The following is a 56,887-nucleotide window of genomic DNA, read 5'->3' as shown; positions in this document are numbered from 1 at the left end:
GGTTCGGGCATAGAGCAGGCGGGCCGAGTCCAGCTGCCCCAGGCCGTGCCAGGCGCGGGCCGCCCGGTAGGGAGCTTCCAGCTGGTCGCGCAGCTGGGTGGTGCGGGTGCCGTGGAAGGTGGCCAGCGTGCGCAGGGCCTCTCGGTAGTAGCCGCCATCTATCTGCAGGCGGGCGCGGGTAAGGATGCGGTTCAGCGGCAGCTTATCCTCTAACACCCGCTGGGCGTAGCTATCTTCTTCCACTACGGTGCGCCCACCATCATTAATCTGCCCGTAGTACTGCCGGGCTGTGGGGGCATCGTTCGAGAGCCAGGCGGCCAGATACAGCTTAAAGGCAGCGTCCTTGCGGTAGTGCAGGCCCCGGTTTTCACGCAGGAACTGGAGATTTTCCCGCTCCGAGGCCGCATAGTTTCCTTGGTACAGAAGCAGGTCGGCGGCCATGTGGTGGAGGTAAGGCACGGCCAGGTAAGCCGCGCCGGTAGGGCGGGCCCGATAGGCGGCCAGGGCCTGGTTGGTCTGGTGCTGTTTTTTATGCAGGCTGATGAGCAGGTAGCTGAACAGCAGGTTATCGGGCTGCTGAGTTGCTAAACTGGTGGCCAGCTGCACGGCTTCTTCGCTTTTCTTGAAGTAGGTTTCCTCCACCAAAGCCAGGATAATGCGGGTTTCGGGCTGGAACTCGTGGGGGTGCCGGGCGGCTGTACGCAGGTTTTGGAGCCCGGACTCCACGCTACCCGGCAACCCCAGCAGCTTCAGAAACCAACGGTAGCCCTCCGGCAGAGAGCCAATGAAAAACTGCAGCATGCCCAGCGTTTTGCGGGCCGGCAGGAAATTAGGGTACTGCCGCACGGCATCCTGCATTTGCAGATATGACTGCCGCAAACTCCAGGCTCCCTGAATTTCGTGCTGAAAGGCTACCTGCGCCGCGGCCTGATGCAACCGGATTTCGGCCAGCGTATACGCCCGCAAAGCCGTACGCTCCTTCGATTTCGCCAGCAAAGCCAGCCGCTTGTCCTGCTTCTGCACCACGCCCTCGTACAGGCGCGCATCCTGCGAAATCATCAGCTCCGTGAAATCGATACCGTCGGCTACCAGCAGGGTGCCGGCGCTGGAAGGCGCCTGTAGCAGCTCGGGCTGCAGGCAGGCACGGGCAGCCGGTATCCGCAGCTTCAATAGCTCAGCGTAAGCCCGACGTGCAGTGGGCGTAAGGGGCCAGTTGTAAGAAGGAGCAAAGACAGCCTCCGGCGGCTCCTGCCGGCCCAGGACCGTTGTTCCCATTAGCAGGCATAGCAAGCCAAGCATCAAGCCAAAAAACAGGCGGATGCAGGATGAAGCTGGGCGGAATGCTAACGGTGGATGAGGCACGTGGGCACTGAATGACAACAAAAAAGGAACGGCACAACACCGTTCCTTTTTCTGTAGTACTGATTACCGGGTGGTTATCAATTACACGTTTTTCACTTCTACGTCGGCCAGAACCCGGCCGCAGTGCTCGCACACGATGATTTTTTTGTGGGCGATGATGTCTGCCTGGCGCTGTGGGGGCACCGTGTTAAAGCAGCCACCGCAGGCGTCACGCTTCACCGTTACCACGGCCAGGCCGTTGCGCACGTTGCCGCGGATGCGGGTATAAGCCATCAACAGTCGGTCTTCGATAGGCTTCACGGCCTTTTCGCGCTCCGCCATGATTTTTTTCTCGTCGCTTTCGCTTTCACCTACAATGGTTTCCAGCTCCGACTTCTTATTATCGAGGTCTTTCTTACGCTCATCGAGGCGCTGCTTGGTACCGCTGATTTCGTTGTTTTTCAACTCAATCTGGTACTGGGCTTCTTTGATTTTCTTTTCAGAAATCTGGATTTCCAGTTTCTGCAGCTCAATTTCCTTGGCAATAGCCTCGTACTCGCGGTTGTTGCGCACGTTCTGCTGCTGGTCCTCATACTTTTTGATGAGGCCATCGGCATCCTTGGCGTTTTGCTTGCGCTGCTTAATCTGCTCGTTGAGGCCGGCAATTTCTTCGTCGAACTTGCTTACGCGCACTTCGTAACCCGCAATTTCGTCCTCCAGGTCACGTACCTCTTCCGGCAAATCGCCGCGTACACGCCGGATTTCGTCAAGCTGCGAGTCAAGCTGCTGCAGGTTCAGAAGGGCTTCCAGCTTGCTGGCAACAGTGGTTTCCACAGAGGGGTTAGAAATCATAACGGACAGGGTTGGTGAGGGTCTCGGCAATGAAGAGCGCAAAAGTACTTCCAAAGTTGGCGGTAAGCAAATCCCGGAAAACCTCGCCGGTAAATTGTTCGCTCTCAAAATGGCCTACGTCGCAGAGCATCAGCCGGCCTTCGGCGCCAAAATATTCGTGGTATTTCAGGTCGCCGGTCACGTAGGCATCGGCACCGGCGCTACGGGCTTTACCAATGAGGAAACTGCCGGCCCCGCCGCACAGCGCTACTTTCTGGATGGGCCGGGTAAATTCTGTGTGCTTTACCACGGGCACGCCCAGGGCCTCCCGCAACCGCTGCCGGAACGCGGCCGGTTCCATGGCCTCAGGTAGCTCGCCTACCATGCCGGAACCCACTTCCTGGTGGGTGTTTTCCAGCTTCACTAATTCATAAGCAACCTCCTCATAAGGGTGGGCCTGCCGCAGGGCCTGCAGTATGCTATGCTGCAGATACAGGGGCAACAGCACCTCTATGCGCTGCTCGTACACGGTTTCCGGCTGGCCCGGCTGGCCGATAAAGGGGTTGGTGCCCGCACCGGGCGTGAAGGTGCCGGTGCCTTCTATCCGGAAGCTGCAGTCGTGGTAGTTGCCGATGCGGCCGGCGCCGGCCGCGTACAGCGCCTGCAGCACCGCCTGGGTGTGCGTGGGCGGCGTGTAGGTTATCAGCTTGGCCAGGGTGCCGGCTTTGGGGTCGAGGATGCGCAGGTTTTGCAGGCCCAGCTTTTCGGCCAGCTTGCGGTTTACGCCGCGCTGCACATTGTCCAGGTTGGTGTGGGCGGCGTAAATGGCAATATCGTTTTTAAGCGCTTTTATCAGGGTTTGCTCTACCTCGTTAGCTCCGGTGAGGCGCTTGAGCGGGCGGAATATCACGGGGTGATGCACCACTACTACGTTGCAGCCACGCTGCAGCGCTTCCTCCAGCACGGCCGGGGTACAGTCCAGCGCAATCAGCACGCCGCTTACTTCCATAGTTGGGTCGCCGCATTGCAGGCCCGCGTTGTCGTAGGTTTCCTGGTAGGCGAGGGGCGCCGCGGCTTCCAGCACCCGGGCCAGGTCAGCTACAGTGGTTGTTTTCTGGGTGCTTATGGGAGCAGGGCTGGGGGCTGGCTGAGTATACATAGGACGTGGGATGATGGGGTAGAAGCGCGCCGCAAGTTGCAGTACCTAGCTTAATTTCGACTTGGTGGCACACGTTTATAATGGCAGAATGCTGGCTGAGCACCTATTGAATAAGCGCACTAAGTACTTCTACGTAGCGGGCTACGTGCTGCGGCAGCTCCCGCCGTTTGTATTGCATGAGGTAGCGCGGGTGGTCCAGCACTTCAATATGCTCGAAAAGCCTGAGTTCCTGGTTTAGCTGCTGCAGATATTTGGCGTTGCGCCGGCCCAGGCATACCACCACGGTGCGGCGTAAGCCCACCTCGTGTACCTGCTGGTGCAGGGAAAGGCGCAGATCATCGGCCAGGGCGGCCGTGAGGGCCGGCGCGTCATAATAGTTATAGTTGCGCTCCTCCCGCAGCAGCACCAGCGGGTATAGGGAGCCCAGGTAGAAATCCTGGTAGAAACGGGCGGGCCCGCCCATGGCCGCCACCACCTGATAGATAAACTGGCTGGAAAGCTCCCGCTGCCGGGGCAGCGGGTTGGCAATGCCGCAGTTATCGGCCAGGGCAACCGGGTCGGTGAAGGCCACGCCGGTGCGGCCGCTCCCAAAGCGCCCGGGATTGATACCCAGCAGAGCTATGCGCGGAGCGGGGCTGGCGTAGTATTGCCGGGCAAAGGCCGTGAGCAAGGGCTGCACAGCGGGCTGCTGGTAGGGGCTTTCTGCCGAAACCCCCGCGGGCAGCGCGGCCGGCAGCGGAAAGCCGGTGAGGAAGGAGAGGAGGCGGTCGGCAAAGGAAGTCATCATCAAAGAATAGTGCGCCACTCCATGGCGGCGCAGCGGAACAGAGGCGGGTAAAGTGGGGCTTTCTGGCCGGAAACCAGGCCAGCCGAAAAGGTACTCAGCCATGGCGGCAAAATCCCCGTATTTTTGCCCGCTCTGTTTTTCGCTTCTATGGCCCGATTGGTTACGCTCTTGCTGCTGCCGCTAAGTTGGCTCTACGCCGGCATTATGGGGGTGCGCAACTGGCTATACGATGCCGGCCTCCTCACCGCAGCCCGTTTTCCGGTACCCCTTATTAGCGTGGGAAACCTGCGGGTGGGCGGCACCGGCAAAACCCCGCACGTGGCCTGGGTAGTGCGGCAACTCCTCCAATTGGAAGCAGAACCGGCTATTCTAAGCCGGGGCTATGGCCGCCGTACGCGGGGCTACCGCCTGGTGCAGCCCACCGATACAGCCATTACGGTGGGCGACGAGCCTCTGCAGCACTTTCAGGATTTTAGCGGCACCGTACCCGTAGCTGTGTCCGAGGACCGCCGGGTGGGCCTGTTGCATCTGCTGACCAACCAGCAGCCCAGCGTCATCGTCCTCGATGATGCCTACCAGCACCGCCGCGTTCAGCCAGCGCTTTCCATATTGCTAACGGAGCATCAGCGGCCTTTTTACACCGATGAGGTGCTGCCGGCGGGTAGACTACGGGAAAACCGGGCAGGCGCAAGCCGGGCCGACGTGGTGGTAGTTACAAAATGCCCGGAACAACTCCCCCCATCCGAGCAGCAGGCAATGCAACAGCAAATTGGCCGTTACACCAGGGCCGGAGTGCCGGTACTGTTCTCCGGTTATAGCTATGGGGCCCCGGTAGCGGTAGGCCAGCAGCCCACACCCGCCAGCGCCGAAGTGATTCTGCTTACGGGAATTGCGCAGCCAGAACCCTTGCGTACGTACCTCACCTCAGCGGGCTACCAGGTAGCACACCACGCCGTTTTTGCCGACCATCACGCCTTTACCCCCGCGGAAATTAAGGCCGTATGTGCCCAATTACGGCCCGGACAAAGCATCTTTACCACGCAAAAGGATGCCATGCGCCTGGCGCAGCCCGCTTTGCGGCAGGTGCTGGCGGGCGTGCCGGTGTTTTATATTCCCATTGAAGTCCGGTTTCTGGCCGATGGCGCCAGCCGGCTTCGCGCTTTCCTCGTGTCTTCTTTTCAGCCCCAAGCTGTTGTCTGATCTGTCTTCTTTTTCGTTTATGCGGCGCGCAGGCCGGTTGCCGTGGCGGTCCACCCGTTGTGGGGGGCTGCTGCTGGCCTTTCTGCTGTGGCTGAGCGTGGTAGCTCCGCTGCACGCCCAAGTGCTGGACGATACCACCAAAGTGTTGTATGGTCCTCTCACCACCAAAGTTATTCGGGAGCGGAATGTGCTGCGCGACATCACCACCGGGCAAACGCTGGACACCACGCTGCTCACGTTCCACAACATTCGGCGGTACTGGCTGAATGATACCACCTATCAGCAGGACCTGGGCAACCTGGGCACGGCCTCGCGCAAGCTGCTCTGGGAGCAACCCACCAAGCTGGGCGCCCGCCTGGGCCGCACCGTATTTGATAAATATGCCCGCACCGCCTCCGATGTGGTGTATTACGATACCCGCTCGCCCTACACCTTCTTCCGCTATTTGCAGGGCGGCCTGGGCGAGCAGATTTTTCAGCTCTCTTATGCCCGCAGCCTAAAGAAGAATGCCAACCTGGGTGTTTCCTACGAGCGGCTGGCTTCTAACAAAGTACTGGCTGCCTCGCCCCGCGAAGGGCTGATTCGCCATTCCGGTATTACAATCTTTGGCCGCTATCAGACGGAGGATGAGCGGTATCATTTGCTGGCCAATTACATCATTACCCGGCACGAGGCCGTGGAGCAGGGCGGCATCCGGCCGCTGAATGATGCCTTGATTCCGCTTGCCCAGCGTGATACGTCGTTGAATCAGTTGTTTGATTATCAGCGGGAACGGGTATGGCTGAGTCAGGCCCTGAACCGGGACAACCGCGACGATGCCCACCTTGCGCATACCTACCGATTGCTGGGTAAAGGCCTCACCGCCTTTCACGTCTTCGACTTCAACCGGCAGCAAAACCGCTACAACGACGAGGCTATTCCCTACGATGCCAGCGGCAATATCCTGTACTACCCTCGTTTTAGCACCAAACGGCAAACGCAGTTCGACTCGACCAAAACCGAGGACCGGGCTTTATTCCGGCAGATAGAAAACACCGTGGGCGTGCTGGGCCACACCGATGCCGTGGACTACCGCGTGTACGGCCGCCACCGCAATGCCCGCCTGGAAACCCGCTCTTTGATTGGCGGAGAAAGTAATGATACGCTGCCTATACGCACGTTCAACAATTTTTTTGTGGGGGGCAACGCAGCCTTCCGTTACCAGCAATTTGCCATTCAAACGGCTGGCGAGTATAAGATAGGCGACGAATACTGGGTGCGCGCTTCGGCCCGGTTAGGATTTCTGACCGCGGAGCTGTTCAGCTCCTCCTATTCGCCTACGCTTACGGAGCAGCAGTTCAGCGGCAACCATTTTGCCTGGTCCCACATTGATACGGCTAAATTCAAAAATACCCAGACCAACCAGTTGCTGGTACGGCTCGAAAAGCAGCTGGGTGCGCAACGGTTTCTGGCAGAAGGTTCGGTGGTGAATATCAGCAACTTGATTTTTTATAACCAGGATGGCAAGCCGGAGCAGTTAAACAAGCAACGCCAATTATATATCGGCCGGCTGCGGCACCGCTTAGTGCTGGGCGGATTCTACACTGACCATGACCTGACGCTGACTGGCAACGGTGACGGCGAAGGCCTGCGCATTCCCACAACGGTGCTCACCAGCCGCATTGCTTACCGGGGTTTCCTGTTCAAGAAAGCGCTGTTTGGGCAGGTAGGGGTGGAGACGTACTTCCAGTCCCGGTGGCGGGCTTATGACTATAGCCCCAGCACGCAGCAATTTTTTGTGCAGGATCATTTCACCGTGCGCAGCTACCCCCTGGTGGACGTATTCCTGACTGGTGACATTAAAACGGTAACTGTGTTTCTGAAGATGGCCTACCTTAACCAGGGGTTGCTGCATAACGGGTATTTTGCCACCCCTTACTACACAGGTAATCCACGCAGCTTCCAGTTCGGAATCAAGTGGAATTTCTTTGATTAATCTGCTTTGGTAGGCTGCTTTTACCAGGCCCGCTTCAAGCACTGCTTTAGCTTCTCATGACTGACAATATCCTGCCTGACTCCAGCGCCGAAGTAGCCCGGCAGCGCGAGAAAACCATCCTCAAGCTCAAGCTCAATACCGACCCGCGCTGGGTAGATATTGCCAGCAAGAACATTGAGGATATTCTCGTAGACCATGCCTACTGCGAGCAAAAGGCGGCCAGCACCGGCATCAGCCTCATCCTGAAGTACCCCGAAAAATCCCGACTGGTAGACGAGCTAACGGCGTTAGTAGCCGAGGAATGGGCGCACTTTGAGCGGGTGCTGCTGGAGCTGCGCAAGCGTGGACACGAACTGGGCCGCCCCCGCCGCGACGAGTACGTGGTGCAGCTCATGACGCACGTACGAAAGGGCGGCGCCCGGGAGCGGCAGCTAATGGATCAGCTATTGGTAAGTGCTCTGATAGAGGCGCGTAGCTGTGAGCGGTTCAAGCTTTTGTGGAAGCATATTCCCGACCCCGGCCTGAGCAAGTTTTACTATGAACTGATGGTGTCAGAAGCCGGCCACTTTGTTAGCTACGTAGACCTGGCCAAGGAATATTGCGACGCCCGGGAGGTAGATGCCCGCCTGCAGGAGCTGCTTAAAATTGAAGGCGAAATCATAACCAACCTGCCAGTGCGCAACGACCGGATGCATTAGCGGTGAGATAGTGAAATGGTGAGTTTGATGTTCTGGCGGCACCAACGGCGCAAATAGAACATCAAACTCACCACCTCACCATTTCACTATCTCACCATCTCACTGAGAAGCCAGCAGGCCGGCCGGTACCTCCAACTCCCCGGTATGTGGGTCAATCAGACCGTTGCGCTCATCCTCAATGTTGGTGGCCTGCGTGTACACGTCGCCGGCAATAGGGTGCTTGCGCAGCTCTCGCTTGTACTGCCGAATCTGCTCGGCCCGGGCGGCTATATCCTGGGGGCCACCGTAATCAGGGAAGCCAAAACCACCCCACTCGCTGACAATCAATGGTTTCTGGCGACGATAGAAGAATGGGTCGCCTACTACTAAAGGGAAGGCAGCTACTCCTAAATCTCCCTGCACCAGGCGTTCCAGTACATTTTGCCATTGCGCCAGCTCCGGGGTATACAAGTGCGCTGTCAGTAAGTCCGACATCAGGCGGCCCCCCGCCGAAACGTGCTGCCATCCATCATTATCCACCACCAGAAACTGCGGATGCTCAATCTGCATGTAATGATACATGTCGGTGATGTAGCGACGCGTTTCGGGGTTGGTGGCAATATCCTGGGCGCCCCAATCCTCATTATAGAGGCTCCAGATAACCACCGAGGGGTGAGACTCAATGAGGGCCAGCATGCGCAGCAGCTCGGCCCGATGATTTTCCCGGCTGCGCGGTGTGGAAGTATGCGGGCTGGGAACTTCTACCCACAGCAACAGGCCCAGCTCATCGGCCAGATTATAGATTCGGGGGTCTACGCCCGCAATGTGCACCCGCACCAGGTTACAGCCCAGGTCACGCATGGCATACATGTGCTTGCGCATTTCCTCATAGGTGGCCGTACCGGGCTGATACAGAATGCCATCCAGATAAAGGGGCTGATTATTCACGTACACGGACTTGCCCCGGGACTCTATCTTTCGCAGGCCAAAATGCGTTTCAATCTGGGCAGTATAGCCTTCACTATCAATCAGAAGCGCCACCAGATAGTACAGGTTTGGAGTGCCGGGCCCCCAGGGCTTGGCGCCGGGCAGCTCCATCACTACCCGCTGCTGCCGCTGCCCTGATTCCAGGCGCAGGGGGAAATCAGAAGTAGCCAGGGGCTGCGGCGAAGGATTACTCCGGTCAAAAACCTGCAGACGCAGGGTGTATAAGCCGGGGTCGTGTATGCGGGTGGTAATAGTGAAGCGTACCAGTTGGTCTTCAATCACGCTGTCGATACCCACCCGGGAGCGGAGGCGGTTGCGCTCCACCATCTCCAGCCAAACGCTGCGTACGGCTCCGGTATAGGTCTGGTACCAGATGCCGCCGCGCTTATACACGTGCGACTCCTGCTTGCCGCGGGTAGTTTCCGCGTCCATGGTATCCGCAATACGCACGGTAATGCGGTTAACGGGGCGCAGGTTTTCTTCCTTAAGCTCAAAAGAGAAGGAGGTATACTCGCCATAATGCACGTCTTCGCCTTCAATGGTGCGCAGCTGGTGGCCATTCAGCCACACGCGGGTTTCGTAGCCACAGGCGCCAAAGGTGAGCTGGAACATGGCATTAGAACCATCATCGCCCCGCTCCGGCAGCGGAAACTCCCGCTCGTACCACACCACTACCTGGTCCTGCCAGCCGGCCGGGGCCTGCTCGCCCTTCACGCTGGCCAGGTGGTCTTCCACGGAGCCGGGCCAGGGGGCGGTATCGGTATAATGGTGCCCTACATACCAGTTATCCCGCAGGCCGGTATCATGGATATCATGCTCAAAGCGCCACTCCCCGTCCAGGAGCAGGTAATTATTGGTGCGCAACACAGCGCGAGGCAATGGATTGGCGGTGCGCAGCTCTCCTTCAGTGCGCGAAAAACCGTAGTTCTTTTGATCAGAATCCATGAAAGCTGCAAAAGGTGAAGCCTTAACTAACGTACCGCACCCGGTGACGGATGCAGCGAACTACCAATTAATAAGTCGGGGAGAGGGCCAACGGCTTAGGTTTTCTGCTTTTTCTTCTTGGCAGCGGGAAACAGCACGTTGTTGAGAATGAGGCGGTAGCCGGGCGAATTTGGGTGCAGCGACAAATCGGTGGGCTCTTCTTCCACCAGGTGCTGGTAGTCTTCCGGGTCGTGGCCGCCATAAAACGTCCAGGTGCCTTTGCCCAGCGTGCCATGCATGTAGCGCACTTCTCCGGAGGTTTTATTGTCGCCCATGGTCACTACATCGGGCTTAATGAGCTGCTTGCGAAACGCGGTGGTCTGGCCCATGAAGCCCTTAATGGTCTTCTCGTGGTTCTGGGTGAGCATGGTGGGCACGGGGTCGTACTTGGCCGAGAAGGTAAACAGCTGGAAGTAGTCGTTGTCCTCGTACACGCCGCGCTCCTGGGGCTGCATGTCGATGTTGCTGTATTCGTACTGGTAAGGGTCGCGTACCAGCTGGAAGTCCTTGAAAGCCAGCGTGCGGTTAAAGTTGAGCTTTTGCTGGGCATTGGGGTCGGCGGGGTCACCATCATACATGCTTTCCACCATATCCACGCCCAAACCGGCCAGGGCAATATCATACGTATCGGTGGCAGAGCACATGGCAAACAGGAAGCCGCCGCCGGCAATAAACTCCTGCATGCGGGCCGCCACGGCCCCTTTCATCTGGCTTACTTTGGTGAAATTATGGCGGCGGGCAGCGGCTTCCGCATCGTGCTGCTGCTGCTGGTACCAGGGGCGGTTGCGGTAGGTGGCGTAAAACTTGCCGTACTCGCCGGTAAAATCCTCGTGGTGCAGGTGCAGCCAGTCGTACTTAGGCAGGGCGCCGTCCAGCACCTCATCGTCGTAAATCTGGTCGTAGGGAATTTCGGCGTAGGTCAGTACCATGGTTACGGCATCGTCCCAGGGCTGCTTGCCTTTGGGCGTGTACACCGCAATTTTGGGCACCTTCTCCAGCTTCATAATATCCATGTTGGCGTTGGGGTCGGCTATTTCGGAGAGGATGCCGGTGTACTGGGCAGCGCTGATCACCTGAAAGCTCACCCCCCTTACAGAAAGCTCATTTTCCAGACCCTGGGCATTCTTGCAGGCAAAGGCCCCGCCCCGGTAATTCAGCAGCCAGTCTACTTCTACCTGTTTAGTGAGCAGCCAGTAGGCAATGCCATAGGCTTTCAGATGCTCTTTCTGGGCATCATCCATGGGGATGAGGATATGATTGGCCCAGGCCGAAACCGGCCCCGCCAACCCTGCCAGCAGGAGCGCTACCACGAGAAAAAAACGCTTCAATACCATCGCTAAAACCGGAAAAACTGCCGCCTAAACAAATGTACCAAAACCGCTGGGCTTTTACCCGAAAGCGGTTACCTTGCAGGACCCGCCAACATAGCTAACCCAAATAACGGGCAAGCTTCGGCTTTTGAGGGTTTCTGCCATGCACCTGCTAGAAAACATCAAAGAGGCATTCCGTTCCATTCACAGCAATCTGCTGCGCACGGTTCTCACTGCCCTCATTGTCAGCATTGGTATAATGTCGCTGGTCGGTATTCTAACGGCCATCGATTCTATTAAGTATTCCCTGAACCAGACCTTTGCCAGCTTGGGGGCCAACTCTTTTGAGATGACCGCCAAAGGCTATACTAACCGTATGCGGCGGGGCGGCATGCAGACCAAAACCTACCCCGCCATATCGTATCTGCAGGCCAAGAAGTACAAGGAAGAGGTAGGGGATGAGGCCCAGGTGGGCATTTCGGCCTTTATTGCCGGGGCTACCGAGGTGAAGGCCAATGGGGAGAAAACCAACCCCAACATGAATGTGGTGGCAGGCGATGAGAATTACCTGATGATTCAGAATTACGCTTTAGGCACCGGGCGGGCGTTTTCGCAGGCCGAGCTGGATAATGGTACCAACGTAGCCATTGTGGGCTCCGAAATTAAGGACAAGCTTTTTCCGCAGCAGAGCCCGGTTAATCAATATATCTATTTCCTGGGACGGCGCTTTCAGGTAGTAGGCGTGCTGGAAAAGAGCGGCTCTACTATGGGCGGGGGCGGCGCCGACCGCACCCTGCTGATTCCGCTGGAAACCGGTAACCAGATGCCCCGCCAGCGCGCCCTCACCTATGATATTAAAACGGCGGTGGTGCAACCCGAAAACCTGGGCTTTGTGATGGGCCAGGCCACCGGCATTATGCGCGCCGTGCGCCACGACCAGCTGGGCCAGGAGAATTCCTTTGAAGTAGAGCGGAGCGATTCGCTGGCCAGCAAGCTGGATTCCCTCTCGGGCAACCTGCGCATTGGCGGCTTTCTGATTGGCTTTATTACCCTGCTGGGAGCCAGTATCGCCCTCATGAATATCATGATGGTATCGGTAACGGAGCGTACCCGGGAAATCGGAATCCGCAAAGCACTGGGCGCAACGGCCCTGCAGATTCGCCAGCAGTTCCTCATCGAGGCCATTGTTATCTGTGTGTTGGGCGGCACGCTGGGCATCATTTTAGGGGTGGCCATGGGCAACTCCATTTCCCTGTTTATTGGCGAAGGCGCTTTTCTGGTACCGTGGCTGTGGATGTCTCTGGGGTTGATGATCTGTATTAGCGTAGGGCTGGCCTCGGGCTATTATCCCGCCAGCCGCGCCGCCCAACTGGACCCCATTGAGTCCCTGCGCTACGAGTAAACTCCTGTAAGCGGAGTTGCGCTGTGATGGTTTACCGCCGCTCCAATTCTAATTGCTTCTGATTTTTCGGGGTGCGTAGTAACGTACTTTCCTGGCTTGATATAAGCCAGGTGACAGGATATTTCCGGCATTAAGGAGAGCAGAGGGAGGGTGGTGCCGGTCAAACACTTTTGTGTAAGCAGGTCGAACAAGGTCGTGTTTAGGAATTGTCATGCAGGGTTGTTGGGCAAAGAGCGTCTTTCCTATAGCCCGTCATGCGGAGCGAAGTCGAGGAATCTCTACCGCTTCGTTGCCATGTTGGGGGTTAGCCAGAGGTTGAGATGCTTCGGCAAGCTCAGCATGGCGGTCTTTTTTAATTGTTCGTTTCCCAACAACATCAGCACGCGAGATGTCTCGGTCCCTGGCTTGATGCGCCACATGCTCGACATGACGGAAACGACGTTGTAGTATTTGCGCTGGATTAACGTCTGGCTTTCCATACTTAACTTAAGCGTTACCAATAATTTCTTAATGAGGGAAGAGGGGAATACAACGCTGATCCTTCTTTATCAGGAAAGGCTCCCGGTAGCTGTGAGGTTGATTTGAGGCATGCCTTCCATGAGCACCTGTGGTGAATAGTTGCAGAGGCTTTTCGTCGATGAAATAGAAGCTTTGCTATAGCACATATTTTAAACGTACTGTCGCAAAGTTGCCAGGAAGGTTGGGGCCGGGGCTCTACTGCCGACTGTTCAGCAAGCAAAAGCACCGTTGTTTTTTATGACCATTTGAGTATATTTGCAGTGAGAATTTTAGTTACTCATTTGGAAATATGACAAAAGAAGAAACTATAGGTCAGCGTTTTAGTCAGCTCATTCAAGAGTTGGGAATGACCAAAAATGCCTTTGCTATATCCCTGGAAAAGACGGCTACCGTTATTCAACATTTGGTTGAAGAGCGTAATAAACCGGGTTTTGATCTTTTGTGTAAGGTTTTTGAAATATATCCAAATGTATCAAAAGACTGGTTAATGCAGGGGGCCGGGCCTATGTTTACAGGTGCTGTGCAGGAAGTTAGAAGCTCTTTGCCTGTGAATGCAGCCCCTAAGCATTCTGCACCAGCGGAAGCAGTGCCGCCTGCTACCAGCCATGCTGAAGCAGCTACTAGCCCATCGTCTCTTCCTTCTGATTCTGCAAAGACAATGGAGCAGCCAGCGGAAGCTCCAGACCCGGCTTCTATAATGAGCCAACCATCTGCCGGGAGTTCGGTTTATGCCGCAAATGCAGCACCCGCTACTATAGTCCCAGTCGTTGCCACGGTAGACACCGGCTGGCAGTCGGCTTTATATACCCAGCAAATGGCACATCAACTGGCTATGGCCGAGCTGCGCAATCAGCACCTGCAGGAGCAGCAACGGCTCATGCAGCAAATGATGGATCTGATGCAGCGGCAACTGGTTAAGTAAAGTTGGTTAAGGCTTCAATAAACGAAAACAGGGACCTGGCAATAAGCCAGGCCCCTGTTTTCGTTTTTAGCTTTTCAAAGGGCAAGAATTGTGTGTTACTATTACCTAGTGCAGATATACCCTTTTGAATAACTCCTGAAGTTCACCTTTCGGTGCCGACTTTTAAAATCCGAGAACAGACATTTCTTTATACTCCGCAGCTAATGTTGCAGCACCTCAAAGCCTACTTCTTCGGCTTCCATCAGGTTCTGCGGGTTCACGCTGGTCAGGCGCAGACGCTTCATTTCCCCCACCAGCAGCGGGTCGTACTTGGCCGTGACGCGGATGTAGTTGGGCGTGAAGCCTTCCATCTGCCCGTTGGTTACATCGTCCTCAAACAGGACTTTGGTTTCCTGCCCTATATGCTGCTCGTAGAAAAAGCGTTTTTTCTTCTCCGAGAGGCTGCGCAGCTGGGTGGTGCGTTCGTGGCGGTGGCGGTCCTGCACGCGGCCGGGCAGCGTGGGAGCCAGCGTGTTTGCCCGCTCGGAGTATGGAAATACGTGCAGGTAGCTGATGTCCAGCTCATTCAGAAACTGGTAGGTTTCCAGAAAGTCCGCTTCGGTTTCGCCGGGGAAGCCTACTATTACATCCACCCCGATGCAGGCGTGCGGCATCACTTCCTTAATCAGCTGCACCCGGTCTACGTAAAGCGCGCGGCGGTAGCGGCGGCGCATCAGCCCCAGAATCTTATCGGAGCCCGACTGCAGCGGTATGTGGAAGTGCGGCATAAACCGCTTGGATCGGGCTACAAAGCGGATAATTTCATCCGTGAGCAAATTCGGCTCGCAGCTGCTGATGCGGAACCGCTCAATACCTTCCACTTCATCCAGGGCCTGCACCAGGTCGTAGAAGTTTTCCTGCCGTTCCCGGTCGGGGCCCTGCAGGCCGAAGTCGCCGAGGTTAACGCCCGTCAGCACAATTTCCTTTACGCCGGTTTCGGCCAGCTTCTGCACCCGCTCTACCACGCTCTGCACGGAGCCGGAGCGGCTTTTGCCGCGCGCCAGCGGAATAGTGCAGAAGGAGCAGGAGTAGTCGCAACCATCCTGCACCTTCAGGAAGGTGCGGGTTCGGTCGCCGTAGGAGTGCGCGGCATGGAATTCGGTGGCCTCGGAAATGGGGGAGGCAAACACCCGGCCCGGCTGCCCGGCGGCTGGCTTCTGAAAGCCCGCCAGCGTTTCTACCAGTTGAAATTTCTCGGCAGCGCCCAGCACGGCGTGCACGCCGGGAATTTCCGCAATTTCCTGGGGCTTAAGCTGGGCGTAGCACCCCACAATAGCCACAAAGGCCTCGGGGTTATGCTTCAACGCTTCCTTCACCACCTTGCGGCACTTGCGGTCGGCGTGGTCCGTGACGGAGCAGGTATTGATGACGTAGATGTCGGCTGCGTCCTCGAAGGCTACTTTGGCGAAGCCGTGTTCTTCAAACTGCCGGCCAATGGCCGAGGTTTCGGAGAAGTTGAGCTTGCAGCCCAGCGTATAAAAGGCAACTTTTCTGGTGTTCATAAGCAAGGCCGCAAAGATACAACGCCTTGGCGGAGCTGCCGAATCAAGTTTTCCCGCGCTGCCGAAGCTTCCTCTTAAATCCCGCTGCCCTAAGCTTACAAGCCAGGCAGGGAGGCAGCTTTACCGATGAAGAAAGTCTTCGAAAGTGGTCTGCTGGTAGGCTTGGCCCAGGCGCAGCTGCGCATTGGTAACGCTGTCCGTCTTGCTGATGACCTGCCGGGCGGCGTTGTCATATGTAAAGGTGTTTGCTGGTGTTACGAGCCCAAACCCATCCGTAAAGCAGTAAAAAGCAAAAGGCTTAGTGCCTGGTTGAAGCAGATTGCGGCTGAACGTGTAGCTGGTGGCCGGTAAATGCAACTGCGCTAGGAGGGTGGCGGCAACATCGGTCTGCGAGCCTAGCTCGGGTACAATCCGGCCCCGTGCAGCGGGGAGCAAGGCGCCACCCGTAAACAGCAGCGGAATCCGGAACTTGGCCGGGTCGTGGTTGGGGGAGTTGCCGGGCAGGGCGTGGCCGTGGTCGGCTACCAGTACTATCAGGGTATTGTTCCACCAGGGCTGTTGCCGGGCCTGGCGCAGGAACTGGCCCAGGGCATGGTCGGTGTAGTAAACGGAGTTGCGGAACTGGTCGGCTTCACTGGAACCCTTGAACCGGGTGGGCATGGGCACGTCAAACGGTTCGTGGCTGCTCAGGGTGAAGGCCGTCACGAAAAAAGGCTGCTGCTGGGTGCGCAGGTCGGCCAGCACGCGGCGGAACAGGATGTGGTCGTGGGCGCCCCACTTGGAGTTTTGCTCTTTGGCGCGGAAGTCGGTGCGCTCCGTAATCCGGTCGTAGCCTCCGGCCACCAGGTAGCTTTTCATGTTGGCGAAGGCCAGCTCGCCGCCATAATAATAGTGCGAAGAATAGCCTGCCGCCTGCAGACTACGGTTAAGCTGCGGCAGCTGCTCCGTTTTGCGGGGGTATTTAATAATGCTGGTGTTGGGCTGATTGGGGTACCCGCTCAGCAGGGAAACCAGCCCTTTCTGGCTCCGGTCGCCGGCGGCATAAATATTGGTGAACAACACGCTGGAGCTTTGTAGGCTGTCCAGCGTGGGCGTTACACCCCGCTCCCCGCCCAGGCTGCCCACCAGTTTGGAAGTGAAGCTTTCCAGAATAATAAACAGCACGTTTGGGCGCGGCACCCGCAGCAGCGTTGTGGCTGAATCCGGGGTGGCGGGCTGATATAGCTGCTGCACCAGGCGCCGGGCCGTGGTATCCGGCATGTACTGATACGGATTGTCCGTGGCACCCTGCTGCGCCAGCGCATTTACCACATTCCAGGCTACGTTTAGGGCGGCATGGTTGGCAAAAGGCTGGGGCGAGAAGTAAACGTCGCTCTGGTTTACGGGTATCTGCTGCACGCCCCCACGCAGCGGCACTATCAGCAACAACAGGTACAGCAAGCTGACCAGGACCGCGCGGCCGCGCCCAAACCCATTGGGTAAGGCAGGCAAACTTCCTACTACCTTATTATATAGGAGCCAGGCCAGCAGCAACAGGCCAACAAACAAAGCCAGCAGCAGCGCCCACGGCGCAGCCCCGGCCGAGGCCAGCATTTCGGAGGGCGTGTTCAGGTATTGCAGGGGCGTGGCATCGAGCCGAAACCCCCAGGCGCGGTACAGCTCCAGATCAGAAACCACCATAAAGCTGACCACCACGCCCGCCACGGCCGTGGGGAAGCGCACCAGCTTTTCCATGGGGAAGCGCGGCCCGGCCAGGCTGCCCAGCAGGAATACCACAAATGGCAGTAGGCACAAATAGGCCGCCGCCGAGGCATCCAGCCGCAAACCGTACCAGAGCAGGCGGGGAACAGTGCCGACCGCCAAACCTCTGAGGTGGTCTGCCTGGTAGCCCAGAAAAAGCAGCCGGGCCAGAATAAAGTACGCCAGCCAGAAGCAAAAGAGGCGCGGCTGAAACGTAAAACGGTTTCTCACGCCGCAAAAGTAAGATGAACCATTGGGGAGTAGGGCAGGTTACTAGCCTTTCATCTAAAAATAGCGCGGCGGTATAGTAGTAGGGGTGGAGTATAAGAAAGAAGGGGGTGCTGCCTGAATTTTGGCTTAATATTCAGATAACACTGGTATTCTGAATGGGTGTTATTGAAATTTAATACATAATTTCAGAAAAACACCCTTGTTTTGGAACTGCCTGTTTGGAGAATAGCCTTTTGCCGCTCTACCTTTGTGCCTACTCAACAGTAGCACCACGTTAAACTCTATATGGCAATTCTTCGCTTCAAAGCCCTTGAACTCGTTGACCAGCGTAAAACCGTTGAGGTCATTTCCACGGGTGAGCGTCGTTCCGACTCGTTTGGCAAAAACGTGTTCAACCTGGACGCCATGCGCTCTACCATGCCCGGCGAATACTTCAAGAAGCTTCAGGCTGCTATCAAGCAAGGCTCGCCGGTAGAGCGCAGCGTGGCCGATGCCGTGGCTTCCGCCATGAAAACCTGGGCCATGGCCAAGGGTGCTACGCACTACACGCACTGGTTCCAGCCCCTCACCGGTGCCACCGCCGAAAAGCACGACTCCTTCTTTGATCTGAACTCGGATGGTCGTCCGATTGAAAACTTCAAAGGCTCGGCGCTGGTGCAGCAGGAGCCCGATGCTTCCTCGTTCCCGAACGGCGGCATCCGCAATACCTTCGAGGCCCGCGGCTATACCGCCTGGGACCCCACTTCGCCGGCTTTCATTATTGAAACGGCCGGTGCCAAAACCCTGTGCATTCCTACCATTTTCGTTGCCTACACCGGCGAAGCCCTCGACTACAAAGCACCCCTGCTGAAGTCCTTGGCGGCTTTGGAAAAGGCGGCGGTTGATGTATGCCAGTACTTTGATAAGGATGTAAACCGCGTGTCTACCACGCTCGGCATCGAGCAGGAGTACTTTGTGGTGGATAAAGCGCTGTTTGATGCGCGACCTGACCTGGTAATGACCGGCCGCACGTTGTTCGGCCACGCACCGGCCAAAGGCCAGCAGCTGGAAGACCATTACTTTGGCTCTATCCCCAGCCGCGTGCATGCGTTCATGCTCGATTTCGAGGAAGAAGCCAACAAGCTGGGCATTCCGCTCCGCACCCGTCACAACGAGGTAGCGCCCAATCAGTACGAGTGCGCGCCTACCTTCGAGGATGCCAACCTGGCCGTAGACCACAACCAGCTCCTGATGGATATCATGGACCGGGTGGCTGAGAAGCACAACTTCAAAGTGCTGCTGCACGAGAAGCCTTACGCCGGCGTAAACGGCTCGGGCAAGCATAACAACTGGGCCATGAGCACCGATACCGGTGTTAACCTGCTGGCTCCGGGCAAGCGCCCCAAAGAGAACCTGCAGTTCCTGGCTTTCTTCATCAGCACTATTAAAGCAGTGCACACGCACGGCGACCTGCTGCGCGCCAGCATCGCCTCGGCCAGCAACGACCACCGCCTGGGCGCTAACGAAGCGCCGCCGGCCATCATGTCGGTATTCGTGGGCTCTATGCTGGATTCCGTAATGGATGAGCTGGAGCGCACCGCCAAGCTGCCGCTGGATAAAGGCGACAACATTTACCTGAAGCTGGGCATCGATAAGATTCCTGCTATTCTGCTCGACAACACCGACCGTAACCGCACCTCGCCTTTCGCTTTCACCGGCAACAAGTTCGAGTTCCGGGCCGTGGGTTCCTCGGCCAACAGCTCTTCGTCTATGACGGTGCTGAATACCATTGTGGCCGATCAGCTCATCGAGTTCAAGAAGTCGGTGGATGCCATGATTGAGCAGGGCAAAAAGAAGGAAGTAGCCATTGTGGACGTGCTGCGCGACTACGTCATCACTTCCAAGAACATTCGTTTTGAGGGCAATGGCTACTCCAACGAGTGGAAAGAAGAAGCCGAGCGTCGGGGTTTGTCCAACATTCCAACCACACCGCAGGCGCTGGACGCCCTGATTACGGAAGCATCAACCCAGGTTTTCCAGCGGCATAACATCTACTCGCACGTAGAGCTGCACGCGCGCCACGAAATCCTGCTGGAAGACTACATCAAGAAGATTCAGATTGAAAGCCGCGTAATGGGCGACCTGGCCGTGAACCACATTATTCCCACGGCCGTGTCTTACCAAACCAAGCTGGTAAACAATGTGCGCGGCCTGCGCGAGCTGGGCCTCGACGATGAGTACACGCAGGTAACGGTTGATACCATCAAAGCTATTTCGCGCCACGTAGCCACCATCAAAACGCAGGTAGATGAGATGGTGAATGCCCGCAAAGTGGCCAACAAAATGGAAGACACGCGCGAGCGGGCTATTGCCTACTGCGACAACGTGAAAGCGCATTTCGACGTCATCCGTCGCTCCGTTGATAAACTGGAGCTGATGGTGGCCGATGAGGACTGGCCCCTGGTGAAGTACCGCGAACTGTTGTTCCGGCACTAAGCCCACCAGGGTCAGAATCGAACCGAAGTTGGGTGGGAATTTTCTTCGGTCTCGATTTCGAAAAAGCCGTTCCGGGTGGGGCGGCTTTTTTTCGTTTATGTCACTCCCATTCATTAAAAAGCCGCTTCTGCATCCGTAGAAGTGGCTTTTCTGTTTAGAGTTAAATTTTCATAAAAGAGCCAGTCCAGTTATATATAAATTTTCATATACGATTAATATATTGGCAGCGTGGTGCGGTATCCTGCCGTTGCTGCTGATCTAGCTGATGCGATTCTGACAACCTTGTAGGCCGCTGCGGCATTACAGACCCATACTTTCATACTACTTTTCTACCTCCCACCTAACCCATCTATGCCTGCTTTCCGGTACCTGACTCTATTGGCCTCATTAGCCATACTTCCTTTTCAGAAAGGGGTAGCGCAAACAACTGAACAAATTGCGCAAGCTCCCGGGAAAAAAGCAACCGGGGCGCGTCTCCTGGTGGGAGGCGCTTTATCGTTTGGAGGGGACCGGGTGGCTGAAGTGTATTTCACGAACGGTAATACCCAATCCGTTAAAGCGGGACAAGGCATTTCCGTTGCCGTGGGCGGGGAATTTCAGCTTCCGAAGGTCGACAAACTGCTTTTACGGGCTACAGTGGGTTATAAATATGTAACCACAGCGGCTGAAAACGCGCATATCCGTTTAACCCGGGTACCCATTGATGTAACGGCGAACTGGATGGTCTCCAACCGCATCCGAATAGGCGCCGGGTTGGCTATGCACCGAAGCATTCAATTCAAGGCCGATGGAATTGGGGAGGACATGAAGTTCAAAGGCGCCAATGGCCCCATCGTTGAAGTGGCGTACCGGGGAGTGGGTTTGCAATACACTTCCATGAAGTATACCGATCAACAGAACCACTCCTATGCGGCAAATTCTATTGGGCTGGCTTTTACTGCGGTGATACCTCGTCGTTAGAGAGGTTCATATAATCCCCTTGGTCGCCTTATAAAATGGAAAAGCCCACCTCATTTAGAGGTGGGCTTTTCCATTTTAATAGTAAGCTAAATAGCCGAATTAATTCTGCGGTGTAGCGGGTACTTTATCTACCACACCATCGGTTTCTTTATTCGTAACTACGGCCGTATCACCGGGTTCACGGGCCATATCCTCTTGCACTTCATTGGCAGCATTTTCAGTAGCTGCACCGGCCTGGTCGGCGGCATTTTCAGTCGCGGCTTCGGTGTTTTCCTGCTGCTTTTCGGTGCAGGAAACAGTAGTAAGGGCGGCAAAAGTAGCGGCTAACAGGATGGATTTAAATGGCAGTTTCATAAGTGTCAGGGTTGGTTGTTAAGGTCCCGTGTACGACATCTTTAGCCCGAAGGCTACAATGCCCGGTAAATTTTCTGCTTTATCCGGCGGAGTAGCAGCAGCGACAAACTTTTCTGTACCAGTAAAAAAGCCGGCGGAGAGATAAAGAGCAATGTTTTAGTTATTTCCCTACTCGCAGTAAAAATGGCGGAGCGGTATCTATTATTACCGGTTGGGCTAGGTCAACTGCCGGGGCAGCTCCGCGTCATCGTCCAGTACTTCAGCGCCGGTGCCCGCATCCGGCAGAATCACTTTCAGGGTGGCGCGCTTCAACTCATCCAGGCGGTGGAGCGCATCAGTAACCGTGTCATTCGCCTTAATCTTCTCAAAAACTCCTGCTTTGTTGGCCAGCTGCAGCAGCTTTTCCAGTACAAACGGCAGTACCCAGCCCACCACGTTGGAGGCCAGCACCCCACGCAGCCCAATGCGCACCAGCAGGCGGGCGGCCATGCGCTCCAGCAGCAAGGTGCGGGCGGCGGGCATAGCTTTATTCGCCAGAAAATCGGCTACCAGCTTCACGTTGCCCTTCTTTACTTCCGACCGAAGTACTTCCTGAATGGATTCCAGTGCTGCCAGGGCAGTTTTGCGGAATAGCCGTCCGGTTTGCCAGGCGGCCAGCCCCGAAACCCGGGCCACATTATGTAGAAAGGGAATAACTCTTTTGGGGTATTTCATAAGGGAGAAAAGAAGTGCCGGTTATCGGCACCGGAAAGAAAGGTAGCAGGAGAATAGCCAACGGCCACACCAGGGAATCTTTATACGCGGAATGGAGTTGAAAAGGGCCTATTACCACTCGCACATGCATATTAGGAGAAAAATACGGAGGAGCTTCCCACGTATTTTTTACGGATATCCATAGTTTTGTGCGATTAAGACGCCTCTATGCCCGATTTGCTGCTTGACATAAACCTCCAACAATTGCCCGATGAATATCTGGCAGGTACATGGCGAGTTTCCGACCGGGTACTAAATCAAACCAATCCGAACAGCGCGCTGGCCCTGGCAACCAATTTTGTGTTGCAGCCGGGCTTATTTCAGTTGCAGGCGCCCGGCCGCACCTCGCAGGGCGCCTGGACTGTGCAGCGCGATGAGCTGCTGAACCGCCCTTATCTGCAGTTGCAGCTTTCGGAAGAAGATACCCGGGCCCTCATTACCCGTATGCGCCGCTCCCCCAATGGGGATTTCAGTTCCCTAAACCTTTATTTTCAATCAGGAATGGAAATGGAGCTCACGCGCCCCTAAGGCGGGTTTGGGTCACATTTTCGATAGATTCTACTTTTGTTTTTGCCATGGCAAATAGTCTAGTTCCTTCCGGTGAAGATTTTCCATTAACTCAGGATGACACCCAATTTCGGTTTCTGGCTGAGCTGATTCCGCAATTGATCTGGATAACCGATTCCGTTGGTTTTCATACCTACTTTAATCAGCGTTGGATTGATTACACCGGGTACGATGTGGAGAAAAGCCGGGGTACGGAAATGTGGAACAACCTGCTGCACCCTGCTGACCGTGAGCGGGCCCGTGAGCGGTGGAATCATTCCCTGCAAACCGGCGAGTTCTATGAAATAGAGTACCGCTTTATTTCCAAGGAAGGCACTTACCGCTGGTTTCTGGGGCAGGCCTTGCCACAGCGCAATGAGGAAGGCAAGATTATTCGTTGGTTTGGCACCTGCACGGATATCACCGAACAGAAACGCCTGCAGGAACAGCTGGAGCGCTCTTATTCCGACCTGGAAGCCAAAGTAACCTTCCGAACGCTGGAGCTGGAGCATCAGTTAAAATCTCTGCGCCAACAGCTCAGCAAGGAGGCATAGGCATCCGAGAAATTAGAATATTGGAATAAAAAGAACGGCCCCCATAGGCCGTTTTTTTATGGCCGCCATCGTAAGCTGCACTTCAACAGGGAAGTGAATTCATACTTTTGAAGATGCAGACAATTGTGATACAGCAGCCCGGCGGGCCCGAAGTACTTCAGGTGCAGGAGCAAGCCATTCCGCAGCCAGCAGCGCATGAAGTGCTCATTAAAGTGCAGGCGGCCGGCGTAAACCGGCCCGATGTATTGCTCCGCCAGGGCAAGTACGGCGGCAGCGGCGACGTAAGCGGAGTAGTGCCCGGCCTGGAAATAGCGGGCACCGTAGAGCGCTGCGGCCCCAGCGTAACCCGCTGGCAACCAGGCAACGCCGTGTGCGCTTTGCTGGCCGCCGGCGGGTACGCCGAATACGCGGTGGTAGATGCCCGCCATTGCCTGCCCGTGCCCGCGGGCTGGAGCATGACGGAAGCGGCTTCCTTACCAGAAACGGTGTTTACCGTGTGGCACAACGTATTTCAGCGGGGCGCGCTGCAACCCGGCGAAACCCTGTTGGTGCACGGGGGCAGCAGCGGAATTGGCATTACGGCCATTCAGCTGGCACATGCTTTGGGCAGTAAGGTGGCCACCACGGTAGGTAGCGCCGCCAAGACGCAGGCCTGCCAGGCGTTGGGCGCCACGTGGGCCATCAACTACAAAGAGGCCGACTTTGAAGAAGTATTGCGCCCGGAAGGCGTGGATGTGGTGCTGGACATGATAGGCGGCGACTATACCCCCAAAAACCTCCGCTTGCTGAAGGATGATGGCCGCTTGGTGTTTATAAACGCCATGCACGGCGGCCAGCTCGAAACCAATGCGCTGGATATTATGCGCCGCCGCCTCACCATAACCGGCAGCACGCTGCGTCCGCGCTCCGCCGAGTTCAAGGCCGCCTTGGCTGCCGCCGTAGAAAAGCACGTGTGGCCCTTACTGGCCGCCGGAAAATTCCGGCCGGTTATTTACCGTACCTTTCCGCTGGCAGAAGCCGCCGCCGCGCATCGCCTGCTGGAAAGCAGCGAGCATATTGGAAAAATAGTGCTGGAGGTAGCAGCAGGGCAGAACTAAAAGTAACCCTGTCATCCTGACGCAGGAAGGACCTTATCAAGCTGGAACGAATCGTATTTACGAAGGTCCTTTGGCGGTGATAAGGTCCTTCCTGCGTCAGGATGACACGGCTATATTGTTGATACAACTACTCTTTACTTAAGATATAAAGCAGGGCGCTATTATGCCTTCTTACACTTAATGGTGCAGCTAATAGCTTTGGTAGAGCTGATAGGAGCGGGTTTGGGATAAAACAAGCTTGTATACCATTGATTCCTATGCTGCAAAAGGTGCTATAGCACGAGGGTAGGCCCTAATTCACAAAGCGACAGTCCAAGAATTCTGTTTAAGCATCGAGGGAAAGCCTCGTACCTTTGTAGCTAAGCAACTTTACCAACCCCTAAGCAGTTTTTGCTACGCATATTCTGCCTGCCGTATGACATCAGCTTCCGCTTCCAAGATTTACTGCCCCAGCCGCACCGAGTATAAGCGCCGCCTCAGCCGCGAAGTGAAAATTGGCGACGTGCCTATGGGAGGCCTGAACCCCATTCGGGTGCAGAGCATGACCACCGTGGATACCATGGACACGCTGGGCTCGGTGGAGCAGACGCTGCGCATGGTAGAAGCCGGCTGCGAGTATGTGCGCATCACGGCGCCCAGCGTGAAAGAGGCCCAGAACCTGCTGGAAATCAAGAAGGAACTGCGCAAGCGCGGCTGCCACGTGCCCCTCATTGCCGATATCCACTTCACGCCCAACGCCGCTGAGCTGGCCGCCCGCATTGTGGAGAAAGTGCGCGTAAACCCCGGCAACTACGCTGATAAGAAGAAGTTCGACATCATTGAGTACACCGATGCCAGCTACCAGGACGAGGTAAACCGCATTCGGGAGCGGTTCCGGCCGCTGGTGCAAATCTGCAAGCAGTACGGCACCGCCATGCGCATTGGTACCAACCACGGCTCCCTGTCCGACCGGATTCTGAGCCGGTATGGCGACACGCCACTGGGCATGGTAGAGTCGGCGCTGGAGTTTTTGCGCCTTTGCGAGGAAGAGAATTACTACGATGTAGTGCTCAGCATGAAGGCCAGCAACACCCAGGTAATGGTGCAGGCCTACCGCCTGCTGGTGCAGAAACTGGACGAAGAAGGTCTGCAGCCCTACCCGCTGCACCTGGGCGTAACAGAAGCCGGTGAGGCCGAGGACGGCCGCATCAAATCAGCCGTGGGTATTGGCACCCTGCTGGAAGATGGCCTCGGCGACACCGTGCGCGTTTCCCTGACGGAAGCCCCCGAAGCCGAAGCACCCGTGGCCAAAGCCCTGATTGACCGCTACACCCACCGCGCCGCCGAAGCCAAGCCTATGGCGGAGGTAACGGAAGTGCCCATCGACCCCTTCCAGTATCACCGCCGCGTAACGCGCGAGGTGCTGAACATAGGCGGCCAGAATGTGCCCCGCGTGATGGTGGATATTTCACGCCTCACCTCGGTGGAGTATGCGGATTTGCGGGCCGTAGGCCACTTGTACTCGGCCTTTCTCGACAAGTTCCAGATGAATGACCTCGGCGCCGACTACCTCTACAGCGGCCAGCGCCCTGTGCCGTTCATGCTGCCCAACGGCCTGAAGGAAGTAGTAGACTACAGCGCCTGGCTGGATGCCGGCCACCGCCCCGACCACTTCCCCGTGCTCACCCAGGCCGAGTACGCCGTGGCCGCCACCAGGCACCCCGAGCTGAACTTCGTGTTTCATAACCTGGCTTCCCTCACCACCGCCGCTCTAGATCAGCTACGCGAGGACAGCACCGCCGTGGTGATTCTGTATACCGATAACGCCCACGCCATGCCTGAAATCCGCCGCGCGTTTTTCGAGCTGATCAACAACGGCGTCTCCAACCCGGTCATCATCAACCGCCAGTATCCGGCCCTCACGCCCGAGCAAACCCAGCTCTACGCCGCCACCGACGTAGGCGGCCTGCTGCTCGACGGCCTCGGCGACGGCGTGGTACTAAGCACCGAGCTGCTGCCCGAGCGCCCGAAAGAGGAGTGGCTCCAGAACATCGACCAGCTCAACCAGCTCAGCTTCGGCATTCTGCAGGCGGCGCGCACCCGCATGAGCAAGACGGAGTACATCAGCTGCCCCAGTTGCGGCCGCACCCTGTTCGATCTGCAGGAAACCACCGCCATGATCCGAAAGCGCACCGACCACCTGAAAGGCGTTAAAATCGGCATTATGGGCTGCATCGTGAACGGACCCGGCGAAATGGCTGATGCTGACTATGGCTACGTGGGCGTGGGCAAAGGCAAAATTGCCCTCTACCGCGGCCAGGAAGTCATCAAGAAATCCGTGCCGGAAGCCCAGGCAGTGGATCAGCTTATTGAGCTGATGCGTGAGGATGGCCGCTGGATTGAGCCGGTGTTGCTGGAGGAGCCGGTGGGGTTGTAGGCTCAAGAAGAAATAGAACCGTATGGATCGACCTGCCTTTTACCAGCGCTGCAAGCTCATTATTGTAGCTTTTTTAACATTATTGATAAGTTCTTATCAAACAACAAAGAAACCGGATGTGCCCTTGGTAGTTTCTCTTGAGAAGGCCAAACAGTTGCTAGAGGAGTATCGGGGAAAGCCGGAGGATTTTATTCTGGCAGTTTCATTAACCAAACAGTTGACCCTGCAAGGCAAGGATGTAGACTTTGGATTGGGAATGGCCATAATCACCGAATATGTTTTGCAAAAGAGCTGGATGCCCGATGGCTCTACTGATAAAAATGGGGTGCGCTATTTTAGGTTTAAGGAACTTTAGCACACTTGCAAGTAAGCCCTGAATCAGTGCTTGTCCTTATTTCTACTGCATGTGTTATTGCTTGTATATCGAAGCCGCCGCCCAGTTGCCTAACACTGGCAAATGGAGTTAGAGAATAAATCCCGTTTAAAATATCCGCGCCACTCACCCGTCTACCTCCCTATGAAGATCAAAGCAATTCTGACCGGGGCAACCGGCATGGTGGGCGAGGGGGTACTGCACGAGTGCCTGAACCACCCGGAGGTGGAGCAGGTGCTGTCCATCAGCCGCAAGCCCAGCGGCATTACCCACCCCAAGCTGCGCGAAATCCTGCACGAGGATTTCCTGGATTTGTCGCCTATTCAGGACCAGCTGACGGGCTATAACGCCTGCTTTTTCTGCCTGGGCGTGTCATCCGTAGGCATGAAGGAGCCGGAGTACCGTCGCCTGACTTACAACCTGACCCTGCATTTCGCGCAAACGCTGCTGCCCCTCAACCCCGGTCTCACGTTCTGTTACGTATCGGGCGCCGGTACCGACAGCACCGAAAAAGGCCGGCAGATGTGGGCCCGCGTGAAAGGGAAGACAGAAAACGAATTGCTGCATATGGGCTTCGCACACGCCTACATGTTCCGCCCCGGCTTTATGCAGGCCACCCCGGGCTTGCAGCATACCTTGCCGTATTACAAATACTTCGGGTGGCTATATCCGGCGTTACGGAAGTTCCTGCCGCAATATGTCTCTACCTTAAAGGAGCTGGGGCTGGCCATGATTAACGTAGTACAAAAAGGCTACTTCAAACCGGTGCTGGAAGTGCCCAATATTGTGGCGCTTGCCAAGGGGTAACAAGGAGGAAAAACTTAAAAAGTCATGCTAAGCTTGCCGAACCGAAGGTCGCCGTAGGCAAGCATCTCTACCGCTTCGCCTGTCATCCTGAGCTTGCGAGGGACCTTATCACGCTAGAACCAGTCGTTGTAACGCTGGTCGTTCAGCCGTGACAAGGTCCTTCGCACGCTCAGGATGACAGATAGTTTGGCAACATCAGCACGCGAGATGCTTCGGCTCTGCCTCTGCATGACACCCTTTTTGCTTTGAGGAGGGCAGGTAGCCGGGGCCAGAGGCTATTCGCTACATTTGCCCACCCACTTCCCATTCCCACATGATTCGAACCGTCATCTTTGATATGGATGGTGTGCTGGTTGACACCGAGCCACTGCACCACGACGCCTTCTTTCGCCACTTTGCTGAGCTGGGCATTTCCATGACGCGGGAAGAATACGCCACCTTCCTCGGCTCCTCCACCCGCAACGTGTATCAGCTGCTGAAAGCGCAGTTTGGCCTGCAGGAGGATGTAGAAGCGCTGATCAGCCGCAAGCGGGAGCTGTTTGGGGTTTCCTTTGAAGAATCGAAAGCGCTGGATTTGCTGCCCGGCGCCCGCGCCTTAATTGAGGAGTTGTTCCGGGCGGGTCTGCCCCTGCAGCTGGCTTCCTCGGCTTCCAAAGAAACCATTGGTCGGGTTTTTACCCGCTTCGGGCTCTATCCCTATTTCGACAACCTGGTGAGCGGGGAGGACTTTCCGAAGTCGAAGCCCGACCCGGCCATTTTCCTGCACGCCGCCAGGCTAAGCGGTATGCCGCCCCGGGAATGCCTGGTTATTGAAGACTCGGCCAACGGCGTAACGGCGGCTAAAGCCGCGGGAATGTTCTGCATTGGCTACCGCAGCGAGCATTCCGAAGGCCAGGACCTGCACCACGCCGACCACGTCGTTTCGCACCTGAGTCAGCTGGATGCCGCCACTATTCAGACGTTCGGCGTACCGGCGTACTAGGCTGTTCGTATTTGCATTATAATGCTTTTAATAAAGCAGTTATCAATTAAATATTACAATAATACTGTCATCCTGAGCTTTGCGAAGGGCCTTATCACGCTAGAACATTTGTTATAACAACAACTCTTTCTTACCCGATAAGGTCTTTCGCAAAGCTCAGGATGACAGGTGCTTTAATGGAGTATTAGTGTGTGCATTAAGAGGAGGACCATACATGCAGGTTTGAAGCAGTCTGTGTTTCTCCTGTAGCTGCGTAGGTAGCAATGGACAAACTCAGTAAGCTTGCCCGATGAATAAACGCCCTCTAAACCTGCCGGAGCTGGGGCTGCTCTTGTTTTTACTGCGCGGCAAGCCCGGCGCGGAGCGTTTGTTAGCGGAACTGCATACCGTCCAGGTAACGGAGTTGAACACCGGCGAAACGGCCAGTCTTCGATTTAGCAGTGGGCTGCCGGGCCGACAGCTGGGCGAGCTGATTGCCCGCACCCGGTTTCTGGACGAGGACGGAATAGCTGTACTGGTTTCGCTATACCTGGACCAGGCCGGGGACCTGTATGAGCTGGACTGCTGGAAAGTAGACGACACCGCTGTGCGGCGGATTCCGGCATTCTAGCCCGTCTGGTTACTTGCACTTCTCCTTGCGGCGCGTGTCAATCACGTGCGCAATCTTCCAGCCCTCGGCCAGCTTTACCAGCTGAAAGGAGTTGTAGCCGCAGTGGCTGAACGTGGTGCCCAGATAAAACTCATAGGGCGTCCAGACGCTGGCCAGGTTGGCATCAATCAGAATTTTATCGAAGCTGATGCGCTCATCCCACACTTCCTTGTGGGGTGTGCCTACGGCTTTCACGAAGTCATTTGGATTTTCGGGCCGCAGCTCCGTGGTGCCTTTGCGGTTTACAATGGTGTGAAATACGGCACCGGGCGCCAGCGTGGAGCGTACCAGGGTGCTGTCGCCCTGGCGCATCCCATTAAAGAACGTGGCTATGGTTTTCTTCACGGCCGCTTGTTCCGAAGCAGCTTTTTGGGCTTTAGCCGAGGGAAGAAACGCTAAAAAGGAGCAGAGCAGCAGCAGACTTTTCATACAGGCAGGGAGTAAACGGGAATAGGCGAAGATAAGGGAAACCAGCCCTCGTTGCCCACCCGTAGCTTCCTGCGGCCTAATTTATCTGCGTTGCTTCCTCCTGCACGGGCAGCTGCTGGGGAAGCAAATAGGGTTTGGTGGGCCAGGCTGCCTGCAGGTCGCGGGGAGTCAGCTCTGACTCTTCTGATGCGGTCCGGGGCTCCGGCGTATGCAGGGCCACAATAGGAGGGCTACGCTGGAAATAGCGCGAAAGCAGTGCGTTTACCGAAGCCCGAACCACGGCCAGAACCGGCTCTTTGCTGTTCAGCACCAGCACGGGGTTGCCTTCCAATGTGTATATGGGCAGGTTGTTGGTGGTTTCGTCCTGCCGGTACTCCACCACCCGGGCGTAGTACTGGCGGTGGGGGTTCAGGTTCCGGATCAGCACATCATTATCCTCCTCATTGCTGACCACAAAGGTTTCCGAACCCAGTCGCTGGCCCAGCCCGAAGGAGGTATGCGCCGTGTAGCTGACGCCATCCTGAGGGAAGGCATTTACCGGTGTATCGGCTTTCACCAGCACCAGGCGCCGGGTGCCGTTGCCATTGGTCCAGCGCAGGCGGGCGGCCTCGGTTTTAGAGGTGGTGGCGGTGAGCTCAGAAGCGTTGATTTCCGGCGGAAACAAATCATGCCGGGGCCAGCTTTCGGCGCCCTGCACGCAGGTGCGGCCCAGCTTATCCAGCGCCTTCCAGAAGGCCGCCGGGTTGGCGTTGGAGTTCAGCAGAATAGCCCAGGTGTAGCCATCGGGCGTGCGCGCCAGGTAGCTGGCAGTGCCATCAATAAGGCCGGTATGCCGCCAGGTATCCTGGTTTAGCATCCAGCCTTTGCCGTAGGCCGGGTTGGCGGCCGATGGCGAGGTCATGGTTTCAATGGTAGAGGCTGAGAGCAGATCAGCCCGGGAGTTGAACCCATCGGCGGCCAGCAGCAGCCGCACCAGGTCGCGGGCCGAGAAAATCCAGCCGCCATGGGCATTCATGGCTTCCAGATTGAAGCCACCGTAGCTGAGGGGTACTTTTTGCCCGGTGCCGTAGCAGGAGGCCCGGCGGCCGCGGCCCTGATACTCGGTTTCCCGCTCCTGGCGGGCATCGGGCAGGTTATGGCCCAGGTGTGCCTCCAGCACGCCGGCCGGGCGTAGCACGTGCTCCGTCACCCAGGCCTCATACCGCTGGTGCGTTACCTGCTCTATTATCTTGCCCAGCACCAAATACCCTATGTTTGAATAGGCATAATGCTTACCGGGGGCCGTGTTCAGCCCACGCTTCAGCAGGTAGCGGATGAGGGTGGAGTCGCCGACGGGGTTGGGCGCGTGCATGGCCTTGCTCACGGCCAGGGGAAAGTCGATAGGGTCGCAGCCGGAGTGGCCGTCGCAGGGTACGGCCCGGTCCCAGCCGGCGCTGTGCTCCAGCAGCTGTTGCACCGTTATATCATAGATGCGCTTATCGGCAATAACGCTGAGGTAGTAAGGACTTTGCAGGTAACCAGCGGGGCCAAATGCCTTGTGGCTGAGGCTGATGCGGCCATCTTCCACCAGCTTCATAATGGCAATGGCCGTAACGGGTTTGGAGAGGCTGGCCACCCGCAGCAGGTGGTAGGGCTGCATAGGAAGCTGGCGGGCCTGGTCGGCGTAGCCGAAAGCCCGGTCGTAGACCAGCTGGCCATCTTTGCTGATGGCCACGGAAGCGCCCAGCACGTCCCAGCGCTTCATAAACTGCAGGATAGCCGTGTCGCAATGCGCGAGCTGGGGAACGGGGATACCGGTTTGAGCAGATGCACGCAAGCCCAGCAGGACTAGCAGAAGCGTAAAAATTTGTTTCAAATGTTTGCCGACTACACGTTCCAACTTCGCGGCTTAACCCCGCTTAGGGAAGCCTGATAGTCAGGCAATTTATTTGAATATTCCGCGAAATAAAATTTAATAACGGGATAATTTTTATGAATAATTATGGATGAATTTGGTTGCTTCCAGCGCCGGTTAGTCAGGAGGGAAAAAGGGGTATACAGCTCATAAAATTCTATTTGATAGAAGACTGTGTTGGCTCGTTTCCAGCAAATAAGCCTTCTTCAATTACCTTCTGGGGGGCATATCATAGTTTAGGGCTCTGCATTCAGCTATATAAATATGCTGATAAACAGGAGGTGGCTTCCATGCCTCGAATTAATCTGTTCATTTGCGGAATGCCGGCGCAGCAGCGAGACTCAAAACGCAGAAAATGGTGAGGTTGATAACTGTAAAACTTATTAGAGAACCCCGTTCCTGTCATGCTGAGCGCAGTCGAAGCATCTCTACCGCTTCGTTGCAGTGGTATACCACACTAGCGAGATGCTTCGACTGCGCTCAGCATGACAATGGTTTGATGACATCAGCACGCGAGATGCTTCGACCAACCCAGCAGGCCATTCACCTCAGTTTCGATAAACTTCTTTAAGCATCTTTAGCTAAGAGTATATACCGGGGAAGCTGATAGCTGCTGACATATATTTCTCCCAGCGCCCGCAACTATGGCCCCGGGCTACTTGTTTCATTGGAAAGCATGCAGGTGCTGGAAAACGAGGGCGGCGTTTGTCTTATGGTTAGGCTTAAGTGCCCTTCTACCAAAGCCTGGTTAGCTACGGGCGGGGCTTTTTATCCCGGCAAACCTTACAGAGCCTGAATAGCTTTTTGTTGTAGTTTTACTTATTCACTCCCTTCCTCGGCGGGGTATTTTGTCAAGTTTATGCGTTCCAAAGGCCTCTTCGATTTAGGACCCGTGTTTGGTTATTTCTTCCGCAAGAATGATCCTAACCGTAAAACCAACTTCAACCTGCGCTCCATGCACTTCATCAATAAGCTGAGCATGGCCATGTTCGTGGTTGGCTTGCTGGTGCTGCTCTACCGCTGGTTTGTCCGGTAAAATCAGTTGCCAGTTGAAAGTTGCCGGGTATCAGAGCTCATCGGATGAACTGGCAACTCCCCACTGGCATCTGTAAACTGAATTCCCATGAATATTGAAGACTTCCGCGACTATTGCCTGCTCAAGCCCGGCGTATCGGAGGAAACGCCCTTCGGCCCCGACACTCTGGTGTTTAAGGTGGGCGGCAAAATCTTTGCCCTCACGGATATCGACACGTTCGGCAGCGTGAACCTGAAGTGCGACCCGGAGTTTGCCATTGAGCTGCGGGAGAAATATGATTACGTGCAGCCCGGCTACCACATGAATAAGAAGCACTGGAACACGGTGCAGGTAGGAACCGGCGTAACCAATGAGCAGCTGCAGGAGTGGATTGATCATTCCTATAACCTGGTACTGGCCTCGCTGCCCCGCGCCGTACGGGAAGAAGTGGCCGGGCCGCAGGAGTAGACCGGCCAGCCGCCGAAGTCAGTGTGTTGTTAGGGCAGTAAGACACCTCTAATCAAACCTATAGCCCGTATGCGGGGCCGGCCACTCCGGCACGGGCTGGCCGGCCATTTCGCGCAGCGTGGTTTCAATCATGTAGCTCATGGAGTTGAGGGCCAGGTCGTTGGGTTGCGTGCCGAACGGCTCTTCAATTTCGCTGATAATGGCATCCAGTGCCATAAAAGTGTAGCCGATGAATACTACCACCAGCGGCGTGGCCCAGGTGATGCTTTCCACCAGCCCAAACGGCAGCAGAAAGCAGTAGAGATACACCGTGCGGTGCAGCAGCACGCTATAAGTGTAGGGCACGGGGGTGCTGGCCAGTCGCTCACAGCCGCCCACTATGTCGGAAATCTTATTGAAGTTTTGGTCGAAAGCGAGTTGGGTGTTGGTATCCAGCAGGCCGGCGGCGCGGGCCTGCTGCAACCAGCGGCCCATTTCGCGCAGCAGCATAATGGGCTTAAAATGTGCCTGCTGCACGGCGTCGGCCAGATGGGGCGGAAGCAGGCGCTGCAAGTCAGCCGAAGGGTCAGTGAGACGCAGCTGATGCCTGAGGGTATGGGTGCAGGCTATGAGCAGCTGCATGAAGTGCGCCACCTCCGCCGAATTGGGGGGGTAGCCGCTCATGGTAAGGGCCTGGCGGGCCAGGGAGCGGCTGTCGTTGAGCAGGGCACCCCACAGCTTGCGCCCCTCCCAGAAACGGTCGTAGCTGACGGTGTTATAAAACCCCAGAAAGATGGCCAGCGCCACCCCAAACAGCGTGAAGGGAGCCGCCGTGAGAGGTATTCTGTACTGAAAAATGGTGCCGTGGTAGTACGTCACCACCACCGACAATACAAACAACAGGAAGAGCCGGGGCAGAATCTGCGGCAGAACCGAGCCCTGCCACACAAACAGCATCTGAAACCAGTTGTACTTAGGTCGGATAATCATACGCCCGCTTACGGTTGAACCACGGATTTGGCTGCTGCTCGCCAGCCACAACTTTAGTAACACCAGAGGTGTTCCCACGCCCCTCTGTCATCCTGAGCTTGCGAAGGACCTTCTCACGTTGGAACGAGTCGTTGTTACGCAAGTCGTTCAGCCGTGAGAAGGTCCTTCGCAAGCTCAGGATGACAGAGGGGCGTGGTGAGAATAGAGGAGAAGATGAAATAAAAAAGGCCCGCTGGAGCTAACCAGCGGGCCTTTTGCTTTCGTGTAGATGGGTACTTACACCACCACGTTTACCATGCGGCCAGGTACTACAATTACCTTTTTGGCTTCTTTGCCCTCGGCGAAGCGGGCCAGGATATCCGTGGCGCGCACGGCGGCTTCAATTTCGGCGGGGGTGGCGGTGGCGGCAAACTGTAGCTGCTCGCGCACTTTGCCGTTGATGGCTATCGGGTAGGTAACCGTGTCTTCTACCAGATACTCTTCCCTGAACTCTGGGTAGGAGGCGGAGCTGATGCTGCCGGCCGCGTGGCCCAGCTTCTGCCACAGCTCCTCCGCCAGGTGGGGTGCGTAGGGCGAAATCAGTACCACCAGCGGCTCCAGCACGGCCCGCTTGTGCGAGTCCAGGGCCGTTAGCTCGTTCACCGTAATCATGAGGGCACTCACAGTGGTGTTGAAGCTGAACCGCTCAATGTCTTCCTCTACCTTCTTAATGGCCTTGTGCAGCGCTTTCAGCTCCTGCGGCGTAGCTGCCTCATCGGTAACCGCAAAGTCGCCATCCTGCGGGTGGTATAGGCGCCAGAGCTTCTTGAGGAAGCCGGAAACGCCGCTCATGCCGTTGGTATTCCAAGGCTTGAACTGCTCCAGCGGCCCCAGGAACATTTCGTACAGGCGCAACGCATCGGCCCCAAACTTCTCAATGAGAACATCGGGGCTCACCACATTGTACTTCGACTTCGACATCTTCTCCACCTCGACACCGCACACGTAGGTGCCGTTATCTTCGAGGATGAACTCAGCGTTGGAATACTCCTCGCGCCAGTTCTTGAAGGCTTCAATATCGAGTACATCGTTTTCTACAATGTTCACATCTACGTGCAGGGGTGTGAATGCCGGGTTGCCGAAGGTGACGCTAGCAAATGAAGCGTTCGTATCTACTGGGTTCATCAGACTCCGCATTATTTCCTTAAGTCTGCTCCGGACTTTGCCGGTTTTGTCATGCAGAGCTTCAAGTACGCCTACACCGCTGAGTTCTTCATAGATGCCTTTCGATACAAACACCACTGGACCATTCAGCTTCTGCATTTCATTTGTTTCGTCGGCTTGAGTGTAGATAATATTCAACCGATACACGAAGTTCGAGCGGCCCAAAATCATACCCTGGTTAATCAGCTTCTGGAAGGGCTCATCGGCTGTTACCAGGCCCAGATCTTTCAGGAACAGGTGCCAGAAGCGGGAGTAGAGCAAATGGCCCGTAGCATGCTCTGCACCACCGAGATATAAGTCTACGTTCTTCCAGTATTTCTCGGCTTCTTCGCCCACAAAACGGGTTTCGTTGGTGGGGTCCATGTAGCGCAGGTAGTACCAGGAGGAGCCGGCCCAGCCGGGCATGGTGCTCAGCTCGTACTCGTACTGACCTTTATATTTCCAGTCCTTGGCGCGGCCCAGGGGCGGCTCGCCGGTTTCGGTGGGCTTGTACTCGTCAATTTCCGGGAGCACCAGCGGCAGGTCGGCTTCAGCCACGCCGTAGGCTACACCGTCCTTGTAGTAAATCGGGATGGGCTCGCCCCAGTAGCGCTGGCGGCCGAAGATGGCGTCGCGGATACGGAAGTTGGTTTTGCCTTTGCCCTGGCCTTTCTCTTCCAGGTAGGCAATGAGCTTTTGGGTAGCCTCTTTGTAGCCGAGGCCGTTGATGATGCCCGAGTTGATGTAGTGGCCTTCCTTGGTGGGGTCGGCCTGCTCTTCCAGGTTCTGCTGCGCGTCGGTTACCTGAATAATGGGCAGGTTGAAGTGCCTGGCAAACACATAGTCGCGCTGGTCGCCGCTGGGTACGGCCATTACGGCGCCGGTGCCGTAGCCGGCCAGCACATAGTCGGCAATCCAGATCTGCACCGGCTCGCCGCTTACCGGGTTAATGGCGAAGCTGCCCGTGAAGGCGCCCGAAACGGTTTTAGTATCGGCCATCCGGTCGCGCTCCGAGCGGCGCTTGGTGGCGTTAATGTACTCCTCAATGTGCTCCTTCTGCTCAGGCGTGGTCAGCTCCGTTACCAGCTCGTGCTCGGGAGCCAGCACCAGGAAAGTGGCGCCGTAAATGGTGTCTACGCGGGTGGTGTATACCTTAATGTGGGCGCTGGGGTGGTCCTGCACCTCAAACGTCACTTCGGCGCCAATGCTTTTGCCAATCCAGTTGCGCTGCATTTCCTTCACGGCTTCGGGCCAGTCGATGAGGTCGAGGCCGCGCAGGAGGCGGTCGGCGTAGGCCGTGATGCGCAGGTTCCACTGGGGCATGAGGCGGCGCTCTACGGGGAAGCCGCCGCGCTCGGAAAGCCCGTCTTTTACTTCATCGTTGGAAAGCACCGTGCCCAAGCCCGGGCACCAGTTCACGTAGGTGTCCTGCTGGTAGGCCAGGCGGTAGGGGTGCACGGCCTGCAAACGCTGCTTTTCGCTGAACGACTGCCACTGGCCGGCTGTGAAGCTGTGCCGCTCCTCCTCATCCCCAGCCGCGCGGATTCCTTCGCTGCCATTGGCGGCAAACTTATCGAGCAGGGTTTTCAGCGGCTCGGCGCGGTCGGTGTCCAGGTTATACCAGCTATTGAACAGCTTGAGGAAAATCCACTGCGTCCACTTATAGTAGCTGGGGTCGGAGGTGCGCACTTCACGGCTCCAGTCGTAGCTGAAGCCCAGGGAGTTCAGCTGCCGAATGTAGGTTTCAATGTTCTGCTCCGTAGTAATGGCCGGGTGCTGCCCGGTCTGGATGGCGTACTGCTCGGCGGGCAGGCCGAAGGAGTCGAAACCCATGGGATGCAGCACGTTAAAGCCCTGCAGGCGCTTGTAGCGCGAAACAATATCCGAAGCAATGTAGCCCAGCGGGTGCCCCACGTGCAGCCCCGCCCCGGAGGGATACGGGAACATGTCCAGCACGTAAAACTTGGGCTTATCCGAGCTGTTTTCGGCTTTGAAAGTATTCTGCTCTTTCCAGTGGGCTTGCCACTTCTTCTCGATATCCTGGGGGTAGTAGCCGGGCATGGTAATCTGCTTCGTTGACAGGGGCGAAATTACGGAAAGAACCGCACCGCCTCATGTTCTGAAAATTCTTTGTGTAATACCAGGCTTACCAGGGAGTTGCCTTGTGCTCTACTGCTTTCGTGCTTAGAAGCTTAGGGCCATGGAGGAGGTCAGGCTGCCATAGGTATGCGTGGCAGCGCCCATAGCAGTTGGATCAAACAGGGCAGCTTTGCCGCGCCACACGCGGCCTTCCAGCCGCACCAGCAGCTGCGGGGTAGGTGCATAGCCGGTAGTAAGGGAGGCGGCAGCCACCTGAAACAAAGGAGAAGCTGCCAGGGGGCGGCTGGATTGAATAACCACGCCGTGCCGGGAATGATAGTATTCGGCCCGGGCAGTGGCTTGCCATTGAGCGGAGAGCTGAAAGCGGGCCAGGGCTGCGCCGGTATGCCAGGTGTCGGCCACCCGGTTGGGCGCTTCCTGCAAGCCCACATCAAACACCAGGGCTAGCTGCAGGCGCTTTGAGGTTTCATAAGTGACGTAAAAATCATGGAAGAAGCGCCGCCGACGTGCCGAGTCCTGGGGCTGCTCGTTGCCATAAAAAGTGCTGCTGTTGAGCAGGAGCCTGTCTGTTAGTTTCCACTGCAGCTGCGTGCCCAGGGCTTTGCCGCGGTTGTTGTCCCGCAGGTTTTGCCAGCCATTCAGCACCAGTCCGGTAAGCGTAAGCCGGGGCGTGGGGGTGTAAGTGAGGCGCACCCCGGCCTCATAATAGGGCGAGTTTTCCGCCATAACTGAGCGGGTCAGCGTCCAGTTATCTTTGCTGATGGCCGACTCGAACCCAATGTGCGAGGAGAAAATCCCCATATCCAGCCATATATTTTGGGTAGGCTGAAAGCCCGCATAGGCTTCGTACACATGCCGGAGCGGCTCCGGCTCGGCCGCATAATTCGCTTCTACATAGGTGCCGGCCTGCAGAGCCAGCGCCCCCCTTATGCTACCTTGCTGGTAGCGGATTCCCAGCAGGCCATTGTTGAGCGCAAATTCATTAGCCCGATTATGGGAGTACAGGAAAGCGGGGCGCTGTTGTCTTTTAGTAGGAAAATCGAAGCCGTAATACGCGTCTAAAAACCCATAAACCGTTACGGGACTGACTGCCGTGGAGTCGGTAGGAGGGGTTTGGGCCAGGCCAATCCGCGAAAAAAGAAGCGCAGATAGGATGAGTAGCGTGTGTTTCATCAATGGCCGGTCAGCGTACTGTAGGTGTTGGGGCGGATAAATAACGTTTGATTCTACCGTACGGCCGGGTTCAGTCCGTCCCAGGTTCCTTCCGTGCTCAGCACCCGAAACCGCGCAAACAGCTCCTCGCCGTACCATTTCTCCTGGCGCGTTAGCCGGATTACCTCTTTGTGCAGCTCGTTGCGGTAGGCAAACGTCTGCATGGCCTGCACCGACTCCCAGATACTGAACGTGGCCTGCCGCACCACCGGCAGCTCGCCCAGGCCAATAGAAGCCTGCACGCCCGGCGCCTTGTTGGCGGCGGCCAGACTGGGCGCTACGTAGCGCCAGAAGCGGGGCGTTTTTTGCCACCGGATAGAGGCCCGCGTAAGCACCGCTACCGGCCCCTCAGTGGGCAAAACCTCATCCGTGGGGTACGCAAAAGGGTTGCTGCCATCCCAGAGGCCGTGGGCCTGCAGTGGGGCCAGCCGCGCCGTCCATATTTCCTGGGTGCGGTTCCGGTATTCCTGCCACAACGGGTGCGTGTCAAAAAATGAATCAGCGGCCTGCGCTGATTCCCACACGGCCATAAAGCCGTAGCGGTTCAGGTTGGGCAAGAACTGATACTGCTCGGCCCCGCTGCCCAGCAGCTTCTGGAAACGCAGCCCCGGCACCTGCTGCAAAGGGCGTTGCGCGGTGCCCATCTGGGCCAATGCCCAGCGGGCATTGCCGGGGCGTAGGGTTATAATGGAGAGGGTGGTCAGTAGCACTGCTAAAACTAAAAGTTAGTCTCTGGTCTTAAAACAAGGATGGGGTAGTTGACTGATTGGCAGAGCTAGTCCAGAATTAAGAAACCAGACTTAAAGCTAGTTCCCCTCCTCAGTTGAGGAGGGATTAGGGGCGGTTGACCAATCGTTGAAAGAACAACTAGCTTTAGATTTCTAATTCTAGTCTTTCAACCACCCCTAGCCCCTCCTTAACTAAGGAGGGGAACTAGCACTTTAACTCTAGTCCTAAAACAACAAAAAAGGGCCGGAACTGCTTCCGGCCCTTTTCAGAAGTGCGCAGTTAACTTACTTAACCTTCACCTGGGCGTGCTGGTTTACGTCATCGTCCTTGCTGGGCTCGCCGGTAACTACGGCGCGGGCGTAGGCATAGGCCTGCGTGAGCAGGGAGCTGGGCGTATCCCAGTACTCGCCTTTGTCAATTTCCACCTTCAGGATCATGATCTGGGGGTCGTCTTTGCCTTTGGGGAACCAGGCGCGCATGGGCTCACTCCAGAGCTCGTCAATCTTGGCCTGGTCGCGGAAGGCGTTGGCGCGGCCCGAAACCGAGACGTACACGTTGCTGTCGGGGTTGGCGTAGCTCAGGTTTACCTGGCTGTCCTTTTTCACCTCGTATATCTTGGCGGAGTTTTTATCGGTCAGGAAGAGGAGAGAGCCGTCCGCATCGGGCTTCTGGGTAAACATGGGGCGGCTATGCAGGCAGTGCTGGTCGTCGGTGGTGGTGAGCATGGCAATGCGCACGTCCTTGATTTTTTCCAGCAGTTTCGAAAGGTCGTTGGTGACGGGTGTTTGGGCTGACATAAGCAGATGTGTAAGTTAGAATGGGGTATTAGGTGGTATAGGGAGTTCCTGAACTTACGGCCCGGCCCGCTGCCGGGTTTGCTGCCCACCTCCGTTCTACCCGAAACCCACTTACCTTGCACCCGTGAATTTCTTGGCTCATCTGCTGCTTTCCGGCCCTTCCTCGCACCCCAACTACTCTGATATTGTAGTAGGCAATTTTGCTGCGGAGGCAGTGCGGGGCCGCGCCGGCCTGCTGGCTTACCCCGAGGCCGTGCAGCGCGGCATTGTGCTGCACCGCGCCATCGATACCTTCACCGATAGCCACCCCATAGTGCGCCGCACCACCGCCCGCCTGCGCGAGGCCGGCCTGGGCAAATGGGCCGGGGTAGTGTCCGATATCGGATTCGACCACCTGCTGGCCCGCAACTTCTCGGAGTTTCATGACGATGCCGCCGAGCCGCTGCCTGCTTTCAGCCAGCGCATGTACACGCTGCTGCACGCCCGCCGTGAGGAGCTACCGGAGCGCCTGCAGCACATGCTCCAGTACATGCGCCGTGATGATTGGCTCACCGGCTACGCCCAGCCAGAGGGCTTACGCCGTGCGTTGTTGGGGTTGAGCCGCCGCGTGCCAGGTGCGGAGGTTCTGGCAACTGGAGCGGAAGCGTTTCTTGCGGAACTGCCCGCGTATGAGGCGGATTTTCGGGAATTTTGGCCGGAGCTAATTAGAGAGGTAAGTTTACCAGTGCATATGTAAAGTGTAGTGCATCTGAAGTTTCTTTCAAATCATGTTTTTTATACTCAAATCGATAAGCAATTGATAGATAAAAATAAGCGCTTAGCAATGTGGGCATGCCTTTCATGTATTTTACCTGCTTGGTTTAGTCAGTTTGCCCCCATTTTTCTTTTGGCTGCTTTGTTCAGCCTATTCATCTTCATTCGCTGCTTTTACTCGAACACTTTTAATATATCTACAGCTATTAAGATGTCTTTAACTTTTATAACTGTTCTTGGTGTCATTTCTAGTATCATCCTGACTTTTGAGTTGAGTAATTGAAGTTGCCTAAATGCAGGAGTAAGCTCTACTTCCTTTGATCAGGAATGAAACTTTAAACAAAAAACGGGGCCAAGTGGCCCCGTCTTCATTTCTAATAAAGCGCAAAAAGCCTAGTGGTGATGCCCACCTTCGCCGTGCACGTGGCCGTGTTCTAATTCTTCCTGCGAAGCTTCGCGCACGTCAGCTACTTTGCCGTCGAAGTGCATCATCATGCCGGCCAGGGGGTGGTTGAAGTCCATCTTAACGTTTTCTTCGCCGATGTCCACGATTTTGCCCTGCATGTGGTGGCCCTGGTTGTCGGCCATGGGTAGGAAGTTGCCTACCTGCAGCATTTCCTCGTCAATCTTACCGTCGATTTCGAATACGTTTTTCGGGATGTCCACTACGGCCTGCTGGTCGTAGTCGCCGTAGGCCTGCTCCGGGGTGAGGGAGAAGCTGAACGCGTCGCCGGGCTGCTTGCCGTTGAGTTGGCGCTCAAACTCATCGGGCAGGCCGCTCATGCCAAACAGGAACACCATGGGAGCATCAGCCTCCGCCGACTCCACGAGTACTTTTTCCTGGTTTTCGTCGGTTACGCTGAGGTCATAAGTGATAGTGACTACTTTGTTTTCGCTGATGTTCGCCATACGTCGGGGAGGACGGGTGTGTCCGGGGGTTGGGTTGGAAAATGTGTTTGGAACGGCTAATTACGGAAATGGGGCGGAATTGTCGGTACAATGCCCGGCCCATCCCGCCGGGCCGCGCACGGGCCGCGGCCGGTAAAATTTTGGTATTCCTTAACGCAGCCGCAGCCAAATCGTTAAGCCTAACGGCCATCTTTCTTTCGGGCCAATCCTCCTTTTTGCTGCCTTCGAACCCATGAAAACTGCCTTTTCTACCTTGCTGGTGAGTGGTGCGCTGCTGGCCGGCTGCCAGTCCAACACCACCACGTCGGAAACCACGACTACGGCCACCGCGCCCGCTGATACTGCCTCGGTGCCCGCGTCCACCGCCCCGGATACCACCGCCAACATAGGCAGCCCCCAGCTGCTGCACACCCTGGACGAGGCCCACAACACGCCCGATGGACTGGCCCTGGCGCCCAACGGCCGCCTCATCCTCTCCGTGCCTAACCTGGCCGATAATACCAAGCCCGCCGTGCTGATGGAAATGACCGATACCGGCATTAAAGATTGGCTGACTAACCTGCCCGTGGAGCCCACCACCCAAAAAGCCGCGCCCATGGACCTGGCCTTCGGGCCCGATGGCAACCTCTACTACGCCGAAAACCAGTATGAAAATAGCAAGGATTTTAAATCCCGCCTGATGCGCGTGCGCATGCAGAACGGCAAGCCCGGCAAGGTGGAAACCGTCGTCGATAACTTCGCCCTGGCCAACGCGGTGGTGTGGAAGGGCAATACTATTTATGTGACCGACAGCCAGTGGGACATGCCCAATGATGATAAAGGCAGCGCCGTACTTCGCTTCACACTGGCCGAGCTAAACAAAGGCCCCGTGCATCTCAAGCCCAAAACCATGGACCCGCACGTGCTGGCTTATTTTACCACCCAGGTAAATGAAACCGGCGTAGACAACGGCGCCGATGGCCTGGACTACGACAGCAAAGGCAACTTCTACACCGGCTCCTTCGGCGACGGTACGCTGTACAAGCTTACGCTGAAGTCCGATGGCAGCCTCGCCAAAAAAGAAGCCCTGCAGCTGCAAGGCAAGAAAATTCCCTGCGTCGATGGCCTCATCATTGACCGCGCCACCGATAAGCTCTACCTCTGCAACTCCCGCCAGAACGCCATTGAAGTAGTAAACCTGAAGGATAATACCGTGACCACCCTGGCCCAAAACGGCGACACCGATGGCCGCAACGGCCTGCTGGACCAACCCGCCGAAGTGCTGCTAAAAGGCAGCCGCCTCTACATCTCCAACTTCGATAAGCCCGAAAAGAACTTCGTGAACACGAAATCCGACGCCCCACATACCATGTCGGTGATTGATGTAAAGTAGTGCGGCTGACTGCACAATAAAAGCCCGTCATGTCGAGCGAAGCCGAGACATCTCGCGTGCTGAGGTTGGGATAGTACTCCAACTATTCACCACACTAGCGAGATGTCTCGGCTTCGCTCGACATGACGGGCTGATTATTTTAAGATTTTCTTTATTGCATCTCCCAGGCGGTGCGGTAAGCCCCTATTTTTTCAGTGTAATCCAGAAAAGCCTTGTAGAAAGGGTGCGAGCCGAGCGTTGAGGAGTCGCCGACGATGAGCAGCTTGCGGCGCGCGCGGGTCATGCCCACGTTCATGCGGCGCACATCGGAGAGGAAGCCTATTTCGCCCTGCGGGTTGCTGCGCGTGAGGCTGATGGCAATGATGTCGCGCTCCTGGCCCTGGAACGAGTCCACCGTGCCAATGCTGAGCATGCGGTGCTCCATAAGGCCGGTTAGCTCGTCGTTTTCTTCCACGGCATCCTTTAAATAGTTAATCTGAGCGCGGTAGGGGGCAATTACGCCGATGGTGAGTAGGTCTTCGGTGTGGTCGGCCTGGTCGTAGGGTTCCAGCAATTGGGCCAGGCGCTTGAGCAGCAGGTCGGCTTCCTCGGGGTTGGCAATGGAACGGCTTTCATCCAGGCCCAACTCCTGAAAGCCGAAGCCGGCCGTGTCCAGAAACTCCACGGCCGTGTCGGGGGCAAAGCGAATATCGTAGTCGGGTAGGTCGGCGTGGGCCACGGTGGGGGCGGCAATCAGCTTGCCGTGGTAGAACTGCTCCGAGCTGAACGCCATAATCTGCTCGTGCATGCGGTACTGCACCTGCAGCATGCGGGCTGTGTGGGGCTGGCGCTTAATGCACTTCTCAAACAGCGTTTCGCGCAGGCCTTCACTGGCGGCTTTTTCGCTTTTTACCGTGGGTGGCAGCTGCTGGTGGTCGCCGGCCAGCACCACGCGGTTGGCTTTGGTGATAGGAATCCAGCAGCCGGGCTCCAGGGCCTGGGCGGCTTCATCAATGAAAACGGTTTCGTAGGTGAGGTGGCGAATGGCGCGGTTGCCGGCCCCCACCAGCGTGCAGGTTATCACCTGCACCTGCTCCAGCAAATCCTCCGTGATGTAGCGCTCCAGCTGGTCAGATTCCTGCAGCATTTGGTGGGCCTGCTCTTTCAGCAGGCGGCGCTGCTCGCGCTCCTCCCAGCCAAAGTGGCGCTTGAATTTGCCTGCGGCTTCGCGGTACTGCTCGGCCGTCTGGCGCATGCTTTTCAGCTCCGGGTAGCTCTTGTGCGCCATAATCTGGGCATCCAGGGTATGCTGCAGAAGCAGATCAGACACGCGCGAGGGGTTACCCATACGAATGACGTTCACGCCGCGCTCGGCCAGCTTTTCCGTGAGCAGATCCACGGCCGTGTTGCTGGGGGCGCACACCAGTACCCGCCGCTCGCGCCGGATGGTTTCCAGAATGGCCTGCACCAGCGTGGTAGTTTTGCCGGTGCCGGGCGGGCCGTGAATAATGGCTACATCCTGGGCCGCCAGCACGTGGCGCACGGCCGCCAGCTGCGACTCATTTAAAGGACTAGGGTAGTAGAGCTGGGCTTCGGTTTCTGATTTGTAGCGGGCGGGTTTAGCCCCCAGCAGAATGTCGCGCAGCTCCGCCAGGCGGCTGTCGTAGGCGCCCATCACCTTGCCCAGGGCGTATTCCATCTCGCGGTAGCTCACCTCATCAAAGGTGAGGTCTACGCCCAGCTTGCCTTCATCTACCCAGTCGGGGAGGTCTTCCTTGTTGGTGGCCAGCAGGATTTTATTGCGCTTCACGGCCGTGATAACGCCGCTGAGCGTGGGGCGGTCGGAGCCGGAGCGGCCGGGCACGTTGCCGAACAGCGCGGCATTTTTGCCCACCTGAAACAGGTGCAGCCCGCCCTGGCCGGCGGGGCGCTCCAACTCCAGCACCAGCTTGCCCCCGAAGCCAATATCTTCCTTGGTAATATTTACGGGGTACCAGGTGAGGCCGCGCCGCTGACGCTCCGCAATGGTAGACTGGGCGCTTTTAATCTTGAATTGCTCCAGGTCCTCTTTTTGCTCCAGCTGCATGAGGGCCTGCACCTTGCGCAGCTCTTTTTCCAGCGCGTAGGGGTCGGTATACGTAGGTTGTTCAGTCAACAGTACAAGGGTATTGGGGATTCGTTGATAACAACGAAAATGGCCTTTTGGTGGCCGAAGGTCGGGAGGAAAAAAAGATAATTCACTTCAGCGCTAAAAGCAGGGAAAGCCGCGAAGCAGTAGGCAAATAGACCAAAGCATACAGGTCAGTTCTTTAATCTGCAACGCCAGAGCATAGATTTGCGTCTCAACAGCATTCCATATCCTAACGCTTTATGCCCTATCAACCCAACCCTAGCCGCTATTCTTCCATGATTTACCGCCGCTGCGGCCGCAGCGGCCTGAAACTGCCGGCCGTGTCCCTGGGGCTGTGGCACAACTTCGGCGACGTGGACGTGCTCAGTAATTTCCGCGCCATTCTGCACCGGGCATTCGATAGCGGCGTCACGCACTTTGATCTGGCCAACAACTATGGCCCGCCTCCCGGCTCGGCCGAAACCAACTTCGGGCGCATTCTGAAAGAAGACTTTCGCGGCTACCGCGACGAGCTGATTATCTCCACCAAAGCCGGCTACCACATGTGGGAAGGGCCCTACGGCGAATGGGGTTCCCGCAAATACCTCATTTCCAGCCTCGACCAGAGCCTCAAGCGCATGAAGCTGGAATACGTGGACATCTTCTATTCCCACCGCCCCGACCCCGAAACGCCCCTGGAAGAAACCATGCGCGCCCTGGACCACGTGGTGCGCCAGGGCAAGGCGCTGTACGTGGGTATTTCCAACTATCAAACGGAAGAAGCCGCCGAGGCCATCCGGCTGCTGCAGGAAATGGGCACGCCCTGCCTCATCCATCAGCCCAAATACTCCATGTTTGAGCGGTGGGTGGAAGGCAGCCTGCTGGATTTGCTGGGCGAAGCCGGCGTGGGCTGCATTCCCTTTTCGCCGCTGGCCCAGGGCCTGCTCACCAATAAATACCTGCATGGCATTCCCGAGGATTCCCGGGTGGCGAAAGGAGTAGGCTTCCTCACCGAAACCCAACTTACGACGGAGCGCCTGGCGCAGGTGCAGCAGCTGAACAGCCTGGCCCAGAAGCGCGGCCAAAGCCTGGCTCAAATGGCCCTTTCCTGGATTCTGCGGGATGAGCGGGTAACTTCCGTCCTCATCGGCGCCAGCAAACCTGATCAGCTTTCCGATTCTCTGCGCTGCCTGGATAACCTGCAGTTCAGCGCGGATGAACTGAATCAGATAGAAGAGATTTTGCAGGAGAAATAAATCCAATTAGCCCGTCATGCTGAGCTTGTCGAAGCATCTCTACCGCTTCGTTGGGTTACTTCCACAACGTCAGCGGTAGAGATGCTTCGACAAGCTCAGCATGACGTTCTTAATGTTTTCTACTCGAAAAAGTCGCTGGGGTCGGTCTGGCTGAAATACTTGTTTAGCTTGCCCAGATCCGCGAAAATGGGGACGATGAGCTGCATAAACCGGCGCACCGCGTCCTCGGAATCAGCATAAAAGAGGAGAGTAGCGGGCGTGGAGAAACCCTGAATCTGGTCCAGCAGGACGGGGGCTTCTTCTTCCAAAATAGTGGTGATATGCTCTTCCCAGGATAAGCCGCCGCCCCCGAAACCATACTTCTCAAACAGGTAGAAATACCCCTCCAGCGCCGGGTCCGATTCCACGTTGGCCGTGATGCCGAAGAGGGCATTCTCCACGCGCAGGTGTTCGGGAATGGCGTAAACCTTAAAAGGAAAGATATTTTCCATAAGAAACGGAGGCCGCGAGTATCGGCGAAGCTGTCTAATAATTTAAAAAATGTCATCCTGAGCTTTGCGAAGGACCTTCTCACGTCAGCACGACTCGTTGTGACGACTTGTTCAGCCGTGAGAAGGTCCTTCGCAAAGCTCAGGATGACAAACGACAAAGGTGGCGAAGCACGCGTTACGGAACCACTTCAGCTTCCAAACTCCTCCCCACAATTCTGGCACCGGTACAGCGTAGTGCCGGCGTAAAAAACACGTTTCCACCACGCGGGCCGGGGCACGGGCAGCGTCTCAGGAGAGCCGCAACGGGGGCAGCGGAGCACGGCGGGCAGAATGCGCTGGCGGGCGAATTCTTCCACTACGGGCTGGGCGGCGGGCTGGTCGGTTTCCTCAATCAGCAGCTGAAAATAAAGGCCGTCGCCGAAGGGGAGGGTGGCGGGGCCGTAGTTTTTAACCAGCGCCACCACCTCGGCCTCATCCAGCAGCCGGTTATAGAGGCTAACGGCCTCGGCATAGGTCAGATACTCGGCTACGGCTACCAGCATAGCGCAAGTTAGCGCCGCTTGCGGGAAGGAACGGCAGCCAGCTGCTGGCGCAACCGGAAAACATACACCAGCAGGGCTACGCTGAGCAAGGCCAGCCCAACGGCAATCATTTCGCGGGAGGTGCGGGCCTCTTCGGCCTCTTTAGCGGCGGTTTGGGCTTCCTGCAGCTTTTTCTCTCGCTGTTTTTCGCGCTGCTCCAGGTTCTGAATCTGGTTTTGCAGGTCGTAGAAGCGCTGGCGCACGCTGCTTTGGTCGGTGGTGGCCACGGTAACCTGCTGCTTGGCCTGCTGATTTTCGGCTACCACGGCGGCCGTCTGGCGCAGGGTGCTGGCCTGCACGGCCCGCACTACCTCGGTGTCTTTACGGATAATGCCTTTGAGGGCATCCACTACTTCCTGCAGGTCTTTTTTGCTGGGCTTGTTGCCGAAGAGGCTGTTGCGCTGGGCATTGGCTTCTTCATACTGGCGCACCAGGGTTTCGCGCTCCTTAATCAGGCGGGAAACTTCGTTCTCCGGGGCCGGGGAGGTGGTTTGGGCCAGAGCAGCCTGACAGGATAGTGCGAAAAGGAGAGGGAGCAAGCGTTTCGTCATAGAGCAAAGTAACGACGAAGTGAGCCGTGTAGTTTATGAGACGGGAATTGTAGCGCGAAGCTCCGGCTTCGCGTACGAGCGGAGCGAGTCGCCGGAACCGCGCCGTTTGCGCTAACGCATGGAAACTCGCTCTGCTCGTGCGCGAAGCCGGAGCTTCGCGCTACTATGGCTTACGTCAGTTTTGTAGATGTCTTGCGCTCTGGCTTGATGCGCCACCTGCTCTCCAGAACGTTCTTTTTTCTGCATTTCACCCCATACTACCCGCCAAGCACCGGCACGGGCTGGCGGATTTCCTTGGGCTTGTGGCGGTAGAAATACAGAATCAGAATGGGTAACAAGGTCAGCTCGGCTACCACCCCAAACAGCAGCGTGAGGCTAATGAGTAGGCCCACATAGAAAGTGCCATCGAAAGAAGAGAAAATGAGCGTGGAGAAGCCACCTACCAGGATGAGAGAAGTAACGATAACGGCTTTGCCCGCCATGAGGTAGGTTTTACGGACGGCTTTAAACAGGCTTTTCTCCTTCAGCAATACCAGCTTAAGCTTGCTGATGAAGTGAATAGTATCATCCACAGCAATACCGAAAGCAATAGTGAAGATGATGCTGGTACTCACCTTCATGTTCACGCCAGCCAGGCCCATGACGCCGGCCACAATGAGAATGGGTACCAGGTTGGGGATGAGTACCACCAGCGTCATGCGCAGGCTGCGGAACAGCGCCAGCACAATCAGCGTGACCATCACAATATCGATGGTCATGCCGGTAATCATGTTGAGCGTCAGGTTTTCGTTGTTTTTGTCGATGAGATTGGCCGAGCCGGTGAGGCGGGTTTGCAGCACGGTGCTGTCTACCTGGGTGCGCAGGAAGCGGCGCAGGTCGGCGTTCAGGGCATCGGCTTTTATGCTGCCCACATCGGGCATGCGGCCGGTGAGGCGGCCTTCGGTGCCATCGGGGAGGGCCAGAGCCCGGAACTCCGGCTTCTTGCGGAAGAGCTTCACCTTGCGCACCAGCCGCTGCAGCTCCGCCTCCGAATCGGGCAAGCGGTATTCCGGCAGCTGGCCACCGTTCAGAGCCTTGCGCACTGACTTAATGATGGTAACCGGGGAGGCCACGAAATTGAGCCCGTAGTGGCGCTGCAGGTAGTTTTCTATTTTCTCCGTCTGCCGCAAAACGGCCAGATCATAGATGCTGCCCCCGGCGGCGGGCTTCAGATCCAGCTCAAACGGCCGCACGCCGGCAAACTGCTTTTCAAAAAACACGAAATCCAGCTTCACCGGGTCGTTCTGGGACAAATCGTCCAGCAGCGCCGAGTTGATGCGGATGCGGGAGGCCGGCGCTACCGACCCCAGCAATATCAGGGCGCTGATGGCTACCACCCAATGGCGGCGGGCCAGCACCGTGCGGAACAGGCGGCCCAGCACCCCGTCCCAGCTGTGGCCTTCCTGGCGCGGTATGCGCAGCTGGGGCTTGCGCAGCAGCACCAGCATGGCGGGTAGCAGCGTAAAGCTCAGCACAAACGTGAGCAGCACGGAAATACCCGTAAACAGCCCGAAGTTGTAAATGGGCCGGATGGTGCTGGTCATCAGCGTGAAAAAACCAATGCTGGTAGTCAGGGCCGAAAGCCCGGAGCCAAACCCCGATTCCTTGAGGGCAATGAACAGGGAGTCCCGCTTGCTGGCCCCGTAGCCCAGCTCCGTGACATAGCGCGTAATGATGTGAATGGTATCCGACATGCCCACCACAAACAGCATCACCGGCAGCAGGGCCGTCATCAGGTCAATGCTTATGCCGCAGGCACTCATCAGCCCCAGGCCCCAGAGAATAGCGCCCAACACCACCACCAGCGGCAGCACCACGCCCCACCACGTGCGGAAGGTAAGCCAGAGCAACCCCGTCACCAGCAGCACGGAAAGGCTCATAAACACCATAAGCTCGTTCTGCAGCCGGTCCACAAACACCGACTGCGCCACCATTTTGCCGGCCAGGTGCACCTGGCTATCGGCAAAGCCCTGGCGCTGCAGCTCCCAGCGCACGGCGGCCAGCAGGGAGTCGCCGGGCGGCTTGCTGAGGTTGGGCGAGGTCTGGAACAGGATGGTAAGGGCCCGCGCATCCCGGGAAATCAGGTTGCCCACAATGCCCGGGGTTTGATAGAGCAGGGTGGAATCCTGAGCGCGACGGCTGGGCTCTTGGGGGTGCAGGTACGGAATGTTGAACACGCCCAGGCCTTCTACCACGGGGTTGGTGAGCGTGGTGGGCGAGGAAACGTGCGTCACGTGCCGCCGGGCCTGAATAAAGCGCGTCAGCGTATCGACTTTGGTGAGGAAGCGGGCGTCAAAAACGGTTTGGCCAGCGGGCGCCTCCAGGCCCAGCAGCACGTAGTCGTTATCGTTGCCGAAACGCTCGGAATACTTCAGGTAGTAGTCCAGGTCGGGGTCACCGGCGGGGTAGAAGTCGTTGAAATTATAGTTGAAGCGCAGCTGGGCCACAAAGAACACCGCCAGGGCAGTGAGCAGGGCCAGGGCCAGCAGGGTAAGATGAGCGAGTTTGCGAAGCGGCATAAGCAGAAGCCCGATCCGGAGAAAAGCATAGCCTGTTTGCCCCGCTTTTCTTACCTTAGAGTCGGCGGGAAGCCAACCCCCGTTTTACCGCTTTTGTTTCCATTTCCTTCAGCTTCTTCGATATGAAAAACGTTCTGTTAGCCCTCGCCCTGTTCGCCTACGTTGGTACTGCCTCCGCTACGGAAGGCGAGAAAGGCGCCAAGAAAACCAAGAAAGCCTGCACTACCGAAATGCAAGCCAAGTGCAGCAAGGAAATGGCGGCTTCCGGTGCTTCCTGCTGCGTGAAGAAAGGTGCTAAAACCACTACTGCTTCGGTGAAGCCCGCTCCAGCGGCTAAGCCGGTGACGAAGTCGCTGTAAATTGACTTTAATATTTTACATAAAGAGCCGCCTCATTTAAAGGCGGCTCTTTATGTTTGTAGAATTCTTAATCCCAAACGAATTATGATTACACGTTTTACTTTAATACTAAGTTTACTACTCTTATTTAGTTCATCCATTTCGGCACAGGAAACTCAGTGGCAGAAGGTTGATTTAGGTGATTCAGTTACCGTAGACTTTCCCGGGCAAGCAACTATGCTTGAAGTGCAGGGCCAGAAAGCTTATCGGCTTATTGATGGGGAGACCATCTATCTGGCAGTAGTTCAACAAAATTCATATAAAGTTAATCCTTCCTCAGCGGAACTGGATGAATTCTACAACGGAGTTATAAAAGGCATTCTAGATGTAGTGGAGAACGGTAAGGTTATTAGTAAACGCCCGTTTACAATAGCAGGGTACGATGGATTAGATCTTCAAATCTCCACTCCTGATCGTGCCGATTTACCTGCAGTCAAGTTTATGCGGATACTACAGATAAATGGGAATGGCTATACATTACACTATTATACAAGTGAAGCAGGAGAAAAAGCCGAAGATTCAAAGGCAAACCGAACAAAATTCTTTGCTTCCCTTCAGCCTGCTACAAACAAGGAAAGTAATTCGAGTCTTGAATCTGCGAAGGAGTCGTCGGCTTATAAATTGGGGCATATAATGGGTAAAGTCTTCTTTTATGGCTTGCTAATAGCAGGTGGCTTTTTTATAGTGCGTCGATTCAGAAGAGCTTGATATTTATGGTAGTAGTTTATTACCCATGAAAGCAATATTGCTCGCTGCAATAATCTGTCTATTCAGCTTCTCCCTCAGCGCCCAAAGCAAACCAGTGGTCGGCACCAAAGCCCCGGCTTTTACCCTTCCTGATATACAGGGCCGCCCCACTACTCTGAAATCTTACGCTGGAAAGTACGTGCTGCTGGATTTCTGGGGTCATTGGTGTAATCCCTGCATCAGATCATTTCCCGCTCTGAAAGCCCTGCATCTGGAATACCCTAGGCTGGCGCTGGTAGGCATTGCGGCCGAACATGCTCAGGACAAAGCGTTGTGGATACAGGCCATCAGAGGCAATGGCGTCAACTGGACGCAGCTATGCAATCTGGATGGTGATGAGGGCCAGGTGATGAAGGACTATAGCATCATGGGATTTCCCACCTATGTGCTGCTGGACCGGCAGGGAAATATTCTGGAGCGTACTTATGACCTCGCCCAGATACAACTAAAACTGGCCGCTTTAAAGGATTTATAATGCTGAGCGTTGGATGGAAGGGCGACAAGTTTTCTGGAGGTGCTCAACTGAAAATGAGGCATCGGCCCGCCGCGTTTTTCTATACTTTTGACTTTCCATCCGGCTGACTAGCTCTCCGACTTACGCTCACCTTCCCCCATGCGCCAGTACCAAGCCCTCCTTCAGCACATCCTCGACCACGGCACCCAGAAAACCGACCGTACCGGCACCGGCACGCTCTCCGTGTTTGGCTACCAGATGCGCTTTAACCTGCAGGAAGGCTTCCCCCTGGTCACCACCAAAAAGGTGCACCTCAAAAGCATTATCCACGAGCTGCTGTGGTTTTTGCGCGGCGATACCAACAACAACTCCCTGGAAGAAGTAGGGGTGAGCATCTGGCGGGAGTGGGCCAATGCCGACGGCAGCCTGGGCCCCATCTACGGCAAGCAATGGCGCAGCTGGGAGGCCCCCGATGGCCAGAGCATCGACCAGATTGCGCAGATGGTGCACCTGCTCCACACCCAGCCCGACTCGCGCCGCATGGTAGTATCGGCCTGGAACGTGGCCGAGCTGCCGCTCATGCGCCTCACGCCCTGCCACGCCTTATTCCAATTTTACGTGGCCGATGGCAAGCTGTCCTGCCAGCTTTACCAGCGCTCCGCCGATGTATTCCTGGGCGTGCCCTTCAATATTGCCAGCTACGCCCTGCTCACGCTCATGATGGCGCAGGTAACCGGCCTGGAGCCCGGCGAATTTATCTGGACCGGCGGCGACACCCACCTCTACAGCAATCACCTGGAGCAGGCCCGTCTGCAGCTCACCCGCGAGCCGCGCCCCTTACCACAAATGCGCCTCAACCCGGACATAACCGATATTTTCGGGTTCCAATACGAGGATTTTCAGCTGGAAAACTACAACCCGCATCCCGCTATAAAAGCGCCGGTAGCGGTGTAGTGTGGGAAATATAGGGAGGGTATTATATAGTAGCGCAAATAAGCTAATTTCGCCGCGTGCGCATCCTCGTAAAGTACAGTTCCGTAGAACGGGCATTGCAGTACAATTGCCCCTGGAACATGATTACCCGTACGCCCGTTTTGGCTCCTGAATTATCCCGTAAACACCGCACCTGGATTGCGCTGTATGATCTGGAAGCGGCCCTTCTGCCCCGCCAGGAAATTCTCCAGCGTAACGAAGTAACCGAAGAGGACCTCCAGCTTTTTGAGGAGAGCTGGCAGTGGATGCGCACCCGCCGCAGCCTCACCCCGCTGGTTTCCAGCAACTAATCCAAGCTAAAAACAATTTTTAAAGCCTAGTTCCCCTCCTTAGCTAAGGCGGGGCTAGGGGTGGTTGATAATCGTTGTTTCCCAAGCCCGTCCTGTCGAGCGGAGTCGAGACATCTCGCCTGCTGATGTTGTTGGGCAAAGAACATCATTTCCACAGCCCGTCATGCTGAGCGCAGTCGAAGCATCTCGCGTGCTGATGTTGCCAAACTAATTACCACACTAGCGAGATGTCTCGACTCCGCTCGACAGGATCATCAAATGAAGAAAACGTCCTGACGCATGGTCAACCACCCCTAACCCCGCCTTAGCTAAGGAGGGGAACTAGGAAGTGTTAACAGTAGCAATTATGTTAGCGTATGGACTATTTGTTGACGGAGGCGCAGTGGGCGCGGATTGCGCCGCTGCTGCCGGGTCGGGCAGGCACGAAAGGCGGTCGGGCAGGCACGAAAGGCGGCCGGGGCCAGGACAACCGCCGGTTCGTGGAGGCCGTGCTGTGGCTTATGCGCAACGGGTGCCGCTGGCGGGCCCTGCCGGCCGATTGGGGCAACTGGCACACGACGTACACGCGCTTCCAGCGCTGGAGTGCCTCGGGCGTGTGGGCCCGGGTGCTGGCAACGGTGCAAGAGGACGACGCGCTGCACACGCTGCTGGTGGACTCGACCACCGTGCGGGCGCACCAGCACGCGAGCGGAGCGCGCAAAAAAACGGGCCGCAAGCCCTCGGGCGCAGCCGCGGCGGCTTGACCACCAAGCTGCACGCGGTGACCGACGCCCGCGGCCGGCCCGTGCGCCTGGGCCTGACCGCCGGCCAGCGCCACGACGCGCCGCAGGCCTTGCCGCTGCTCGACGGGCTGGCCCCGGCCTACCTGATTGCCGACCGCGGCTACGATTCCGACCCGCTGGTGGCGGCCCTGGTCGCCCGCGGCACCTGTGCCGTGATTCCGCCCCGGCGCAAGCGCCGGCACCCGCGCGCCTACGACGCGGCCCGCTACGCCCAGCGCCACCCCGTCGAGCGACTTTTCAGCCGCCTCAAGCAGTTTCGACGCGTGGCCACGCGCTACGACAAGTTGGATGCACATTTTCTGGCCTTTATTCATCTAGCGGCAATTGTGCTCTGGCTACGCGACTGTTAACAGGTCCTAGCTTTTAGCTGTATTCTTATAGTTCTAAACTCAGGCTGCTTAGTAACCCGCGGCTTCCCACTGACGCAGGTTCTGCAGTAACGGGTGGGTGTCGGAGGCAAAAAGGGTATTGTCTATTTGCTGCAGGGGCCGGATGGCGGCCACGTTGGCCGTAAATACGGCTTCGGCCTGCAGCAGCTCTTCCGGCTTGGCCAGCACCTCGTGCACGTACAAATGCTTGGCACGCGCCAGGTCCAACAAATGGGCGCGGCGTACGCCCGCCACACAGCCCGTTGTCAGGGCCGGGGTAAACAAGCGCCCATCCCGAATCCAGAACACGGCGGCAGCGCTTGCTTCGGCTATATGGCCGGCAGTGTCCAGCAGCAGCAGCTCGTCCAGCTCGCGCCGCACCCGTTCCTGGGCCGCCAGCACATACAGCACCGCCTGTGGGCCCTTGCAGAAAGACACCGGCGAATACAATGCCCGCACGCGCTGCGCAAACCCCGCCCGCTGCACCGGCGACTCCCGCAGCTCAAAAGGCAGGGCCGTAGCCAGCCATTCCACTTGGTTGGAAGCTGGTGAATATAGACCACCGCCGCTGCGCCAAACCTGCACGCGCAGGCGGGCTTCGGGCAGGCGCAGGGCATTTACCAACTCCCGCAAGGCCCATTCCAGGGCACCCTCGGCCACCAAAGCCGTGGGCAGCTCCAGCTCCAGCGCATTGGCGGCCGCCTGCATGCGCTGCAGGTGCTGGGAGCGGTAGCGCAAGCCGTCGTTCGACCAGATCAGGGTTTCAAAAAAGCCATCATTAAACTGCAGGCCGCGGTTGGGCAAGGTCAGGCCAAAACTATCTGTTGAGTAGAGCTGGCCGTTATAAAGCAGGACTGCAGTAGGAGTAGAGCTTACTTCCATAGAGGAGGTTGAGAGGAAACCTATAGACGGAATAAGTCCTGTATAGTTGGCGCCTGGGCAGCGCCTTCAGCACCAGTCATTTACCCATAAAATGCCGCTTTGGGCACTTTTATCGCCTCTCAATATTCTAAAAAACCGCCTGAAACGAAAGGAAATGGGGCTATAGTAATCCAAAACGTTTTCCGGGCATAGCCTTCACCACGCCGCCAAACTCCAGGCTCAGCAGCAGGGAGGCTACCTGATGGATAGGTAGTTGCGCTTTCCAGGCCAGCGTATCCAGGTGCTCCTCGCGGTTGGGAGCGGCCTGCAAAACTTCAATTACCTGGTATTCTTCCGGGGTAAAATTGTCGGCGTCATAAACGGTTGCTGCTTTAAACTTGCCCTGCAGGTGCAGCGCGGCATCCCAGTTCAGGAGCTGCTCTAAATCCCGGGGCTCGGAGTACAGGGCGGCTTTGCTGGCTTTGATGAGCTCGTGGCAGCCTTCGGAAGCCAGCGAATTTAGCGGTCCGGGAATGGCCAGCACGTCCTTATCGTAGCTCAGGGCCAGCTCGGCGGTGATAAGGGCGCCCCCTTTGCGGGTGGCTTCTACTACTACGGTACCATCCGACATGCCCGCAATAATGCGGTTGCGGGCCGGGAAGTTGTATTTATCGGGTGGGGTGCCGAAGGGAAATTCCGTGAGCAGCCCGCCCTGCTCGCGCATTTTCTCGGCGGTTTTGCGGTGGGCGTGCGGGTAGATAACGTCCAGCCCGGTAGCCATAACGCCCACGGTTTCCAGGCCTTCCTGCAGGGCCGCGCGGTGGGCGGCAATGTCGATGCCGTAAGCCAGGCCGCTTACTACCAACGGGCGGTGCGGCACCAGGCCGCGTACCAGCCGCTCGGTTTGCTCCCGGCCATAGTCGGTGGCCTGCCGGGTGCCTACCAGGGCAATGGTTTTGGGTTGGTTGAGGTCGGCGGTGCCCTGATAGTAGAGCAGCACCGGCGCATCGGCAATGGTTTTGAGGCGGGAGGGGTAGGCTTTGCTGGTGTAGAACAGCAGCTGCACG

At 56.7% G+C, this 56,887-nt stretch carries 51 protein-coding genes and 1 pseudogene (2 of these 52 cut by a window edge); 26 read left to right on the top strand and 26 right to left on the bottom strand.

The window, feature by feature from the left end:
- The 4 genes from PK28_RS10780 to PK28_RS10765 form a co-directional block, all read right to left on the bottom strand.
- Window positions 1-1,275 carry the 5' portion of a tetratricopeptide repeat protein gene (locus PK28_RS10780; RefSeq protein WP_156126351.1) on the bottom strand. It extends 192 nt beyond the left edge of the window, so 1,275 of the gene's 1,467 nt are visible here — the first part of the coding sequence; the start codon lies at window positions 1,273-1,275; its stop codon lies beyond the left edge, outside the window.
- 168 nt (window positions 1,276-1,443) lie between these two features.
- Window positions 1,444-2,175 (bottom strand): zinc ribbon domain-containing protein, encoded by a 732-nt coding sequence (locus PK28_RS10775; RefSeq protein ID WP_044516839.1) that lies wholly within the window; start codon window positions 2,173-2,175, stop codon window positions 1,444-1,446.
- Between the two features lie 7 nt (window positions 2,176-2,182).
- Entirely contained in the window at window positions 2,183-3,331 is a 1,149-nt protein-coding gene (locus tag PK28_RS10770; protein ID WP_044513747.1) for a Nif3-like dinuclear metal center hexameric protein, read from the bottom strand.
- A gap of 103 nt (window positions 3,332-3,434) precedes the next feature.
- Complete coding sequence (locus PK28_RS10765; RefSeq protein ID WP_082017065.1) at window positions 3,435-4,220, bottom strand: uracil-DNA glycosylase family protein; 786 nt, start codon at window positions 4,218-4,220, stop codon at window positions 3,435-3,437.
- Between the two features lie 45 nt (window positions 4,221-4,265).
- Here PK28_RS10765 and lpxK point away from each other — a divergent pair, with 45 nt between their 5' ends.
- From lpxK to PK28_RS10750, 3 genes are read left to right on the top strand one after another with little or no spacing between them, the layout of a single operon-like run.
- Complete coding sequence (gene lpxK / locus PK28_RS10760; protein WP_044516837.1) at window positions 4,266-5,318, top strand: tetraacyldisaccharide 4'-kinase; 1,053 nt, start codon at window positions 4,266-4,268, stop codon at window positions 5,316-5,318.
- A gap of 19 nt (window positions 5,319-5,337) precedes the next feature.
- Window positions 5,338-7,293 carry a putative porin gene (locus PK28_RS10755; RefSeq protein WP_197070400.1) on the top strand — a complete coding sequence of 652 codons (1,956 nt, stop codon included), beginning with the start codon at window positions 5,338-5,340 and terminating at the stop codon, window positions 7,291-7,293.
- Between the two features lie 56 nt (window positions 7,294-7,349).
- Entirely contained in the window at window positions 7,350-7,991 is a 642-nt protein-coding gene (locus PK28_RS10750; RefSeq protein ID WP_044513739.1) for a MiaE family protein, read from the top strand.
- 99 nt (window positions 7,992-8,090) lie between these two features.
- Here the strand turns inward: PK28_RS10750 and PK28_RS10745 are convergent, their stop codons facing one another.
- Both PK28_RS10745 and PK28_RS10740 read right to left on the bottom strand, forming a co-directional pair.
- Window positions 8,091-9,902, bottom strand: a complete 1,812-nt coding sequence (locus PK28_RS10745) for a glycoside hydrolase family 2 protein (RefSeq protein ID WP_044513736.1) — start codon at window positions 9,900-9,902, stop codon at window positions 8,091-8,093.
- Window positions 9,903-9,997: 95 nt separating this feature from the next.
- Entirely contained in the window at window positions 9,998-11,269 is a 1,272-nt protein-coding gene (locus PK28_RS10740; RefSeq protein WP_082017211.1) for an asparagine synthetase B, read from the bottom strand.
- A 145-nt stretch (window positions 11,270-11,414) separates the two neighbouring features.
- Between PK28_RS10740 and PK28_RS10735 the strand changes: the two genes are divergently transcribed.
- Entirely contained in the window at window positions 11,415-12,653 is a 1,239-nt protein-coding gene (locus PK28_RS10735) for an ABC transporter permease (protein ID WP_044513731.1), read from the top strand.
- Window positions 12,654-12,931: 278 nt separating this feature from the next.
- Here the strand turns inward: PK28_RS10735 and PK28_RS10730 are convergent, their stop codons facing one another.
- Window positions 12,932-13,132 carry a hypothetical protein gene (locus PK28_RS10730; protein ID WP_044513728.1) on the bottom strand — a complete coding sequence of 67 codons (201 nt, stop codon included), beginning with the start codon at window positions 13,130-13,132 and terminating at the stop codon, window positions 12,932-12,934.
- 329 nt (window positions 13,133-13,461) lie between these two features.
- Between PK28_RS10730 and PK28_RS20450 the strand changes: the two genes are divergently transcribed.
- A complete protein-coding gene (locus PK28_RS20450; RefSeq protein ID WP_156126349.1) occupies window positions 13,462-14,094 on the top strand; it encodes a helix-turn-helix domain-containing protein in 633 nt (210 codons plus the stop codon).
- A 200-nt stretch (window positions 14,095-14,294) separates the two neighbouring features.
- On the opposite strand, the gene mtaB is transcribed toward PK28_RS20450, so the two are convergent.
- Window positions 14,295-15,635, bottom strand: coding sequence for a tRNA (N(6)-L-threonylcarbamoyladenosine(37)-C(2))-methylthiotransferase MtaB (gene mtaB, locus PK28_RS10720; RefSeq protein WP_044513723.1), 1,341 nt, complete (start codon window positions 15,633-15,635; stop codon window positions 14,295-14,297).
- A gap of 120 nt (window positions 15,636-15,755) precedes the next feature.
- Entirely contained in the window at window positions 15,756-17,606 is a 1,851-nt protein-coding gene (locus tag PK28_RS10715) for an LTA synthase family protein (RefSeq protein ID WP_048825888.1), read from the bottom strand.
- Between the two features lie 285 nt (window positions 17,607-17,891).
- Between PK28_RS10715 and PK28_RS10710 the strand changes: the two genes are divergently transcribed.
- Both PK28_RS10710 and PK28_RS10705 read left to right on the top strand, forming a co-directional pair.
- Window positions 17,892-20,081 carry a glutamine synthetase III family protein gene (locus PK28_RS10710; RefSeq protein WP_044513720.1) on the top strand — a complete coding sequence of 730 codons (2,190 nt, stop codon included), beginning with the start codon at window positions 17,892-17,894 and terminating at the stop codon, window positions 20,079-20,081.
- Between the two features lie 351 nt (window positions 20,082-20,432).
- A complete protein-coding gene (locus tag PK28_RS10705) occupies window positions 20,433-21,041 on the top strand; it encodes a hypothetical protein (RefSeq protein ID WP_231576139.1) in 609 nt (202 codons plus the stop codon).
- Between the two features lie 99 nt (window positions 21,042-21,140).
- Here the strand turns inward: PK28_RS10705 and PK28_RS10700 are convergent, their stop codons facing one another.
- On the bottom strand, window positions 21,141-21,395 hold the full coding sequence (locus tag PK28_RS10700; protein WP_044513717.1) for a hypothetical protein: 255 nt from the start codon (window positions 21,393-21,395) through the stop codon (window positions 21,141-21,143).
- Window positions 21,396-21,611: 216 nt separating this feature from the next.
- The gene (locus tag PK28_RS10695; RefSeq protein ID WP_044513714.1) at window positions 21,612-22,109 is read right to left on the bottom strand and encodes a hypothetical protein; all 498 of its coding nucleotides are present in this window, start codon (window positions 22,107-22,109) and stop codon (window positions 21,612-21,614) included.
- Window positions 22,110-22,316: 207 nt separating this feature from the next.
- Between PK28_RS10695 and PK28_RS10690 the strand changes: the two genes are divergently transcribed.
- From PK28_RS10690 to PK28_RS10655, 8 genes are all read left to right on the top strand, one after another.
- Window positions 22,317-22,676 (top strand): hypothetical protein, encoded by a 360-nt coding sequence (locus PK28_RS10690; RefSeq protein ID WP_156126348.1) that lies wholly within the window; start codon window positions 22,317-22,319, stop codon window positions 22,674-22,676.
- Between the two features lie 47 nt (window positions 22,677-22,723).
- Window positions 22,724-23,248, top strand: coding sequence for a PAS domain-containing protein (locus PK28_RS10685; protein WP_044513710.1), 525 nt, complete (start codon window positions 22,724-22,726; stop codon window positions 23,246-23,248).
- Between the two features lie 113 nt (window positions 23,249-23,361).
- Window positions 23,362-24,345: an NAD(P)H-quinone oxidoreductase gene (locus PK28_RS10680; RefSeq protein WP_044513708.1), complete on the top strand. Its 984-nt coding sequence runs from the start codon at window positions 23,362-23,364 to the stop codon at window positions 24,343-24,345.
- 415 nt (window positions 24,346-24,760) lie between these two features.
- Window positions 24,761-26,761, top strand: a complete 2,001-nt coding sequence (gene ispG / locus PK28_RS10675; RefSeq protein WP_044513706.1) for a (E)-4-hydroxy-3-methylbut-2-enyl-diphosphate synthase — start codon at window positions 24,761-24,763, stop codon at window positions 26,759-26,761.
- 22 nt (window positions 26,762-26,783) lie between these two features.
- Complete coding sequence (locus PK28_RS10670; RefSeq protein WP_044513704.1) at window positions 26,784-27,116, top strand: hypothetical protein; 333 nt, start codon at window positions 26,784-26,786, stop codon at window positions 27,114-27,116.
- 162 nt (window positions 27,117-27,278) lie between these two features.
- Window positions 27,279-27,941 carry a Rossmann-fold NAD(P)-binding domain-containing protein gene (locus PK28_RS10665; protein ID WP_044513702.1) on the top strand — a complete coding sequence of 221 codons (663 nt, stop codon included), beginning with the start codon at window positions 27,279-27,281 and terminating at the stop codon, window positions 27,939-27,941.
- A gap of 313 nt (window positions 27,942-28,254) precedes the next feature.
- A complete protein-coding gene (locus PK28_RS10660) occupies window positions 28,255-28,923 on the top strand; it encodes an HAD family hydrolase (protein WP_044513700.1) in 669 nt (222 codons plus the stop codon).
- A 289-nt stretch (window positions 28,924-29,212) separates the two neighbouring features.
- The gene (locus tag PK28_RS10655) at window positions 29,213-29,533 is read left to right on the top strand and encodes a DUF6984 family protein (protein ID WP_044513699.1); all 321 of its coding nucleotides are present in this window, start codon (window positions 29,213-29,215) and stop codon (window positions 29,531-29,533) included.
- Window positions 29,534-29,542: 9 nt separating this feature from the next.
- Here the strand turns inward: PK28_RS10655 and PK28_RS10650 are convergent, their stop codons facing one another.
- The gene (locus tag PK28_RS10650) at window positions 29,543-30,001 is read right to left on the bottom strand and encodes a nuclear transport factor 2 family protein (RefSeq protein ID WP_048825885.1); all 459 of its coding nucleotides are present in this window, start codon (window positions 29,999-30,001) and stop codon (window positions 29,543-29,545) included.
- 76 nt (window positions 30,002-30,077) lie between these two features.
- Window positions 30,078-31,817 (bottom strand): serine hydrolase domain-containing protein, encoded by a 1,740-nt coding sequence (locus tag PK28_RS10645; RefSeq protein ID WP_156126347.1) that lies wholly within the window; start codon window positions 31,815-31,817, stop codon window positions 30,078-30,080.
- A 937-nt stretch (window positions 31,818-32,754) separates the two neighbouring features.
- Here PK28_RS10645 and PK28_RS20740 point away from each other — a divergent pair.
- On the top strand, window positions 32,755-32,931 hold the full coding sequence (locus PK28_RS20740; RefSeq protein ID WP_197070399.1) for a DUF6728 family protein: 177 nt from the start codon (window positions 32,755-32,757) through the stop codon (window positions 32,929-32,931).
- 87 nt (window positions 32,932-33,018) lie between these two features.
- Entirely contained in the window at window positions 33,019-33,378 is a 360-nt protein-coding gene (locus tag PK28_RS10640; protein WP_044513697.1) for an MmcQ/YjbR family DNA-binding protein, read from the top strand.
- Window positions 33,379-33,426: 48 nt separating this feature from the next.
- Here PK28_RS10640 and PK28_RS10635 read toward each other — a convergent pair whose 3' ends face one another.
- The 5 genes from PK28_RS10635 to PK28_RS10615 form a co-directional block, all read right to left on the bottom strand.
- On the bottom strand, window positions 33,427-34,347 hold the full coding sequence (locus tag PK28_RS10635) for a bestrophin family protein (protein WP_044513696.1): 921 nt from the start codon (window positions 34,345-34,347) through the stop codon (window positions 33,427-33,429).
- 276 nt (window positions 34,348-34,623) lie between these two features.
- On the bottom strand, window positions 34,624-37,590 hold the full coding sequence (locus PK28_RS20140) for a leucine--tRNA ligase (protein WP_044513695.1): 2,967 nt from the start codon (window positions 37,588-37,590) through the stop codon (window positions 34,624-34,626).
- 123 nt (window positions 37,591-37,713) lie between these two features.
- Complete coding sequence (locus PK28_RS10625; protein ID WP_044513694.1) at window positions 37,714-38,802, bottom strand: porin; 1,089 nt, start codon at window positions 38,800-38,802, stop codon at window positions 37,714-37,716.
- Between the two features lie 53 nt (window positions 38,803-38,855).
- Window positions 38,856-39,551 (bottom strand): hypothetical protein, encoded by a 696-nt coding sequence (locus PK28_RS10620; protein WP_048825883.1) that lies wholly within the window; start codon window positions 39,549-39,551, stop codon window positions 38,856-38,858.
- Between the two features lie 303 nt (window positions 39,552-39,854).
- Entirely contained in the window at window positions 39,855-40,367 is a 513-nt protein-coding gene (locus tag PK28_RS10615) for a pyridoxamine 5'-phosphate oxidase family protein (RefSeq protein WP_044513693.1), read from the bottom strand.
- A 124-nt stretch (window positions 40,368-40,491) separates the two neighbouring features.
- Here PK28_RS10615 and PK28_RS10610 point away from each other — a divergent pair, with 124 nt between their 5' ends.
- Window positions 40,492-41,103, top strand: coding sequence for an acyl carrier protein phosphodiesterase (locus PK28_RS10610; RefSeq protein WP_044513692.1), 612 nt, complete (start codon window positions 40,492-40,494; stop codon window positions 41,101-41,103).
- A gap of 410 nt (window positions 41,104-41,513) precedes the next feature.
- Here the strand turns inward: PK28_RS10610 and PK28_RS10605 are convergent, their stop codons facing one another.
- Window positions 41,514-42,029, bottom strand: coding sequence for an FKBP-type peptidyl-prolyl cis-trans isomerase (locus PK28_RS10605; protein ID WP_044513691.1), 516 nt, complete (start codon window positions 42,027-42,029; stop codon window positions 41,514-41,516).
- Between the two features lie 232 nt (window positions 42,030-42,261).
- Between PK28_RS10605 and PK28_RS10600 the strand changes: the two genes are divergently transcribed.
- Window positions 42,262-43,401 (top strand): SMP-30/gluconolactonase/LRE family protein, encoded by a 1,140-nt coding sequence (locus PK28_RS10600; RefSeq protein WP_044513690.1) that lies wholly within the window; start codon window positions 42,262-42,264, stop codon window positions 43,399-43,401.
- A 151-nt stretch (window positions 43,402-43,552) separates the two neighbouring features.
- Here the strand turns inward: PK28_RS10600 and PK28_RS10595 are convergent, their stop codons facing one another.
- Window positions 43,553-45,535, bottom strand: coding sequence for an AAA domain-containing protein (locus PK28_RS10595; protein ID WP_048825881.1), 1,983 nt, complete (start codon window positions 45,533-45,535; stop codon window positions 43,553-43,555).
- 215 nt (window positions 45,536-45,750) lie between these two features.
- On the opposite strand from PK28_RS10595, the gene mgrA reads away from it, so the two are divergent.
- Window positions 45,751-46,746: an L-glyceraldehyde 3-phosphate reductase gene (gene mgrA / locus PK28_RS10590; protein WP_044513689.1), complete on the top strand. Its 996-nt coding sequence runs from the start codon at window positions 45,751-45,753 to the stop codon at window positions 46,744-46,746.
- 119 nt (window positions 46,747-46,865) lie between these two features.
- Here the strand turns inward: mgrA and PK28_RS10585 are convergent, their stop codons facing one another.
- From PK28_RS10585 to PK28_RS10570, 4 genes are all read right to left on the bottom strand, one after another.
- The gene (locus PK28_RS10585) at window positions 46,866-47,237 is read right to left on the bottom strand and encodes a hypothetical protein (RefSeq protein WP_044513688.1); all 372 of its coding nucleotides are present in this window, start codon (window positions 47,235-47,237) and stop codon (window positions 46,866-46,868) included.
- Window positions 47,238-47,425: 188 nt separating this feature from the next.
- Complete coding sequence (locus tag PK28_RS10580) at window positions 47,426-47,779, bottom strand: hypothetical protein (RefSeq protein WP_044513687.1); 354 nt, start codon at window positions 47,777-47,779, stop codon at window positions 47,426-47,428.
- An 8-nt stretch (window positions 47,780-47,787) separates the two neighbouring features.
- Window positions 47,788-48,369: a hypothetical protein gene (locus tag PK28_RS10575; protein ID WP_044513686.1), complete on the bottom strand. Its 582-nt coding sequence runs from the start codon at window positions 48,367-48,369 to the stop codon at window positions 47,788-47,790.
- Window positions 48,370-48,626: 257 nt separating this feature from the next.
- Window positions 48,627-50,927 carry an efflux RND transporter permease subunit gene (locus PK28_RS10570; RefSeq protein WP_044513685.1) on the bottom strand — a complete coding sequence of 767 codons (2,301 nt, stop codon included), beginning with the start codon at window positions 50,925-50,927 and terminating at the stop codon, window positions 48,627-48,629.
- A 122-nt stretch (window positions 50,928-51,049) separates the two neighbouring features.
- On the opposite strand from PK28_RS10570, the gene PK28_RS10565 reads away from it, so the two are divergent.
- From PK28_RS10565 to PK28_RS10535, 6 genes and pseudogenes are all read left to right on the top strand, one after another.
- A complete protein-coding gene (locus PK28_RS10565; protein WP_044513684.1) occupies window positions 51,050-51,286 on the top strand; it encodes a hypothetical protein in 237 nt (78 codons plus the stop codon).
- Between the two features lie 84 nt (window positions 51,287-51,370).
- On the top strand, window positions 51,371-52,033 hold the full coding sequence (locus PK28_RS10560) for a hypothetical protein (RefSeq protein ID WP_044513683.1): 663 nt from the start codon (window positions 51,371-51,373) through the stop codon (window positions 52,031-52,033).
- Window positions 52,034-52,058: 25 nt separating this feature from the next.
- Window positions 52,059-52,547, top strand: coding sequence for a TlpA family protein disulfide reductase (locus PK28_RS10555; protein ID WP_044513682.1), 489 nt, complete (start codon window positions 52,059-52,061; stop codon window positions 52,545-52,547).
- A 138-nt stretch (window positions 52,548-52,685) separates the two neighbouring features.
- Complete coding sequence (locus PK28_RS10550) at window positions 52,686-53,480, top strand: thymidylate synthase (RefSeq protein ID WP_044513681.1); 795 nt, start codon at window positions 52,686-52,688, stop codon at window positions 53,478-53,480.
- A 56-nt stretch (window positions 53,481-53,536) separates the two neighbouring features.
- Window positions 53,537-53,809: a hypothetical protein gene (locus tag PK28_RS10545; protein WP_156126346.1), complete on the top strand. Its 273-nt coding sequence runs from the start codon at window positions 53,537-53,539 to the stop codon at window positions 53,807-53,809.
- Between the two features lie 356 nt (window positions 53,810-54,165).
- Window positions 54,166-54,941 (top strand): annotated as a pseudogene (locus tag PK28_RS10535) (IS5 family transposase).
- A gap of 48 nt (window positions 54,942-54,989) precedes the next feature.
- Here the strand turns inward: PK28_RS10535 and PK28_RS10530 are convergent.
- Entirely contained in the window at window positions 54,990-55,841 is an 852-nt protein-coding gene (locus PK28_RS10530) for an aminotransferase class IV (protein WP_044513677.1), read from the bottom strand.
- Window positions 55,842-56,001: 160 nt separating this feature from the next.
- Window positions 56,002-56,887: the 3' portion of a DNA-processing protein DprA gene (gene dprA, locus PK28_RS10525; protein WP_044513676.1), read on the bottom strand. The gene runs 254 nt beyond the window's last position; 886 of the gene's 1,140 nt are visible here — the last part of the coding sequence; its start codon lies off the right edge, out of view; it ends in the stop codon at window positions 56,002-56,004.

Origin of the sequence: Hymenobacter sp. DG25B (assembly GCF_000801315.1) — a bacterium.
Classification (GTDB): Bacteria; Bacteroidota; Bacteroidia; order Cytophagales; family Hymenobacteraceae; genus Hymenobacter.
Note: the sequence above shows the minus strand (reverse complement) of the source record. Positions and strands in the feature narration are given on the sequence as shown.

What these genes read in the sequence shown, in the direction of transcription:
- PK28_RS10770 (WP_044513747.1), bottom strand. Translation starts at nt 3,331, where the DNA reads ATGTATACTCAGCCAGCCCCCAGCCCTGCTCCCATAAGCACCCAGAAA.
- PK28_RS10765 (WP_082017065.1), bottom strand. Translation starts at nt 4,220, where the DNA reads ATGGCTGAGTACCTTTTCGGCTGGCCTGGTTTCCGGCCAGAAAGCCCC.
- lpxK (WP_044516837.1), top strand. Translation starts at nt 4,266, where the DNA reads ATGGCCCGATTGGTTACGCTCTTGCTGCTGCCGCTAAGTTGGCTCTAC.
- PK28_RS10755 (WP_197070400.1), top strand. Translation starts at nt 5,338, where the DNA reads ATGCGGCGCGCAGGCCGGTTGCCGTGGCGGTCCACCCGTTGTGGGGGG.
- PK28_RS10750 (WP_044513739.1), top strand. Translation starts at nt 7,350, where the DNA reads ATGACTGACAATATCCTGCCTGACTCCAGCGCCGAAGTAGCCCGGCAG.
- PK28_RS10745 (WP_044513736.1), bottom strand. Translation starts at nt 9,902, where the DNA reads ATGGATTCTGATCAAAAGAACTACGGTTTTTCGCGCACTGAAGGAGAG.
- PK28_RS10735 (WP_044513731.1), top strand. Translation starts at nt 11,415, where the DNA reads ATGCACCTGCTAGAAAACATCAAAGAGGCATTCCGTTCCATTCACAGC.
- PK28_RS10730 (WP_044513728.1), bottom strand. Translation starts at nt 13,132, where the DNA reads ATGGAAAGCCAGACGTTAATCCAGCGCAAATACTACAACGTCGTTTCC.
- PK28_RS20450 (WP_156126349.1), top strand. Translation starts at nt 13,462, where the DNA reads ATGACAAAAGAAGAAACTATAGGTCAGCGTTTTAGTCAGCTCATTCAA.
- mtaB (WP_044513723.1), bottom strand. Translation starts at nt 15,635, where the DNA reads ATGAACACCAGAAAAGTTGCCTTTTATACGCTGGGCTGCAAGCTCAAC.
- PK28_RS10710 (WP_044513720.1), top strand. Translation starts at nt 17,892, where the DNA reads ATGGCAATTCTTCGCTTCAAAGCCCTTGAACTCGTTGACCAGCGTAAA.
- PK28_RS10705 (WP_231576139.1), top strand. Translation starts at nt 20,433, where the DNA reads ATGCCTGCTTTCCGGTACCTGACTCTATTGGCCTCATTAGCCATACTT.
- PK28_RS10700 (WP_044513717.1), bottom strand. Translation starts at nt 21,395, where the DNA reads ATGAAACTGCCATTTAAATCCATCCTGTTAGCCGCTACTTTTGCCGCC.
- PK28_RS10695 (WP_044513714.1), bottom strand. Translation starts at nt 22,109, where the DNA reads ATGAAATACCCCAAAAGAGTTATTCCCTTTCTACATAATGTGGCCCGG.
- PK28_RS10690 (WP_156126348.1), top strand. Translation starts at nt 22,317, where the DNA reads ATGCCCGATTTGCTGCTTGACATAAACCTCCAACAATTGCCCGATGAA.
- PK28_RS10685 (WP_044513710.1), top strand. Translation starts at nt 22,724, where the DNA reads ATGGCAAATAGTCTAGTTCCTTCCGGTGAAGATTTTCCATTAACTCAG.
- PK28_RS10680 (WP_044513708.1), top strand. Translation starts at nt 23,362, where the DNA reads ATGCAGACAATTGTGATACAGCAGCCCGGCGGGCCCGAAGTACTTCAG.
- ispG (WP_044513706.1), top strand. Translation starts at nt 24,761, where the DNA reads ATGACATCAGCTTCCGCTTCCAAGATTTACTGCCCCAGCCGCACCGAG.
- PK28_RS10670 (WP_044513704.1), top strand. Translation starts at nt 26,784, where the DNA reads ATGGATCGACCTGCCTTTTACCAGCGCTGCAAGCTCATTATTGTAGCT.
- PK28_RS10665 (WP_044513702.1), top strand. Translation starts at nt 27,279, where the DNA reads ATGAAGATCAAAGCAATTCTGACCGGGGCAACCGGCATGGTGGGCGAG.
- PK28_RS10660 (WP_044513700.1), top strand. Translation starts at nt 28,255, where the DNA reads ATGATTCGAACCGTCATCTTTGATATGGATGGTGTGCTGGTTGACACC.
- PK28_RS10655 (WP_044513699.1), top strand. Translation starts at nt 29,213, where the DNA reads ATGAATAAACGCCCTCTAAACCTGCCGGAGCTGGGGCTGCTCTTGTTT.
- PK28_RS10650 (WP_048825885.1), bottom strand. Translation starts at nt 30,001, where the DNA reads ATGAAAAGTCTGCTGCTGCTCTGCTCCTTTTTAGCGTTTCTTCCCTCG.
- PK28_RS20740 (WP_197070399.1), top strand. Translation starts at nt 32,755, where the DNA reads ATGCGTTCCAAAGGCCTCTTCGATTTAGGACCCGTGTTTGGTTATTTC.
- PK28_RS10640 (WP_044513697.1), top strand. Translation starts at nt 33,019, where the DNA reads ATGAATATTGAAGACTTCCGCGACTATTGCCTGCTCAAGCCCGGCGTA.
- PK28_RS10635 (WP_044513696.1), bottom strand. Translation starts at nt 34,347, where the DNA reads ATGATTATCCGACCTAAGTACAACTGGTTTCAGATGCTGTTTGTGTGG.
- PK28_RS20140 (WP_044513695.1), bottom strand. Translation starts at nt 37,590, where the DNA reads ATGCCCGGCTACTACCCCCAGGATATCGAGAAGAAGTGGCAAGCCCAC.
- PK28_RS10625 (WP_044513694.1), bottom strand. Translation starts at nt 38,802, where the DNA reads ATGAAACACACGCTACTCATCCTATCTGCGCTTCTTTTTTCGCGGATT.
- PK28_RS10615 (WP_044513693.1), bottom strand. Translation starts at nt 40,367, where the DNA reads ATGTCAGCCCAAACACCCGTCACCAACGACCTTTCGAAACTGCTGGAA.
- PK28_RS10605 (WP_044513691.1), bottom strand. Translation starts at nt 42,029, where the DNA reads ATGGCGAACATCAGCGAAAACAAAGTAGTCACTATCACTTATGACCTC.
- PK28_RS10600 (WP_044513690.1), top strand. Translation starts at nt 42,262, where the DNA reads ATGAAAACTGCCTTTTCTACCTTGCTGGTGAGTGGTGCGCTGCTGGCC.
- mgrA (WP_044513689.1), top strand. Translation starts at nt 45,751, where the DNA reads ATGCCCTATCAACCCAACCCTAGCCGCTATTCTTCCATGATTTACCGC.
- PK28_RS10585 (WP_044513688.1), bottom strand. Translation starts at nt 47,237, where the DNA reads ATGGAAAATATCTTTCCTTTTAAGGTTTACGCCATTCCCGAACACCTG.
- PK28_RS10580 (WP_044513687.1), bottom strand. Translation starts at nt 47,779, where the DNA reads ATGCTGGTAGCCGTAGCCGAGTATCTGACCTATGCCGAGGCCGTTAGC.
- PK28_RS10575 (WP_044513686.1), bottom strand. Translation starts at nt 48,369, where the DNA reads ATGACGAAACGCTTGCTCCCTCTCCTTTTCGCACTATCCTGTCAGGCT.
- PK28_RS10570 (WP_044513685.1), bottom strand. Translation starts at nt 50,927, where the DNA reads ATGCCGCTTCGCAAACTCGCTCATCTTACCCTGCTGGCCCTGGCCCTG.
- PK28_RS10565 (WP_044513684.1), top strand. Translation starts at nt 51,050, where the DNA reads ATGAAAAACGTTCTGTTAGCCCTCGCCCTGTTCGCCTACGTTGGTACT.
- PK28_RS10560 (WP_044513683.1), top strand. Translation starts at nt 51,371, where the DNA reads ATGATTACACGTTTTACTTTAATACTAAGTTTACTACTCTTATTTAGT.
- PK28_RS10555 (WP_044513682.1), top strand. Translation starts at nt 52,059, where the DNA reads ATGAAAGCAATATTGCTCGCTGCAATAATCTGTCTATTCAGCTTCTCC.
- PK28_RS10550 (WP_044513681.1), top strand. Translation starts at nt 52,686, where the DNA reads ATGCGCCAGTACCAAGCCCTCCTTCAGCACATCCTCGACCACGGCACC.
- PK28_RS10530 (WP_044513677.1), bottom strand. Translation starts at nt 55,841, where the DNA reads ATGGAAGTAAGCTCTACTCCTACTGCAGTCCTGCTTTATAACGGCCAG.